The organism is Streptomyces sp. NPDC049585, from assembly GCF_040675615.1.
Classification (GTDB): domain Bacteria; phylum Actinomycetota; class Actinomycetes; order Streptomycetales; family Streptomycetaceae; genus Streptomyces; species Streptomyces luteosporeus.
The window spans coordinates 1-57224 of record NZ_JBFAPE010000009.1; the positions used below are offsets into that span (position 1 = coordinate 1).

Annotated in this window: 43 protein-coding genes, 1 tRNA gene and 1 pseudogene; 22 read left to right on the forward strand and 23 right to left on the reverse strand. The window is 73.4% G+C overall.

The genetic code is table 11. The features are described from left to right. Positions 1 to 162 precede the first annotated feature (162 nt). On the reverse strand, positions 163 to 810 hold the full coding sequence (locus AB0K17_RS12825) for a TetR family transcriptional regulator (protein ID WP_365965642.1): 648 nt from the start codon (positions 808 to 810) through the stop codon (positions 163 to 165). A 262-nt stretch (positions 811 to 1072) separates the two neighbouring features. Here AB0K17_RS12825 and AB0K17_RS12830 point away from each other — a divergent pair, with 262 nt between their 5' ends. Then, positions 1073 to 1876, forward strand: coding sequence for a VOC family protein (locus tag AB0K17_RS12830; protein ID WP_365982975.1), 804 nt, complete (start codon positions 1073 to 1075; stop codon positions 1874 to 1876). Between the two features lie 225 nt (positions 1877 to 2101). Continuing rightward, on the forward strand, positions 2102 to 4630 hold the full coding sequence (locus AB0K17_RS12835; RefSeq protein ID WP_365982976.1) for a PQQ-binding-like beta-propeller repeat protein: 2529 nt from the start codon (positions 2102 to 2104) through the stop codon (positions 4628 to 4630). Positions 4631 to 5009: 379 nt separating this feature from the next. Here the strand turns inward: AB0K17_RS12835 and AB0K17_RS12840 are convergent, their stop codons facing one another. From AB0K17_RS12840 to AB0K17_RS12850, 3 genes are read right to left on the reverse strand one after another with little or no spacing between them, the layout of a single operon-like run. After that, positions 5010 to 5777 carry an enoyl-CoA hydratase/isomerase family protein gene (locus tag AB0K17_RS12840; protein WP_365982977.1) on the reverse strand — a complete coding sequence of 256 codons (768 nt, stop codon included), beginning with the start codon at positions 5775 to 5777 and terminating at the stop codon, positions 5010 to 5012. Further along, complete coding sequence (locus tag AB0K17_RS12845) at positions 5774 to 6238, reverse strand: OB-fold domain-containing protein (protein WP_365965639.1); 465 nt, start codon at positions 6236 to 6238, stop codon at positions 5774 to 5776. The genes AB0K17_RS12840 and AB0K17_RS12845 overlap by 4 nt, the downstream gene beginning before the upstream one ends. Before the next feature lie 4 nt (positions 6239 to 6242). Further along, on the reverse strand, positions 6243 to 7394 hold the full coding sequence (locus tag AB0K17_RS12850) for a lipid-transfer protein (RefSeq protein WP_365965638.1): 1152 nt from the start codon (positions 7392 to 7394) through the stop codon (positions 6243 to 6245). 114 nt (positions 7395 to 7508) lie between these two features. On the opposite strand from AB0K17_RS12850, the gene AB0K17_RS12855 reads away from it, so the two are divergent. Beyond that, positions 7509 to 9191 (forward strand): AMP-binding protein, encoded by a 1683-nt coding sequence (locus AB0K17_RS12855; RefSeq protein ID WP_365982978.1) that lies wholly within the window; start codon positions 7509 to 7511, stop codon positions 9189 to 9191. A 61-nt stretch (positions 9192 to 9252) separates the two neighbouring features. On the opposite strand, the gene AB0K17_RS12860 is transcribed toward AB0K17_RS12855, so the two are convergent. The 3 genes from AB0K17_RS12860 to AB0K17_RS12870 form a co-directional block, all read right to left on the reverse strand. After that, positions 9253 to 9498, reverse strand: coding sequence for a hypothetical protein (locus tag AB0K17_RS12860; protein WP_365982979.1), 246 nt, complete (start codon positions 9496 to 9498; stop codon positions 9253 to 9255). 372 nt (positions 9499 to 9870) lie between these two features. Further along, positions 9871 to 10152, reverse strand: a complete 282-nt coding sequence (locus AB0K17_RS12865) for a hypothetical protein (RefSeq protein WP_365965635.1) — start codon at positions 10150 to 10152, stop codon at positions 9871 to 9873. A 321-nt stretch (positions 10153 to 10473) separates the two neighbouring features. Then, positions 10474 to 13404: a BTAD domain-containing putative transcriptional regulator gene (locus AB0K17_RS12870; protein ID WP_365982980.1), complete on the reverse strand. Its 2931-nt coding sequence runs from the start codon at positions 13402 to 13404 to the stop codon at positions 10474 to 10476. 155 nt (positions 13405 to 13559) lie between these two features. On the opposite strand from AB0K17_RS12870, the gene AB0K17_RS12875 reads away from it, so the two are divergent. From AB0K17_RS12875 to AB0K17_RS12890, 4 genes and pseudogenes are all read left to right on the forward strand, one after another. After that, positions 13560 to 14780, forward strand: coding sequence for an amidohydrolase family protein (locus AB0K17_RS12875; RefSeq protein ID WP_365982981.1), 1221 nt, complete (start codon positions 13560 to 13562; stop codon positions 14778 to 14780). 199 nt (positions 14781 to 14979) lie between these two features. After that, complete coding sequence (locus tag AB0K17_RS12880) at positions 14980 to 16110, forward strand: LLM class flavin-dependent oxidoreductase (protein WP_365982982.1); 1131 nt, start codon at positions 14980 to 14982, stop codon at positions 16108 to 16110. A 136-nt stretch (positions 16111 to 16246) separates the two neighbouring features. Next, positions 16247 to 17995: pseudogene (locus AB0K17_RS12885) on the forward strand (D-aminoacylase); the annotation flags it as partial. 202 nt (positions 17996 to 18197) lie between these two features. After that, entirely contained in the window at positions 18198 to 19808 is a 1611-nt protein-coding gene (locus tag AB0K17_RS12890) for an APC family permease (protein WP_365982983.1), read from the forward strand. On the opposite strand, the gene AB0K17_RS12895 is transcribed toward AB0K17_RS12890, so the two are convergent. After that, on the reverse strand, positions 19708 to 21732 hold the full coding sequence (locus AB0K17_RS12895) for a serine/threonine-protein kinase (protein WP_365982984.1): 2025 nt from the start codon (positions 21730 to 21732) through the stop codon (positions 19708 to 19710). The genes AB0K17_RS12890 and AB0K17_RS12895 overlap by 101 nt on opposite strands. 87 nt (positions 21733 to 21819) lie before the next feature. On the opposite strand from AB0K17_RS12895, the gene AB0K17_RS12900 reads away from it, so the two are divergent. Further along, positions 21820 to 22815, forward strand: a complete 996-nt coding sequence (locus AB0K17_RS12900) for an asparaginase (protein ID WP_365982985.1) — start codon at positions 21820 to 21822, stop codon at positions 22813 to 22815. Between the two features lies 1 nt (position 22816). Here the strand turns inward: AB0K17_RS12900 and AB0K17_RS12905 are convergent, their stop codons facing one another. Beyond that, positions 22817 to 24295 carry a CehA/McbA family metallohydrolase gene (locus AB0K17_RS12905; RefSeq protein ID WP_365982986.1) on the reverse strand — a complete coding sequence of 493 codons (1479 nt, stop codon included), beginning with the start codon at positions 24293 to 24295 and terminating at the stop codon, positions 22817 to 22819. A 172-nt stretch (positions 24296 to 24467) separates the two neighbouring features. Between AB0K17_RS12905 and AB0K17_RS12910 the strand changes: the two genes are divergently transcribed. From AB0K17_RS12910 to AB0K17_RS12920, 3 genes are all read left to right on the forward strand, one after another. After that, the gene (locus AB0K17_RS12910; RefSeq protein ID WP_365982987.1) at positions 24468 to 25325 is read left to right on the forward strand and encodes a TIGR03619 family F420-dependent LLM class oxidoreductase; all 858 of its coding nucleotides are present in this window, start codon (positions 24468 to 24470) and stop codon (positions 25323 to 25325) included. 146 nt (positions 25326 to 25471) lie between these two features. Further along, entirely contained in the window at positions 25472 to 28081 is a 2610-nt protein-coding gene (locus AB0K17_RS12915) for a bifunctional FO biosynthesis protein CofGH (RefSeq protein WP_365982988.1), read from the forward strand. A gap of 129 nt (positions 28082 to 28210) precedes the next feature. Beyond that, positions 28211 to 29383: a hypothetical protein gene (locus AB0K17_RS12920; RefSeq protein ID WP_365982989.1), complete on the forward strand. Its 1173-nt coding sequence runs from the start codon at positions 28211 to 28213 to the stop codon at positions 29381 to 29383. A gap of 157 nt (positions 29384 to 29540) precedes the next feature. On the opposite strand, the gene AB0K17_RS12925 is transcribed toward AB0K17_RS12920, so the two are convergent. From AB0K17_RS12925 to AB0K17_RS12935, 3 genes are all read right to left on the reverse strand, one after another. Then, entirely contained in the window at positions 29541 to 29747 is a 207-nt protein-coding gene (locus AB0K17_RS12925) for a DUF397 domain-containing protein (RefSeq protein WP_365965625.1), read from the reverse strand. Positions 29748 to 29978: 231 nt separating this feature from the next. Beyond that, complete coding sequence (locus AB0K17_RS12930; RefSeq protein WP_365983064.1) at positions 29979 to 30863, reverse strand: helix-turn-helix transcriptional regulator; 885 nt, start codon at positions 30861 to 30863, stop codon at positions 29979 to 29981. A 303-nt stretch (positions 30864 to 31166) separates the two neighbouring features. After that, entirely contained in the window at positions 31167 to 31964 is a 798-nt protein-coding gene (locus tag AB0K17_RS12935) for a GPP34 family phosphoprotein (protein WP_365965624.1), read from the reverse strand. A 386-nt stretch (positions 31965 to 32350) separates the two neighbouring features. Between AB0K17_RS12935 and AB0K17_RS12940 the strand changes: the two genes are divergently transcribed. The 4 genes from AB0K17_RS12940 (at position 32351) to AB0K17_RS12955 (ending at position 39112) form a co-directional block, all read left to right on the forward strand. Then, positions 32351 to 34831, forward strand: a complete 2481-nt coding sequence (locus AB0K17_RS12940; protein WP_365982990.1) for a D-alanyl-D-alanine carboxypeptidase — start codon at positions 32351 to 32353, stop codon at positions 34829 to 34831. 142 nt (positions 34832 to 34973) lie between these two features. After that, positions 34974 to 36905: a DMT family transporter gene (locus AB0K17_RS12945; protein ID WP_365982991.1), complete on the forward strand. Its 1932-nt coding sequence runs from the start codon at positions 34974 to 34976 to the stop codon at positions 36903 to 36905. Positions 36906 to 37164: 259 nt separating this feature from the next. Beyond that, positions 37165 to 37722, forward strand: coding sequence for a hypothetical protein (locus tag AB0K17_RS12950; protein WP_365965621.1), 558 nt, complete (start codon positions 37165 to 37167; stop codon positions 37720 to 37722). A gap of 769 nt (positions 37723 to 38491) precedes the next feature. Further along, a complete protein-coding gene (locus AB0K17_RS12955; protein WP_365983065.1) occupies positions 38492 to 39112 on the forward strand; it encodes a class F sortase in 621 nt (206 codons plus the stop codon). Here AB0K17_RS12955 and recQ read toward each other — a convergent pair. Both recQ and AB0K17_RS12965 read right to left on the reverse strand, forming a co-directional pair. Beyond that, a complete protein-coding gene (gene recQ, locus AB0K17_RS12960) occupies positions 39097 to 40968 on the reverse strand; it encodes a DNA helicase RecQ (protein WP_365982992.1) in 1872 nt (623 codons plus the stop codon). The two genes, AB0K17_RS12955 and recQ, sit on opposite strands and share 16 nt — an antisense overlap. A gap of 69 nt (positions 40969 to 41037) precedes the next feature. Continuing rightward, on the reverse strand, positions 41038 to 43053 hold the full coding sequence (locus AB0K17_RS12965; RefSeq protein WP_365982993.1) for a restriction endonuclease: 2016 nt from the start codon (positions 43051 to 43053) through the stop codon (positions 41038 to 41040). Positions 43054 to 43235: 182 nt separating this feature from the next. Here AB0K17_RS12965 and AB0K17_RS12970 point away from each other — a divergent pair, with 182 nt between their 5' ends. The 3 genes from AB0K17_RS12970 (at position 43236) to AB0K17_RS12980 (ending at position 45625) form a co-directional block, all read left to right on the forward strand. Next, positions 43236 to 44618: an FAD-binding oxidoreductase gene (locus tag AB0K17_RS12970; protein WP_365982994.1), complete on the forward strand. Its 1383-nt coding sequence runs from the start codon at positions 43236 to 43238 to the stop codon at positions 44616 to 44618. Positions 44619 to 44705: 87 nt separating this feature from the next. Beyond that, a complete protein-coding gene (locus AB0K17_RS12975) occupies positions 44706 to 45104 on the forward strand; it encodes an ATP-binding protein (protein WP_365982995.1) in 399 nt (132 codons plus the stop codon). A gap of 92 nt (positions 45105 to 45196) precedes the next feature. Beyond that, a complete protein-coding gene (locus tag AB0K17_RS12980; RefSeq protein ID WP_365982996.1) occupies positions 45197 to 45625 on the forward strand; it encodes a nuclear transport factor 2 family protein in 429 nt (142 codons plus the stop codon). A 53-nt stretch (positions 45626 to 45678) separates the two neighbouring features. Here the strand turns inward: AB0K17_RS12980 and AB0K17_RS12985 are convergent. Next, positions 45679 to 45751: transfer RNA gene (locus tag AB0K17_RS12985), tRNA-Arg, on the reverse strand. Between the two features lie 78 nt (positions 45752 to 45829). Next, entirely contained in the window at positions 45830 to 47119 is a 1290-nt protein-coding gene (locus tag AB0K17_RS12990) for a M6 family metalloprotease domain-containing protein (protein WP_365982997.1), read from the reverse strand. A gap of 174 nt (positions 47120 to 47293) precedes the next feature. Between AB0K17_RS12990 and AB0K17_RS12995 the strand changes: the two genes are divergently transcribed. Beyond that, a complete protein-coding gene (locus AB0K17_RS12995) occupies positions 47294 to 47947 on the forward strand; it encodes a helix-turn-helix domain-containing protein (RefSeq protein ID WP_365982998.1) in 654 nt (217 codons plus the stop codon). A 155-nt stretch (positions 47948 to 48102) separates the two neighbouring features. Continuing rightward, positions 48103 to 49608: an MFS transporter gene (locus tag AB0K17_RS13000; RefSeq protein ID WP_365965598.1), complete on the forward strand. Its 1506-nt coding sequence runs from the start codon at positions 48103 to 48105 to the stop codon at positions 49606 to 49608. A gap of 180 nt (positions 49609 to 49788) precedes the next feature. Here the strand turns inward: AB0K17_RS13000 and AB0K17_RS13005 are convergent, their stop codons facing one another. After that, positions 49789 to 50304: a MarR family transcriptional regulator gene (locus AB0K17_RS13005; RefSeq protein WP_365965597.1), complete on the reverse strand. Its 516-nt coding sequence runs from the start codon at positions 50302 to 50304 to the stop codon at positions 49789 to 49791. A gap of 110 nt (positions 50305 to 50414) precedes the next feature. Here AB0K17_RS13005 and AB0K17_RS13010 point away from each other — a divergent pair, with 110 nt between their 5' ends. After that, positions 50415 to 51182 carry a class III extradiol ring-cleavage dioxygenase gene (locus tag AB0K17_RS13010; protein WP_365965596.1) on the forward strand — a complete coding sequence of 256 codons (768 nt, stop codon included), beginning with the start codon at positions 50415 to 50417 and terminating at the stop codon, positions 51180 to 51182. 22 nt (positions 51183 to 51204) lie between these two features. Here AB0K17_RS13010 and AB0K17_RS13015 read toward each other — a convergent pair whose 3' ends face one another. Together AB0K17_RS13015 and AB0K17_RS13020 are read right to left on the reverse strand one after the other, a co-directional pair. Beyond that, entirely contained in the window at positions 51205 to 52242 is a 1038-nt protein-coding gene (locus AB0K17_RS13015; RefSeq protein ID WP_365982999.1) for a questin oxidase family protein, read from the reverse strand. Positions 52243 to 52364: 122 nt separating this feature from the next. Continuing rightward, positions 52365 to 52784, reverse strand: a complete 420-nt coding sequence (locus AB0K17_RS13020) for a hypothetical protein (RefSeq protein WP_365983000.1) — start codon at positions 52782 to 52784, stop codon at positions 52365 to 52367. A gap of 513 nt (positions 52785 to 53297) precedes the next feature. Here AB0K17_RS13020 and AB0K17_RS13025 point away from each other — a divergent pair. Then, entirely contained in the window at positions 53298 to 54302 is a 1005-nt protein-coding gene (locus AB0K17_RS13025; RefSeq protein WP_365965593.1) for a sigma-70 family RNA polymerase sigma factor, read from the forward strand. A gap of 124 nt (positions 54303 to 54426) precedes the next feature. On the opposite strand, the gene AB0K17_RS13030 is transcribed toward AB0K17_RS13025, so the two are convergent. The 4 genes from AB0K17_RS13030 to AB0K17_RS13045 are packed head-to-tail and all read right to left on the reverse strand — an operon-like array spanning position 54427 to position 57145. Then, on the reverse strand, positions 54427 to 54864 hold the full coding sequence (locus AB0K17_RS13030; RefSeq protein ID WP_365983001.1) for a lasso peptide biosynthesis B2 protein: 438 nt from the start codon (positions 54862 to 54864) through the stop codon (positions 54427 to 54429). After that, entirely contained in the window at positions 54861 to 55094 is a 234-nt protein-coding gene (locus tag AB0K17_RS13035) for a lasso peptide biosynthesis PqqD family chaperone (RefSeq protein ID WP_365965591.1), read from the reverse strand. The genes AB0K17_RS13030 and AB0K17_RS13035 overlap by 4 nt, the downstream gene beginning before the upstream one ends. Before the next feature lie 14 nt (positions 55095 to 55108). Continuing rightward, on the reverse strand, positions 55109 to 57007 hold the full coding sequence (locus AB0K17_RS13040) for an asparagine synthase-related protein (protein ID WP_365983002.1): 1899 nt from the start codon (positions 57005 to 57007) through the stop codon (positions 55109 to 55111). A 12-nt stretch (positions 57008 to 57019) separates the two neighbouring features. Continuing rightward, positions 57020 to 57145: a lasso RiPP family leader peptide-containing protein gene (locus AB0K17_RS13045; protein ID WP_365983003.1), complete on the reverse strand. Its 126-nt coding sequence runs from the start codon at positions 57143 to 57145 to the stop codon at positions 57020 to 57022. Between the last annotated feature and the right edge of the window lie 79 nt (positions 57146 to 57224).

Below are 57224 nucleotides of genomic sequence, written 5' to 3' on the forward strand. Positions count from 1 at the left end.
TTTTTTTTTGTTTGGGGGGGGTTTTTTTTGGGGGGGGGGGGGGGGGGGGGGGGGGGCCCCCCCCCCCCCCCGCCGCCGTGATGACAGGACGCGCAGGGGTGTTCGACCGTCCGCCGTACCAGGTGGCGGAGCGTTACTGCGGGACGTGCCGCCCGCGGGACGTCACTTCGTCGGCTTCTTGCCGGTGATGCCCAGGTGCACCAGGAGTGCCAGGTTCGGCTTGAGCTCGGCCTGCTTGACGCCCCAGCTCTGGAAGCCCTTCTGGTGGGAGGCCACGGCGGCGAGCATCGCGACCAGCGAGCCGGCGACGGCGGCGGGGTTGATGTCCGCGTCCACCTTGCGCTTGGTCTGCAGCTCCTTGATCGAGTCGGTGAGGGAGTTGGTCACCGCGTTGAGGATCTTCATGCGGATCTTGTAGAACCGCTTGTCGCCCTCGGCGGCCCCGAGGTCGATGACGCGCAGGATCGCGTCGTGCCGGCGCCAGAAGCCGAGGAAGCCGTCGACCAGTTCCTCGGCGGCCTGCCACCCGGCCTTCCCGACCCAGCTGCGCCCGGCCACCAGCTCGGTCAGGCTCGCGCCCTCCTTGGCCATCTCCTCGGCGATCTCGAGGACGGCGCCCTCGACGTCGGGGAAGTACTGGTAGAAGGTCGCGGGCGAGGTGCCGGCCCGGCGGGCGACATCGATGACCTTGACGTCGCGGTACGGCGACGAGCTGAGCATTTCACCGAGGCAGTCGAGCAACTTCTGCCGCGTCGCCTGCCCGCGGCGGCCGGCCACCCGGCCGTCGACGGTGCGTACTTGTCCTGTCATGCCGTCAGCTTACCGAGGGGTGATCGGAGCGCGATTCGGCCGCATGCAAATGGGGGCGGGGGTGCCAAGTGGGGTGAAAGTGCAGGCCAGGAGGGGTGTGCAGGGGTGAGGAGACAGTTGAAGCGGATTGGCCCGTACCGGTGAATTGTCCTATCAACACGCTGTGGACCCCCTCGTCCACAGCCCCTGTCGACCGGTTGTCCACAGGCCGCGCGGGATCCGTGATCCGGCTCTACGGTGGCACCAGGAGAGGAGCTGGGACATGAGCACAGCACCGGACGGATTCCCGGAAGGCACCCCGTGCTGGGCCGACGTCATGCTGGCCGACGTCGAGGCCGGCAAGCGCTTCTACGGCGAGATCCTCGGCTGGACGTTCGAGGACAGCGGCGGTGAGTACGGGCACTACACGCAGGCCTTCCACGGCGGGAAGAACGTCGCAGCCCTCGCCCCCAAGCCGGACGGGCGCATGCCGACGGCCTGGTCCGTCTACTTCGCCTCGCCCGACGCCGCCGCCACCGGCGACCGGATCCGCGCCGCCGGCGGCCAGATCGTCATGGGGCCCATGGCAATCGGTCCCTTCGGCACGATGCTCATGGCCGCCGACCCCGGCGGAGCCGTCTTCGGCGTCTGGCAGGCGGCCGCCCACAAAGGCTTCGAGAAGCGCGGGGAGCCGGGCTCCTTCGGCTGGACGGAGGTGTGGACGTGGGACGCCCCGGCCGTGGACCCCTTCTACGAGTCGGTCTTCGGCTTCACCACGCACGACGTCAGCGAGGAGGCCGCGACCGACTTCGCCCTGTGGACGCCGACCGGGGCGCCCGGGACGCCCGACCGGGCGGTGGGCGGCCGGGTGGTCATGGACGACCGCTATCCGAGGGAGATGCCCGCCCACTTCCTCGTCTACTTCGTGGTCGACGACTGCGACGAGGTCGTGCGCCGGACACTCGGCCTGCACGGGCGGGTGCGCCTGGAGACCCAGGACACCCCCTACGGCCGGTTCGCGGTGCTCGCCGACGACCAGGGAGCCGACTTCGCCGTCATCGACGTCTCCACTCCGGGACGGGAGTGACCACCGAGGAGTAAGTGGCAGGAGCAGAGAAGGCCCGAAGGGGCGGGGCGTCGCGGATGGCGGGATTTCGCCCCATATGACGGAGACACGGCGAAGCGTGCCCCGGGTTCGCAACCGGGGGCTTCGCCAGGAAGAATCAGGGTGCGTACCCCGGGATAATTTTCGCGGTGAGACGCTGCACGGGGCTGGAAAACCTTTCAAGCCCCACGGGGAGGTGGCAGGTCAGTGGTGGAGCAGCTTACGCAGCACGACCCGAGACGGATCGGCCCGTTCGAGGTGCTCGGCCGTCTCGGCGCCGGCGGCATGGGGCTGGTCTATCTCGCCCGCTCGGCGTCCGGCCGGCGCGTGGCGATCAAGACGGTGCGCACGGAGCTGGCGGAGGACCAGCTCTTCCGCGTCCGCTTCACCCGTGAGGTGGAAGCGGCCCGGGCGGTCAGCGGCTTCTACACCGCCGCCGTCGTCGACGCCGACCCCCGGGCGGCCGTGCCCTGGCTGGCCACCGCCTACGTCCCGGCCCCCTCGCTCGAGGAGATCGTCAACGAGTGCGGGCCCCTGCCGGCCCAGGCCGTGCGCTGGCTCGCCGCCGGCGTGGCCGAGGCCCTCCAGTCGATCCACGGCGCCGGCCTGGTCCACCGGGACCTCAAGCCCTCCAACGTGCTCGTCGTGGAGGACGGCCCCCGCGTCATCGACTTCGGCATCGCCTCCGGGGTCTCCAACACCCGGCTGACCATGACCAACGTCGCCGTCGGCACGCCCGCGTACATGTCGCCCGAGCAGGCGCGCGACTCCCGCAGCGTCACCGGCGCCAGCGACGTCTTCTCCCTCGGCTCCACCCTCGTCTTCGCCGCGACCGGGCACGCCCCCTACCACGGCGCCAACCCCGTCGAAACGGTCTTCCAGCTGCTGCGCGAAGGCCCCGATCTCGGCGGGCTGCCGGACGAGCTGCGCCCCCTGATCGACTCCTGCATGCAGACCGCCGCGGAGAACCGGCCCAGCCCGGCCGACCTGCAGTCCCAGCTCGCCCCCCACCTGTTCGCCGCGAACGGGGACGACGACAGCGGTACGGCCTCCGCCTGGCTGCCGCCCAACGCCGTCACCCTGATCGAGGAGCGCCGGGCCGGTCACCGCCCCACCTCCTCCGGCACCGCGACGGGCGGCCGCAGCGGCGGCAACCGCTCCGCCGTGCCGCCCCGCCCGACCCGGCCGCCGGCCCCCGAGCCCGCCGCGGGGTACGAGCCCTCCGGCGCCCACGGCGGCACCGGCTGGGCCGCCGGCAGGCCGCCCGCCCAGGGCCCCGGCAGGGCAGGCGCCCCCGACCCGCGCAGCGGCCTGAGCGGGCCGCACGGCCTCGGGAGCGGCCCCGCGGCCGCCTCCGGCCGGCACGCGGCAGCCCCGGCCCCCGCGCCCGACGGCGTCGTGCGCCTGGCCGGCTCCCAGGTGCCCATCGGGCCCGGGCTGCGCGTCGCCGACGCGCGCGAGCCGCACGCGCTCGCCGGCACCGGCCAGGCCACCGGCTGGGTGCGCCCCCCGTCCGGCCTGCCCACGTCCGGCGCCCCGGCCCCCTCCCTGCCCGTGCAGGCCCCCGCCCCGGCCGCCGAGGCCGCCACCAATGGACAGGCCGAGCCGGGGCGGTGGCGGCCCTGGCGGTTCCGCATGTCCAACGACGTGTGGGGCACGCCCGTGGTCGCCGGCGACCTGCTGTACGTCACCTCCTTCGAGGTGCACGCCCTGGATGTGGCCAGCGGACGGCGCCAGTTCAAGACCCGGGACGTCGCCTGGGCGATGGCGGTGACCGAGGGCCGCATACACGCCTCCGACGGCCCCACCCTGTACGCGCTGGATGCGACCGACGGCGCCGAGCGCTGGCGGCTGGCCACCGACGGCTGGGTCTACTCCCTCAAGGCCGACCGCGGCACCGTCGTCACCGGCACCCGCGGCGGCGGCGTGCAGGCGTGGGAGGCGGCCAGCGGCGAGTTGCTGTGGGAGATGGGCGGAGCCCAGACCGACTTCGAGACCCCCGACTGCGGGCCGCAGATCCACGACGGCACGGTCTACGTGTGGGCCGACGCCCGGCTGCGCGCCCTGGAGGCCCGCACCGGCGCCGAGCGCTGGTCCTACCCCGTGGGCGACGCGGCGGCCTGCGGCGGTGTGCCCGTCCGGCTGCTGTGCGCCCCCGACGGCGTCGTGTACGTGGCGGCGGGCACCCGCGTGCTCGCCATCGATGCGGCCCGCGGCGACGTGCGCTGGCGGTTCGAGGCACCGGCGGTCTTCCTCGGCCCGCCCGCCCACGCCCCCGGCTCCGCCGTCACCGGCGGCGGCGTGTACATCGCCGACTACCTCGGCACCGTCTACGCCCTCGACGCCGCCACCGGCCGTGACCGCTGGCGCATCGCCACCGAGGCCCGCCAGTCCACCGAGCCGGTGCTCGTCACGGGCGGGGCGGTGCACCTGGGCAGCGGCAGCGCGCTGTACACGCTGGACGCGGTCACCGGCACCCCCAAGTGGCGCTTCGCCGCCGGCGGCGAGATCGTCGGCACGCCCGTCGTCGCCGACGGCCGCGTGCACTTCGGCTCCGCCGACCACTGCCTGTACACGCTGGATGCCACGGGCGGCCAGCTGCGCTGGAAGCTGGCCACCGGCGGGGAGATCACGGGTTCGCCCGTGGCCGCCGGGGGAGTGGTGTACGCGTGCAGCAAGGACCGCTGCGTCTACGCGCTGGACGCGGCCAAGGGCACCGGCCAGACCCGGCGCTGACGCCCCCGCCCCGGGACGGCCTGCGCGCTGGGGCCCCGGGATCCGGGCGCGGCACGGCTCTTCGTCTGCCGGCGTCGTGGCTTGTCGCGCCCACGCGGTGGCAGCCGCAGCGCGCGCCCCTTGCAGGGCGGACGCACCCAAGGGCTGTCCGGCGGATCGTGCAGTGCCCCGTAGGGGCGCGGGATGGTGACGATCTGCGGCTGCGCCGCGTGGGCGCGATCGGCCGGCGACGGCTCGTAGCTGCCACGCCACCCCGGGGGCCGACTGCGGGCACGTCGTGGCTTGTCGCGCCCACGCGGCGGCAGCCGCACATCGACAACGCCCCGCGCCCCTTACGGGGCGCCGTGGTGGCCCTTGGCGACGATCCGCCGCACGCGTCCTAGCGCAGCCGGTGCTCGTCGGTGCGGGATGCGAACCTGTGGGCCTGGGCGGCCGGGGGCAGGTTGCCCGGGCCGATGAGGTGGGGCGCCAAGGACAGGGCGTGCGCCCGGGTGGCCTCCTGGGCCGCCCACAGCGCCCGTACGGTGCCCTGCACCGGTTCGGTCGGGTACGAGGCGATGACCGCCGCCGCGCGCAGGGCCGCCGCCGTGGCCCCGCCCGGCGCGGTGACCTCCGTGACCAGCCCCGTCTCGTACGCCCGCCGGGCGGACAGGCGTTCGGCCGTGCCCATCAGTGCCATGCGTGCGGCCTCGCCGAAGGGCATGCGCTGGGCCATGTACACCGATTCGTAGGCGCTGACCATGCCGTAGCTGGTGTGCGGGTCGAAGAAGGAGGCGTTCTCCGAGGCGATGACGAACTCGGCCTCGCCCAGCAGGTAGAACGCTCCCCCGCAGGCCATTCCGCCGACGGCGGCCACCACCGGTTTCCACAGGTCGCAGGACTTCGGGCCGATCGAGCGCAGCGGATCGTCCACCGAGTAGGGCGAGGCCGGTTGCGGGATGTCGGCCGAGCGGTCGAAGCCGGTGCAGAAGGCCCGGTCGCCGGTGCCGGTGAGGACCACCGCCCGTACGGACTCGTCGTACCGGAAACCGTGCCAGGTGGCGGTCAGTGCCTCGGCCGTGTCCGGGTCGATGGCGTTGTGCCGCTCGGGGCGGTCCAGGGTGACCAGGGCGACGCCGTCGTCGCGCCGTTCGACGCGCAGGGTCATGAGTGCTCCAGTTGCCAGCGCGGCAGGTGCACCCCCGGGGCGATCTCCGCGAAGACCACCTTCACGGGTGCGCCGATGCGCAGCCGGGAGCGGTCGACGGAGCCGAGCGGGGCGGTGGGGGAGGCGACGAGGTTGCCGACCAGCCGGATGCCGGGGGCGTCGCCCAGTTCGACGAGGACGACGTCGTACGGGGCGTGCTCGGCGTAGCCGGGCAGCAGGGGAGGGTGCGGCAGGACGTAGGACCAGATGCGCCCGCGTCCCGACATCCGGCGCCACTGGGCGGCGAAGGAGTGGCAGTGCGGGCAGCAGGGCCGGGGCGGGAAGCGCAGCCGGTGGCAGTCGGCGCAGGACTGGACGCGCAGTTCGCCGCGCGCCGCGAACTCCCAGAACGGGCGCCCGTCGTCGTCCGGTACGGGCAGCAGCAGGCCGTTGTCAGTGGTGCCCCTCATCATGGAGGACATGAGCTCAACTCCTCAGCAGCAGAGCCGACGTGGGGACGCCCTCGCCTGCCGTGACCAGGCAGGTCGCGGCGCCGGGCACCTGCGCGGTGGAGGTGCCGCGGAGTTGTCTGACGCCTTCGTTGATGAGGTTGAAGCCGTGGACGTACGCCTCGCTCAGGCCGCCCCCGCTGGTGTTCAGGGGCAGCCGGCCGCCGAGTTCGAGCGCACCGCCTTCGCCGAAGGCCGCGCCCTCGCCGCGTCCGCAGAAGCCATAGCCCTCCAGGGAGAGCGGGATCAGCACGGTGAACGCGTCGTAGATCTGGGCGACATGGATGTCCGCCGGACCGAAGTCGGCGTTCTTCCACAACTGCCGGGCGGCCGTCCAGGACGGGCCGGCCAGGGGGTCGTCGGTCCAGTAGTTGACCATGCCGTGGTGCTGGGCGGGCAGCCCCTGGGCGGCGGCGTGCACGAGGACGGGGCGCCGGCGGCAGTCGCGGGCGCGTTCGGCGGAGACGACGACGCAGGCCAGGGCGCCGTCGGTCTCCAGACAGTTGTCGAACAGGCAGAGGGGTTCGCTGATCCAGCGCGAGGTCATGTACATCTCGCGGGTCAGCGGCCGGTCGTACATCACCGCGGCCGGGTTCTGGTTGGCGCGGTTGCGGCAGGCCAGGGCGACGTCGAAGAGGTGGTCGCGGGTGGCGCCGTACTCGTGGAGATACCGGCGGGCCAGCATCGCGATCTCGTCGACGGGCCGCAGTAGGCCGTAGGGCCGGGTCCACTGGGCCGGGGTCGGCAGCTGGTTGACGGTGTCGCGCCAGGGGCGTGGGCCGGAGCCGCGTTTGCGCGAGCGCCAGGCGACGCCGACGGTCGCCTGCCCGGTGGCGATGGCGGCGGCGAGGTGGGCGACGGTCGCGCACGAGCCGCCCCCGCCGTAGCCGACGCGGGAGAAGAAGGTGACGTCGCCGGCGCCGATGGCCTTGGCGATGTCGACCTCGTCGGTGTTCTCCATGGTGTACGAGGCGAAGGCGTCGACCTGGGAAGGGGGAATGCCCGCGTCGTCCAGCGCGGCGAGGATGGCGCGGCAGGCCAGTGTTTTCTCGGATTCGGGGAGTTGTCGGGCGAAGGGGGTCTGGCCAATGCCGACGATTGCGGTGGTGTCCTTGAGCGTTGCCGTCATCGCCGCCTCCGTGCTGTCGATGCTGACAGCGCGGAAGGCTATCGCTAATCTGACGGACAGTCAGCTAGTGGTGAGCGGGGCGTACGGCCCGCGGCCGGCCGGGGAGGGCGTGCGATGCACGATGACCTGGGGACCGACGCGATACCCGACGCGATACCCCGACTCGTCCGCCGCGCAGCCGCGCGGTACGCCGGACACGAGGCCGTCGTCGACGGCCGCACCCGGATCACCTACCGCGAGCTCGGCGAGCGGGTGGAGCGGGCGGCCGCCGCCTGCGCCGCCGCCGGCATCGAGCCGGGCGACCGGGTCGCCGTGTGGGCCCCGAACAGCCTGCACTGGATCGTCTCCGCCCTCGGCGCGGTCTCGGCCGGCGCCGTGCTCGTCCCCGTCAACACCCGCTTCAAGGGCGCCGAAGCCGCCCAGGTGCTGGCGCGGACCCGGGCCCGGCTGCTCTTCGTCACCGGCACCTTCCTGGGCACCTCCTACGTGGCCGCCCTGCGCAGCGCGGCCGGCGAGCGGCCCGGCCCGCCCACCGCCGCCGGGCCACCGCGCCGCCGTGCCGCCGAGGGCGGGTCCGCGCCGGCGGGCGCGCCGCTGCCCGGGCTGCCGCACCTGCGCGAGGTGGTCGTCCTGGCCGGCACCGCACCGGCGGACCTGCGCACCTGGCGGGAGTTCCTCGCCGCCGGACGCGCCGTGCCGGCCGCCGCCGTACGGGCCCGGGCCGACGCGGTGGGGGCCGACGCGCCCTCGGACATCCTGTTCACCTCGGGCACCACGGGCGAGCCCAAGGGCGCCGTCATCACGCATGGGCAGACGCTGCGCACGTTCGCGGCCTGGAGCGAGCTGGCCGGGCTGCGGGAAGGAGACCGCTACCTCGTCGTCAACCCGTTCTTCCACACCTTCGGCTACAAGGCGGGGGTCATCGCCTGCCTGATGCGCGGCGCGACCATGGTGCCGCACCCGGTCTTCTCCCCGGAGGCGGTGCTGGCCGCCGTCGCGGCCGAGCGCGTCACCGTGCTGCCCGGCCCGCCGACGGTCCTGCAGGCCCTGCTGGACCACCCAGCGCGCGACACCTACGACCTGTCGTCCCTGCGGGTGGTGGTGACCGGTGCCGCCGTGGTGCCCCGGCGCCTGGTCGAGCGGCTCCACGACGAGCTGGGCGTGGCCACCGTGCTCACCGCCTACGGCATGAGCGAGGCCACGGGCGTGGTCACCATGTGCCGGCGCGGCGATCCGGTGGAGGTCGTCGCCGGGACGTCCGGCCGGCCCCTGCCGGGCACCGAGGTCAAGGTGACCGGCGCCGACGGGCGGCGCCTGCCGCCCGGCCGGCCGGGGGAGATCCTCGTGCGCGGGCCCCAGGTGATGTCCGGCTACTTCGAGGACCCCGGGGCCACCGCCCGCGCGGTGGACGGCGACGGCTGGCTGCACACCGGTGACGTCGGTGTCCTGGACGCCGACGGCAACCTCCGGGTCACCGATCGGGTGAAGGACATGTTCATCGTCGGTGGTTTCAACGCCTACCCCGCCGAGATCGAGCAGGTGCTGGCCCGGCACCCGGGCATCGCCGACGTCGCCGTCGTCGGCGTGCCGGACGCGCGGCTGGGCGAGGTCGGCAAGGCCTTCGCCGTGCGCCGCCCGGGCGCGCCCGAGCCGGTCACCGCGCAGGCGCTGATCGCCTGGGCGCGGCGGGAGATGGCCAACTACAAGGTGCCGCGCGACGTGGAGTTCGTACCGGAGCTGCCGCGCAACGCCTCCGGCAAGGTGCTCAAGAGCGCCCTGCGCGAGCGGACACGATGACGCCCGCCGCCCGTGGCGGGCGGCGGGCTCGTCGTGCAGCGGCGGTCGGCTGCCGCGGCGGTTACCGCGGCGGCAGGTTCGCGTGGTCGTCCGCGCCGCCCATCGCGTGGTCGTCGGCACCACCCATGGCGTGGTCGTCCGGGGCGACAGGCGCTACGGAGGTGCTCGCCTGCGCCTGTCCGGCGCTGTGGTCGTCGGCGGCGGCCGGCACCGTGGCGATGACCGCCGCGGCAGCGGCGAGGCCGAGCACGGCCAGGCCCTTCCTGCCGTGCGTCAGGGTGCGGATGGTCTTGGGGGTGCGGTGCATCGGCCTCTCCTCTGTCCGGGGGTCGCGCTGTGGTGCGTACGCGTGTGGGTCGGTTGTCGGTGCGTCGGTCTGTCTCACGCCGCTGTGCGTGGCGCCGTTGTGCATGGCGCTGCTGTGCGTGAAGCGGCCGCAGGGGCCGGCGCCGACGGCTCCCCCTCCCTGCCGCCGACGCAGGCCCCTGCGGTGTTCCCCTTACCGTTCACCGGTTGCCGGTTCTTCCTGTCGGCCGGCCCGCGGGTCCCCCGTCGTTCCCCCGTGGATCCCCCCGTCGATCCCACCGGCCGGCCTGCAGGAATCCCCTGCTCCCGGGTTGTACAGGCTGCTTCCGGCCCCCCGACCGGAAGCAGCCCCGCTCTGTGTTCCGCTCTCAGGTCAGAAGGGCTTCTCCGACCCCGCGTGGTCGTCCATCAGCTTGAAGGCCGGCGGGCTGCCCGCGTGGTCGTCCATCAGCTTGAGGGCGGGCGGGCTCCCCGCGTGGTCGTCGGCCATGGTGAACGCGCGGGTGCCGCCCGCGTGGTCGTCCTGCGGCGTCTCCCCCGTGGACGCCGCGGGCGCCGTGGCGGCCTGCGCGGCGGTGCTGATCGGTGCGCCCGTTGCCTGGTCGTCCTGCGGCGTTGCCGCTACGGGCGCCTTGCGTACGTTGTCGTCGCTCATATTCATCTACTCCGTGCAGTGCGAGTCGTTACGGGCTCTGGGGAGGTTGTGCGGACCCGCCCGGCGACTCCCCCGAGAACCGCCGGACGGGCATCTTCAGGGTTGTGACGCCCTGAGGTGAGGCCTCACCCACGACCCGCCTGCCCCCCGACGCGACGGATCGACATCCCTTAGATTGACGCGTCACGATAAACGATCGATGAACGGGCACGTCCAGGGCTTTTTGCGGCCCTCCGGCGGCCCCCGGGCGGCCTCCGGAGCCCCTCCGGAGCCCCTCCGGTGCCCCTCCCGGATGCACCCCGGGAGGCGCGCCGGGAAGACCTACGCCGCCGCCACGACCGCGAGCAGCCCGCGCACCTCGGCCGCCTCCGGGGCGTCCAGGCGCTCGAAGGCGGCCAGCGCCTCCGTCCAGCAGGCGTGGGCGCGGCCGGGCTGCCCCAACTGGTCCAGGCAGCGTCCCAGCACCGTCAGCACGTTGCCGCGCCGCCAGTCGCCGCCTATGCCGCGCAGCTGGGCCAGGGCCTGCTCGGCCTGGGCCGCGCCCTGGGCGGACTTGCCGGCGGCCAGGTAGATCTCGGCCGTCCGGAACAGCGTGAGGCCCACCCACAGCCGCTGCCGGTTGTCGCGGAAGACGGTCAGCGCCTCGTTGAGGCGGTCCAGCGCCTCCTGGTGCCGTCCGACGTGGGTGAGGGCCAGCCCGTAGGCGTACAGGCCGTTGGCCAGTCGCCAGGAGACGTTGACCTCGCGGTAGATGGCGAGCGCCTGCTCGGCCAGGCGCACCGCGGACTGCACGCGCCCGGTGTCCTGGTGGACGCGGGAGAGGTTGCTCAGGGCGCTGGCCTCGCCGGGCCGGTTGCCGTCGGCGCGGAAGGCGGCGAGCGCCTCGCTGATGTACGCCTCGGCGTCCTCGTGGCGGTGCTGGTAGATGGCGGTGATGCCGCGGTTGTTGGAGGCGTAGCAGCAGGGGATGGGGTCGCCGTTCGAGCGGCCCAGCAGGACGGCGCGCCGGGCCTCCTCCTCGGCCGGGTCGAACTGGCCGGACCAGTTGAGCACGTGCGTGAGGACGGTGCGCGCCCGTCCCTCGGCGCGGCTGTCGCCGGCGGCGCGGGTGGCGGCCAGCAGGGCCCTGGCGGCCTGCTCGTACTGCCGGGAGTCGGCGCCGGACTCGGCCAGGTCCTTGGCGGCCAGCAGCAGGTCGACGGCGCGGCGCAGGGTCGCGCCGCCGCTGTGCGCGTGCTGCCGCGCGCAGGCCAGCAGGCAGCCGGCCTCCGAGAAGAGCCAGTCGGTCGCGGCGCTGCGGTCGCTGAAGGACAGCCCCGGGTGGGTGGTCGGCGTCAGGTGGCTCAGCAGGCGGTCGCCGGGGCGTTCGAGGACGTACACGCCGGCGGCGGTGGCGAGGTAGAAGTCGAGCAGGCGGGAGAGGGCCGCGGCCCGCTCGGCCGGCGGGTGCTCGTCCCGCTCGGCGCAGGAGCGCGCGTAGAGGCGGACGAGGTCGTGGAAGCGGTAGCGGCCGGGTGCGGCGGACTCCAGCAGGGAGGTGTCGACGAGGGACTCCAGGAGCTCCTCGGTCTCCTCGTGGCCGAGGTCGAGCACGGCGGCCGCGGCGGCCAGCGAGATGTCGGGCCCGTCGGCGAGGCCGAGCAGGCGGAAGGCGCGGGCCTGGGCGGGTTCGAGCTGGCCGTAGCCGAGTTCGAAGGTGGCCTTGACGGCGAGGTCGCCGGCGCGCAGCTCGTCCAGGCGGCGGCGTTCGTCGGCGAGCTTGCGGGCGAGGACGGAGACGGTCCAGGTGCGCCGGGCGGCGAGCCGGGAGGCGGCGATGCGGATGGCCAGGGGCAGGAAGCCGCAGGCGGCCACGACGTCCATGGCGGCGTCGCGCTCGGCCTCCACGCGCTCGGGGCCGACGATGCGGGTGAAGAGCACGAGCGCCTCGTCGGGGCTCATCACGTCGAGGTCGACCAGGTGGGCGCCGGCGAGGTCGACCATGCGGCTGCGGCTGGTGACGAGGGCGGCGCAGCCCTCGTTGCCGGGCAGCAGCGGGCGTACCTGGGCGGCGTCGCGGGCGTTGTCGAGCAGCGTGAGCACGCGGCGGCCGTCGAGGGTGGAGCGGAAGAGGGCGGCGCGCTCCTCGACGCCCTCCGGGATCGCGGAGTCGGGGATGCCGAGGGCGCGCAGGAAGGAGCCCAGCACCGCCTCGGGCTCGGCCGGCACGGGGCCGGTGCCCTGCAGGTCGACGTACAGCTGGCCGTCGGGGAAGTGGTTGCGGGCCGCGTGGGCGACGTGCACGGCCAGCGTCGTCTTGCCCACGCCGCCGATGCCGGCGACGGCGGAGACGGCCATGATGCTGCCGTCGGCCGTGGCCAGCTGGTCGCTGAGCTCGTCGACGAACGAGGTGCGGCCGGTGAAGTCGGGCACGGTCGCCGGCAGCTGCGCGGGCCGTACGAAGGCGGGCCCGGCGCCGGCGCGGTCGCCGGTCAGCTGCACGTTCAGGGCGCTGTCGGCGTTGAGGATGCGCTGCTGGAGCTCGGAGAGCTCCTGGCAGGGGTCCACGCCCAGCTCGTCGGCCAGCAGGCGGCGGGTGTCGGCGTAGACGGCGAGGGCCTCGGCCTGGCGGCCGCTGCGGTACAGGGCGAGCATCAGCAGCTCGCGCAGCCGCTCGCGCAGCGGGTGGGCGGCGGTCAGGGCGGTGAGCTCGGAGACGGCGTCGGCGTGCCCGCCGACTTCGAGGTCGAGGTCGAGGCGGGTCTCCAGCAGCGTCAGCTGCCACTCCTCCAGGCGGGCGCGCTGGGTCTCGGCGTACGGGCCGGCCAGGCCGGCCAGCGGTTCGCCGTCCCACAGGGCGAGGGCCTGGTTGATCAGGTCGCGGGCGCGGGAGCGCTCGCCGTTGCCGCGCGCCTTGTCGGCCTCGGCGGCCAGCCGCTCGGCCCGGTCGATGTCCAGCCCGCCGGGCCGGACCCGTATCGCGTAGCCGCCGGCCTCGCTGACCAGGGTGTCCGCGTCGGGGCCGAAGGCCTTGCGCAGCCGGGAGGCGTAGGTGCGCAGCGCGGCGAGGGCGGCGTGCGGGGGCTCCTCGCCCCACAGGGCGTCGACGAGCTCGGGCGCGGTGGCGGTGCGGCCGCCGCGCAGCAGCAGCGCGGCGAGCAGCGCGCGCTGCTGGGGTGACCCGGTGTGGAGCGCTTCCTCGCCGCGCCAGGCGCGGACGGGGCCGAGCACGGTGAAGCGCAGCTGCTGCCCGTGCCCTGTGTCGCCGGCCATCGTGACCCCCTGCCTGTCCTGCTCGGTCGCACCGGCCAGTCTGCCTTGTTCCGCGGCTCGGCGTCAGAAGGCGTCCGGCCCTCTGCACACGGTCCGCCGTGGACCGGAGCACCGGGTTACTGACGGTTCGTCAGATCGGCGCTAACGTGTCGGCCATGGCGAGCTTCCCCAAGATAATCTCGGTGGACGACCATGTGGTCGAGCCCCCCGACGTCTGGCGGGACCGGCTACCGGCGAAATTCCGTGACGCCGGGCCGCGCGTCGTGCGGGCGCCGGTCGAGGGGATGACCTTCCGCGGCGGCCGGTTCACGCCTGTGATGGGCGCGCAGGGAGGCGAGGGGCCGCCGGCGGACTGGTGGGTCTATGAGGATTTGTGCCGTCCTTTGACGCGGCTGGATTCCGCCGTCGGATGCTCCAGGGACGAGGTGAAACTGGAGGGGATCACCTACGAGGACATGCGGCCGGGCTCGTACGCCGTCGCCGAACGGCTGGCCGACATGGACGCGAATCATGTCCAGTCCTCGCTGTGCTTCCCCACCTTCCCGCGCTTTTGCGGCCAGACCTTCGCCGAGGCCGCCGACCACGAGCTGGCGCTCGCGTGCGTGCGCGCCTACAACGACTGGATGGTCGAGGAGTGGTGCGGCCCCGCGGCCGCCGGCCGGCTCATCCCGCTGACGCTCGTCCCCCTGTGGGACGCGGGGCTCGCCGCCGAGGAGGTGCGGCGCAACGCCGCCCGGGGCGTGCGGGCCGTGTGCTTCTCCGAGATACCGCCGCACCTGGGTCTGCCGTCCGTCCACGGCGACGGCTGGGACCCGTTCCTGCGCGCCTGCGACGAGACCGGCACGGTCGTCGCCATGCACATCGGTTCCTCCTCGCGGATGCCCTCCACCTCCGCCGACGCCCCGCCGGCCGTCGGCTCGGCGCTCACCTTCGCCAACTGTTGCTTCTCTCTGGTCGACTGGCTGATGTCCGGGAAGTTCGACCGCTTCCCGGGCTTGCGCGTCATGTACGCCGAGGGGCAGATCGGGTGGATCCCCTACATCCTGGAGCGGGCGGACACCGTCTGGGAGGAGAACCGGGGCTGGGGCGGAGTCGCGGAGAAGGTGCTCACCCCGCCGTCCGAGCAGTTCGCCCGGCACGTGTACGGCTGCTTCTTCGACGACGCCTTCGGGCTGCGCAACCTCGCGGCGATCGGCGAGGCCAACGTCCTGTACGAGACCGACTACCCGCACTCCGACTCCACCTGGCCGCGCTCCCGTGCGGTGGCCGAGGAGCAGATGGCGCACCTGCCGCGGGAGGCGGTCGAGCGCCTGGTGCGGGGCAACGCGATCGAGCTGCTGGGGCTGACCCCCGAGGGGCTGTGGGCCGGGGGCTGAGGGGCGGGGGCCGAGGGGCGACCCCGGTCACCCTTGACGGTCGATGTGACCGGTGCCACAGTCGGGGCGCATCTGACGGAGTGTCAGTCACATCAGGTGCCACGAGTACGTCAATCACTTCGAGGGCGTCAGTTACTTCGAGGGCCTCGGTTACTTCGAGCACGTCGGCAGAGAAACCGGAAGACAGGCGGTGACCTCCGTGGAATTCGGGATCTTCGTGCAGGGCTACGTACCCGCGAGCCGCTCGCGCACCGACCCGCAGGCCGAGCACCACGCGCTGATGGAAGAGACCGAATACGTCATCCAGGCGGACAGGTCGGGCTTCAAGTACGCCTGGGCGTCCGAGCACCATTTCCTCGACGAGTACTCCCACCTCTCCGCCAACGACGTCTTCCTCGGCTACCTCGCCCACGCCACCGAGCGCATCCACCTCGGATCCGGCATATTCAACCCCCTGCCGCAGGTCAACCACCCCGCCAAGGTCGCCGAGAAGGCCGCCATGCTCGACCACCTCTCCGGCGGCCGCTTCGAGTTCGGCACCGGCCGCGGCGCGGGCAGCCACGAGATCCTCGGCTTCCTGCCGGGCGTCACCGACATGGACGTCACCAAGGAGATCTGGGAGGAGACCGTCGCGGAGTTCCCACGGATGTGGCGCGAGGGGGAGTACGAGGGCTTCACGGGCCGGCACTGGTCCCTGCCGCCCCGCAAGGTGCTGCCCAAGCCGTACGGGCCCGCCCACCCGGCCATGTGGTACGCCGCCGGCTCCCCCTCCTCGTACGCCATGGCCGCCCGCAAGGGCCTGGGCGTGCTCGGCTTCAGCGTGCAGAAGGTCGCCGACATGGAGTGGGTCGTCGACTCCTACAAGAGCGCCGTCGCCGAGGCCCGCCCGGTCGGTGACTTCGTCAACGACAACGTCATGGTCACCACCACCGCCATCTGCGCCGAGACGCACGCGAAGGCCGTCGAGATCGCCGTCGGCGGCGGGCTGAACTACCTGCAGTCGCTGCTCTTCCGCTACCACGACACCTTCCCCCGGCCCGAGGGCATCCCCCGCTGGCCCGAGCTGCTGCCCGAGTACAGCGCCGAGATCATCGAACTCCTCATCGCCGAGGAACTGATGATCTGCGGTGACCCCGACGAGGTCTTCCGCCAGTGCAAGCGCTGGGAGCAGGCCGGTGCCGATCAGCTCGCCTTCGGGCTGCCCATCGGCATCCCGTACGAGGACACGATGACCACGATCCGGCTCATCGGCGAGCACGTGATTCCCAAGATCGACACCGACCCGGTGCACCGCACCACCCGCTACCGCCAAGCCGCCGCCGGCGCCTGACACCCGGCGCCGCACACGCCGCGGTGCCGCACACGCCGCGGTGCCGCACACGCCGGGGCGGCGCCTCCCGGGCCGCCGCCCCGGTCCCCACCGGAAGTGCCCTTCACCGCTCGACGCCGAGTGAGAGGACCCGACCGTGCTGGACCACCTCATCCGCCGTGCCACCGTCGTCGACGGCACCGGAACCGGCGCCTACACCGCGGACGTCGGCCTGAAGGACGGGCGGATAGCCCTGGTCCGGCGCGGCCCGGCCGCAGTGATGGCCGGCGGACGGGTGGGCGAACGCGCGCGCACCGAGGAGGACGCGGACGGGCTCGTCCTCGCACCCGGCTTCGTCGACCCGCACACCCACTACGACGCGCAGCTCTTCTGGGACCCCTGCGCGACCCCCTCCATGAGCCACGGCGTCACCACCGTCGTCGGCGGCAACTGCGGATTCACCCTCGCACCGCTGCACCCCGGCCGTCCCACCGACGCCGACTACACGCGGCGGATGATGAGCAAGGTCGAAGGCATGTCCCTGGCCGCCCTGGAGGAAGGCGCGCCGTGGAACTGGTCCTCCTTCGCCGACTACCTCGACGCCCTCGAGGGCCGCATCGCCGTCAACGCGGGCTTCATGGTGGGCCACTGCGCCCTGCGCCGGTACGCCATGGGACCCGACGCCGTCGGTGGCACCCCCGACGACAACCAGCTGAACCGGATGCTCAGCCTCCTGCACGAGGCGATGGACGCCGGAGCCTGGGGGCTGTCCACCACGCGCTCGCCCACCCACTCCGACGGCGACGGCCGCCCCGTCCCCTCCCGGCACGCCGACCCCGGTGAACTGCTCGCCCTCGCCCGCGCCGTCGGCGCACACGAGGGCACCCAGCTGGAGGCCATCGTCGCCGGATGCCTCGACCGCTTCAGCGAGGAGGAGAGCCGGCTGCTGGTGGCGCTGACGGCCGCCGCCGGCCGCCCCCTGAACTGGAACGTGCTCACCATCGACTCCGCCGAACCCGGACGCGTGCCCCACCAGCTCGCCACCGCCGCCCGGGCCCGCGCCGCAGGCGGCCGCATCGTCGCCCTGACCATGCCCGTCCTCGCCCCCATGAACATGTCGCTGGGCAGCTACTGCGCCCTCAACCTGCTGCCCGGCTGGGGCGACATCCTCGCCCTGCCGGTGCCCGAACGCATCGACCGGCTCCGCGACCCCGTCGTCCGCGCCGCCATGCTGCGCGGCGCCGCGAGTCCGCAGGCCGGCTCCTTCCGCCGGCTCACCGACTTCGGCCGCTACGTCATCGGCGACACCTACACCAAGGAGAACGACGGGCTCACCGGCCGCACGGTCGCCGACATCGCCGCCGAACGCGGCAGCGACCCGTTCGCCACCCTCGTCGAGATCTGCGCCGCCGACGACCTGCGCACCGTCCTGTGGCCGATGCCCACCGACAACGACCCCGCCAGCTGGGAACTGCGCCGCGAGGCATGGGAGCACGAGGACGTCCTCCTCGGCGGCTCGGATGCCGGTGCCCACCTGGACCGCATGTGCGGCGCCCCCTACCCCACCCGCTTCCTCGGCGACTGCCTGCGCGGACGCAAACTCGTGCCGCTGGAACGGGCGGTACGGATGCTGAGCGAGGAGCCGGCGCGGCTGTTCGGGCTGCGCGAGCGCGGCCGCATCGCCGAAGGCTGGTGGGCCGACCTGGTGCTCTTCGACCCCGAGCGCATCGACGCCGCCCCGGCGGCGCTCGTACGGGACCTGCCCGGTGACGGGGCGCGCCTGGACTCCCGGGCCGTGGGCGTGGTGAGCGTGCGCGTGAACGGCATCGAGACGGTACGCCACGACGTGGTCACCGGCGCGGTGCCGGGCCGGCTGCTGCGCTCGGGCCGGGACACGGAGACGGTGGGGACGGGGGGAACGGCGGGAACGGGGGGAGCGGCGGGGACGGGGGGAGCGGCGGGGACGGGAAAATTTTGAACCGGGGCAAAAGGGATGCCGCTGCGATTCCCGTACCGCCCGGGCGGGCCGCTGACCTCCGGCGTTACCGGCCGTAAGGCGGGAATCGGCCCACCTGGTTGCGGAAACAGCAGCACTTAACGTCCTCGCCATGGTTCAGGTGGCTCCGCGGCCGAGGGCCGCAGACGCAGGACACGTGCGCGCCAAAGGGCTCGGCGGCAATTCCGTCGGTCTGCTGGGCAGCGCCGTCATCGGGATCTCCACCGTCGCGCCCGTCTACTGCCTGACCTCCACCCTCGGCCCCACCGCCGGGCAGGTCGGGGTGCGGATGCCCGCCGTCTTCCTCGCAGGCTTCCTGCCGATGCTGCTCGTCGCCTTCGCCTACCGGGAGCTCAACCGCTCCCTGCCCGACTGCGGCACCTCCTTCACCTGGACCGTACGGGCCTTCGGGCCGCGGACCGGCTGGCTGTGCGGCTGGGGCCTGGTCATCGCCACCATCATCGTGCTGTCCAACCTCGCCGGCGTGGCGACCTCCTTCCTCTACCTGCTCCTCGGCGAACTCACCGGCAGCGACGCCGTCGCCGCCCTCGACGACGACCGCCCGGTGCACGTCGCCACCTGCCTCGCCCTCATCGCCGCCGCCACCGCCGTCAGCTACCGCGGCATGACCGCCACCAAGGGCGTGCAGTACGCCCTCGTCGCCCTGCAACTCGCCGTCCTGGCCCTCTTCGTCGTCATGGCCGTCTCCAAGGCCCGCACCGGCACCCTGCCGGGTGCGACCGGCTTCTCCTGGACCTGGCTGAACCCCTTCGGCGTCGAGTCCTTCGGCGCCTTCACGGCCGGCCTGTCCCTGTCGATCTTCATGTACTGGGGCTGGGACGCCTGCCTGACCGTGAACGAGGAGACCGAGGGCAGCGCCGCCACCCCCGGCCGGGCCGCGCTGCTCGCCATGGCCACCCTCGTCGGCTCCTACCTGCTGACCGCCGTCGCCACGCAGATGTTCGCCGGCGTGGGCGAACAGGGCACCGGCCTCGGCAACCCCGACACCGCCGGCAACGTCTTCGCCTCCCTCGCCGGCCCCGTCATGGGCAGCACCGCGGGCAGCCTGCTCTTCGTCGCCGTCCTGGCCTCGGCCGCGGCGAGCCTGCAGACCACCTTCCTGCCGGTGGCCCGCACCGTCCTGGCGATGAGCACCTACCGCGCCCTGCCGCCGTCCTTCGCCCGCGTCCACCCGCGCTTCAAGTCCCCCGGCCGCGCCACGATCGCGGCCGGCGCGGCGACCGGCGTCTTCTACGCCGTCATGAGCTGGCTCAGCCGCAACGTACTGATCGACACGGTCTACGCCCTCGGCCTCATGATCTGCTTCTACTACGCGCTCACCGCGTTCGCGTGCGCGTGGTACTTCCGCGCCGAGCTGAGGAATTCGGTGCGGGATGCGTGTTTCAAGGGCGTCTTCCCCCTCATAGGCGGCACACTGCTCGCCGCCGTCTTCTGCAAGACCCTCCACGACATGTGGGACCCCACCTACGGCAGCGGCAGTTCGGTGCTCGGCGTGGGCTCCGTCTTCGTCATCGGCGTCGGTCTGTTGCTGCTGGGCGTGGTGCTGATGCTGGTGATGCAGCGCCGCAGCCCGGAGTTCTTCCGCGGGGAGGTCATCGCGGTCAGCCGGAGCTGTCCAGTAACCACCGGGCCAGCGCAGCCAGCCGACCGCGGCGCGGGCGAGGAGGGGCAGGGGCCGGGAGCTCGCTCAACGCCTTCTTGACCTTTTGGGTGAAGAACGCGTCGGGGCCGAGGTCCTGGGTGCCGACGGCCACGAGGGAGGTCAGCAGGGCGTGGGCCTGGCGGTAGTCGCCCTTTGCAGCAAGAAATGTGGCGTGCCCTTGCTTGATCACGAGGCTGAGGGGCGCATCATGACCAAAGATGTCCGAGGAGTCGGCAGCGACTCTCTCCAACTGCTGCATACCACCGCTGTGGTCAACGGTGACTGTGGTGGCGGTTGCCTCCAGCGCGCGTGCCATCAGTGTGAGGGGAGCATCGTGTCCCATCACGCGCTGGAAGTCCGGGACCAGAAGCCGAATCCGGTTGAAGCATTCGGAGAGATCGCCCTCTGTCAAGCAGACAGCATCTGTCAGCCGACACGCAAGCGTGGTCGGTGCATCGGGGCCCAGCGCGTCACCGCAGTCGCGAGTCATTGCAGCAGTCAGAGCAATGGCACGTTCCGTTTCCCCGGCGGCGAACGTCGACAGGGCGTGCAGTGCCCGCGAGCGGAAAGTCAGGGGATGGGCGTCGCCGAGGACCCGTGCGCAATGGCTCATCAAACCAGCCGAGAGATCGCGGGCCTCCGCATCGTCGTCCCGGGCCGAGAGGGCATGGGCGTGGACCAGCCTCGCCTCCAAGGTCTCCACGGCATCCGGTCCGAGTACGGACGTGCAGTCGGCGATGAGCGGTGGGCACAGGGCCAGCGCTTCGTGCGCCCGTAACGACTCCTCGGTCCAGCGGGCGTGCTCAACACGTGCCCCCAACGTCAGCCGGTGTTCGTTCCCCAGCGCCGCGCGGCATCGGCGGACGAGCCGCTCGGCTGCGATGCGCGCCTGATCGAGGTACCCCGCCTCGCCCGTGAAGTACGCCAGGCGCAGCCGCGCAGTGAGCGTGCAGGGGTGATCCGGTCCCAGCGCACGGGTGCAGTCGGACACGACTCCCCGCAGGAGTATGCGTGCGCGGCCCGCGCGGCCCGCGTTCCCCACGGTCTCGGCCTCCTGCAGCCGTTGCCGCAGGACGCCTTCCGGGGAGTCGGCCGTGACGAGCAGGGCCGTCCAGCCCGGCTCCCTGATCGTCTTTTCCAGCGCAGCCAGCCGCTCCCGCACCATGGCGGCGTTGTGCGGCCGCTGCGCGGGGTCCTTCGCCAGGAGGTCCAGGACCAGCCGGTCCGCCTCCGGCGGGAGGCCGGGCCGGCAGGCGCCGGGGGCCGGGGGCGGCTGGTGGACGTGGGCGTGGAGCAGGGCGGCGGGATCGGCGCCCGGTGCGCTGAAGGGCGGGCGGCCGGTCAGGAGCTCGTGCAGGACGCACCCCAGCGAGTACAGGTCCGAGCGCGCGTCGACCGGGCCCAGTGTGATGCGTTCGGGCGCCATGTAGCCGACGGATCCCAGGATTTGGCCGGGCAGCGTGAGGTCCAGCTGCAGCTGACTGCTCTTGGCGATGCCGAAGTCGAGCACTTTCAGCCTGTCCGTGCTTTCGTCGACCATGACGTTGGGGGGCTTGATGTCCCGGTGGATCACTCCCGCCCCGTGCGCGGCGTGCAGCGCCTCGCAGATCTGGGACGCCCAGGCGAGGGACCTGGTCACGGACGGCGGCCCCTGGGCGAGGATGCGCGACAGCGACCGTCCCGGCAGGAGTTCCATCACGAGGAAGTCCTGGTGGTGGCCGTTGTACCGGGTCCTGCCGAAGTCGTACACCGTGACGATGTGGGCGTGCGAAAGGCCGCCGGCCATCACGGCCTCCTGCCAGAACCGGGCCGCGGCCCGGCTCGAGTCGGTGCCGCCCTCGTCCGGTCCCAGCACCTTGATCGCCACATGGCGCAGCATGCGTTCGTCGAAGGCCTTCCAGACCTCGCCGAAGCCGCCGCGGCCGAGGGCGCCGACGAGCCGGTAGCGCCCGTCCAGCACGTCCCCCGCTTCCATCGCCCCCATGGCTGGAAAGTACCGGTGACCCCCGGGTAGAGGAACAGGGCGACCAGGGCCGCGCGACTCCCATACTGGTGGCCGAGAAGCGAACCGATGGCTGAGGGGGACATGGTGAGCGTCGCACTGTTGGCACTCGGAGGCACGATCTCGGTGCCGGAGCGCGCGCGGGGAGCACGGCTGAGCGGTGCCGAGATCACCGCGGCCGTTCCCGGGCTGGCGGGGACGGGCGTGGTGCTGGACGTACGGGACGTGCACGCCGTGCCCAGCGGGAGTCTGACGTTCGCGCAGGTCCTCGACGCCGTCGCCCTCGCCTCGCGTGCCGTGGCCGAGGGCGCGCAGGGGGTTGTTCTCACGCAGGGAACCGACACCCTGGAGGAGACGGCCTTCCTGGCCGACCTGGTGTGGCCGCACGAGGCGCCGCTCGTGCTGACCGGTGCGATGCGGCAGCCGGCCATGGCGGGGGCGGACGGGCCCGCCAACGTGCTCGCCGCCGTGCGTGTCGCCGCGTCGCGCGAGGCGCGCGGCGCGGGGGCGCTGGTGGTCCTCAACGACGAGGTGCATGCGGCGCGGTGGGTGCGCAAGACGCACAGCACGAACACCGCGACCTTCGCCTCGCCGGACGCCGGGCCGCTCGGGCACGTCGTCGAGGGGCGGGTGCGCATGCTCCTGGACGCGCCCCGGCACGAGCCGCTGCCGGCCGGGTTCGACCGTACGCGGCTCGAAGCGGCCCGCGTCGCCCTGCACGTAGTGACCCTGGACGACGACGGCGCACAGCTGGAGGGGCTGGAGAGGGCGTATCAGGGCCTGGTCGTCGCCGGATTCGGTGTCGGCCACGTGCCGGGCGCTCTGGCGCCCCGGCTGGGCGAGCTGGCCGGGCGGATGCCGGTCGTGCTGACCTCGCGCACCGGGAGCGGTTCGGTGCTGCGGCACACGTACGCCGCGCCCGGCTCGGAGACGGACCTGCGGCAGCGGGGGCTGATCGACGGCGGGTTCCTCGACCCGTACAAGGCGCGGGTGCTGCTGCGGCTGCTGCTGGCGGTCGGCGCGGGGCGGGAGGAGATCGTGGAGGCGTTCGCCCGGCGGGGCTGAGTCAGCCCAGCCACACCGGGTTCGTCAGGGCCGCCATTGCGCCTGCCGGGCCGCCGTGGCGGACCTCGGCCCGTACGTACGCCGCGCGGGCGGGGGAGGTGCGCCACTGCACCCGGCCGTTCGCCGGCAGCGGGGTCGTGTGCAGCGGTCCCTGGTCCGTGACGAGGACGGCCGTGCCGTCCGGGACACCCGACACCTGCAGCAGGAAGGCCACCTCCGCCGCCGGGTCCGCGCGCAGGCGCTCGCCGATGCCGGCGTGGGCGCCGCGGGTGCCGGTGGCGGAGAAGGACAGCTGGACCGCCGAGGACTCCGCGATCCAGCTGCGCCCCGCCCGCAGGGCGGACAGCAGGGCGGGGCGGGAGAGGTCGTCGGCCAGGACGACGGTCTGCGGCAGTCCCACCACCTGGGGTTCGCGGTGGGCGTCGCTGTTGCCCATGGCGGGCAGCCAGGTGCGGCCCTGCCGGGCGGAGGCGACGAGCAGGGCGTCCCAGGCGGCGACGGCCATCTCGTCGTCCGGGGTCCAGGGGCCGTTCCACACCTCCATCACGTCGGCGTCGGCATAGCCGTACTTCCAGTTGCAGCCGACGCACGCGCCGAACGGATGGGCGGGAACGACGATGCCGCCTGTTTGTCGGATCCTGCGGGCGAAACGCGGGAAAGCGCCGTCTTTCGCGCGGTAGCGCCAGTCGATGAACACCCCGGGGTCGGTGCCGAGCGCGAGCACGTGGCCGTTGCGGGTGGTGACCTCCTCGCCGGTCAGGACGAGCAGGTCGTCGCCCCACAGGCCCTGCCAGGCACCGTGCGAGGAGGTGGTGTTGTGCTCGGTCGTGGTGATCCAGTCCAGGCCGGCAGCCCGGGCCGCCGCCGCGATCTCGGCGGGGGTGCGCCTGCCGTCCGAGTGGACGCTGTGCAGGTGGTTGTCGCCCCGGTACCAGGCCCGGCCCCGCCCGCGCGCCCGCTGCGGGGGGTGCACCGGCGCCGGCGTGGTGCCCGCGGGCCCGTACGTCAGGGTCACCGTCACCTCGTACGCCAGGCCCTGCGGGGCCACCGTGTACGGGCCGAGGACGACGTGCCAGGTGCCGGGCCGCACGGGCCCGGCGAGGTAGCCGGGGGTGGCGCGCTCGGCGCTGATGGCGAACTCCGTACGGGCCCCGCCGGACCAGCCTCGGAAGCCGGCGCCGCCCAGGTCGGTGCCGCGCTCGTCGAAGATGCCGATGTCGCAGGCGTTGCCCTGGGTGCCGGGCGGGACGGCGGGTCTGTCGTAGGTGTAGGAGACGGCGATCTCGCGGACGCCGGACGGCACTTCCACCGGCAGGTGGACGTAGTCGGGCGCGCCGGCCGGCAGGTGGCCGGTGACCTTGCGGGTCCGCGTCCGTCCGGCCCGTTCCGGTTCGCCGGCGAAGCTCACACCGTCGAGTGTCAGCACGCCCGCCGCTGCGGCGACGGCAGCCGTCATTGCAAGTACGTCGCGTCGGTGCATCGAAAAGCCCCCTCGCGTATGCCGTGGCCACACTGTTGTACGCCCGGGTGGCCGCCGGAGGAACGCGCGCCGTCGGATTGTCTGTCAGTTGTGTGTCGGCTGTTCGTCCTGGGGCCATTCGCAGCCGCAAGGGCCTACCGTGGGTCACATCCCTGGACGGAGGTGCCCCCGCATGCGGATCGCCACCACGATCTTCCTCACCGACGAGACGATCACGCCGGTCCGGCTGGCCCGTGAACTGGAGCAGCGCGGGTTCGCCGGGCTCTACCTGCCCCAGCACACGCACATCCCGGTCAGCCGTACGACCCCGGCGCCGGCCGGGGACCCGCTGCCGCGCGAGTACGGCCGGGCGCTGGACCCCCTCGTCGCGCTCGCGCAGGCCGCGGCGGTCACCCACCGGATCGAGCTGGGCACCGGCGTGGCCCTCGTCGCCCAGCAGGACCCCATCGTCCTCGCCAAGCAGGCGGCCACCCTCGACCACCTCAGCGGCGGCCGCTTCACCCTCGGCGTCGGCTACGGCTGGAACGTGGAGGAGGCCGCCGACCACGGCATCGAGTGGCGGACGCGGCGCGAGCTGGTGCGCGACCGGATGGCCCTGATGCGCGCCCTGTGGGCGGGGGAACCGACGGCGTACGAGGGGGAGTTCGATTCGGTTCAGGCCAGCTGGGCGCACCCCAAGCCGGTGCGCCCGCCGCGCGAGCGCAAGGACGCCGCACCGCTGACGGGCCCGCGCACCCTCATCGGCGGCTCGGCCGGGCCGAAGCTCTTCGCGCACGTCGTCGAGTTCGCGGACGGCTGGCTGCCGCTGGGCGGCAGCGGCCTGCGGGAGACGCTGCCGCAGCTGCGCCGCCTGTGGCAGGAGGCCGGCCGTCCGGGGGAGCCGGAGGTCGTTCCGTACGCCGTGCACCCCTCGGCCGGGAAGCTCGCGCACTACGCGGAGCTGGGGATCGAGGAGGTCGTGGTGGGGCTGCCGGCGGCGTCCGAGGCGGAGGTGCTGCGCGCCTTGGACGCGCACGCGGAGTTCCTGTAGACGGCGCAGGGGCGGCGCATCCGGAGTCGTACCGGAGCCGTTCCGGAGTCATACCGGAGGTAGCCTCCGTATAACGTGAGAAGAGGCACATGGAACCGTCTCTTCCAGTACCTGGCAGGGTCGTCATCCGCTCGTATGCTCGGACAATGACTTCGAGCGCACAGCGAACCGGGCAGCAGGCCACCCCGAACGCACCGACCGCCAACGCCATGCGGCGTGCGCTCAAACGGGCCCGGGACGGCGTCGCACTCGACGTGGCGGAGGCGGCCGTGCTGCTGCAGGCACGCGGGGCGGACCTGGAGGACCTGTGCGCCTCCGCCGCGCGCGTCCGCGACGCCGGGCTTCAGGCCGCGGGCCGCCCCGGCGTCATCACCTACTCCAAGTCCGTCTTCATCCCCCTCACCCGCCTCTGCCGCGACAAGTGCCACTACTGCACCTTCGCCACCGTGCCCGGCAAGCTCCGCCGCGCAGGCGAGGGGATGTTCATGTCCCCCGACGAAGTCCTGGCCGTCGCCCGGCGCGGCGCCGAACTCGGCTGCAAGGAAGCCCTGATCACCCTCGGCGACAAGCCCGAGGACCGCTGGCCGGAAGCCCGCGAGTGGCTCGACGCCCACGGCTACGACGACACCATCGCCTACGTCCGCGCCGTCTCCATCCGCATCCTGGAGGAGACCGGACTGCTGCCGCACCTCAACCCGGGCGTCATGACCTGGACGGACTTCCAGCGCCTCAAGCCCGTCTCCCCCTCCATGGGCCTGATGCTGGAGACGTCCGCCGAACGGCTGTGGAGCGAGCCGGGCATGCCGCACCACGGCTCGCCCGACAAGGAGCCCGCGGTCCGGCTGCGCCACCTGGAGGACGCCGGCCGCAGCTCCGTGCCGCTGACCAGCGGACTGCTGATCGGCATCGGCGAGACGCCCGAGGAGCGCGCCGAGTCGCTGTTCGCGCTGCGCCGCGTCGCCCGCGCCTACCACGGCATCCAGGAACTGATCATCCAGAACTTCCGGGCCAAGGCCGACACCGCCATGCGCCGCATGCCCGACGCGACCCTCGACGACCTCGTCGCCACCGTCGCTGTCGCCCGGCACATCATGGGCCCCTCGGGCTGCCTGCAGGCCCCGCCCAACCTGGTCGACGACGAGTACGCGCGCCTGATCGGCGCCGGCATCGACGACTGGGGCGGCGTCTCCCCGATCACCCCGGACCACGTCAACCCCGAGCGGCCCTGGCCGCAGATCGAGGAGCTCGCCGCGCGCTCGGCCGCCGCCGGCTTCCGCCTCAAGGAACGCCTCGCGGTCTACCCCGAGTTCGTCCAGCGGGGCGAGCCCTGGCTGGACCCCCGCATCCTGCCGCACGTGCGCGCCCTGGCCGACCCCGAGACCGGGCTGGCCGACGAGAACGCCGTGGTCAAGGGCATCCCCTGGCAGGAGCCCGAGGAGGTCTTCACCGCCACCGGCCGTACCGACCTGCACCGCTCCATCGATACCGAGGGCCGCACGTCCGACCGCCGCGACGACTTCGACGACGTCTACGGCGACTGGGAGGCGCTGCGCGAGGCCGCCGCGCCCGGCATGGTGCCCGAACGCATCGACGCCGACGTGCGCGAGGCGCTGCGGCAGGCCGCGGACGACCCCACCCGTTTGACCGACCCCCAGGCCCTGGCCCTGCTGCACGCCGACGGCCCCGCGCTCGACGCCCTGTGCCGCGTCGCCGACGACCTGCGCCGCTCGGTGGTCGGCGACGACGTCACGTACATCGTCACGCGGAACATCAACTTCACCAACGTCTGCTACACCGGCTGCCGTTTCTGCGCCTTCGCCCAGCGGCGCACCGACGCCGACGCCTTCACCCTCTCGCTGGAGCAGGTCGCCGACCGGGCGCAGCAGGCGTGGGACGTGGGCGCCGTCGAGGTGTGCATGCAGGGCGGCATCCACCCCGACCTGCCGGGCACGGCCTACTTCGACATCGCGCGGGCGGTCAAGGAGCGGGTGCCCGGCCTGCACGTGCACGCCTTCTCCCCGATGGAGGTCGTCAACGGTGCGACGCGTACGGGCCTGTCGATCCGGGAGTGGCTCGCGGCCGCCAAGGAGGCCGGGCTCGACTCCATCCCGGGAACGGCCGCCGAGATCCTCGACGACGAGGTGCGCTGGGTGCTCACCAAGGGCAAGCTGCCCACGGCCACCTGGGTCGAGGTCATCAAGACGGCGCACGAGCTGGGCATCCGCTCGTCCTCGACGATGATGTACGGGCACGTCGACCAGCCCCGGCACTGGCTGGGGCATCTGCGGCTGCTGGCGGACATTCAGCGCGAGACGGGCGGTTTCACCGAGTTCGTCACGCTGCCCTTCATCCACACCAACGCCCCCGTCTACCTCGCCGGCATCGCCCGCCCCGGCCCGACCCTGCGCGACAACCGCGCGGTGACCGCCATGGCGCGGCTCCTGCTCCACCCGCACATCCCCAACATCCAGACGAGCTGGGTCAAACTCGGCACCGAGGGCGCCGCCGAGATGCTCCGCTCCGGCGCCAACGACCTCGGCGGCACGCTGATGGAGGAGACCATCTCCCGCATGGCCGGCTCCTCCTACGGCTCCTACCGCTCGATCCACGACCTGGTCGCCATAGCCGAGACCGCGGGGCGCCCGGCCCGGCCGCGCACCACGCTGTACGGCGAGGTGCCCGCCGAGCGGCAGCGGGCCGCCCTCGACTCCGACGGGCACCTGCCGGAACTGCTGCCCGTACTGGACAACGGCTGACGCGGCGACGGGAGAAGGCGGGGGAAGGCGGGAGAGGGCCGGGGGAAGAGGCGGCGTTCGCGCAAGTGTTGCTGTTTTGTCGCCTGCTGCCGATCGGCGGGCGGCACCGGCCCGCGTAGGGTGTCCCGCATGTCTTGGCCCCAGAACCCGCAGCAGCCGCAGCAACCGGAGCAGCCGCAGAGCCCGCCGTCACCGCCCCAGGGCGGCTTCGGCCCGCCGCCCGCGTGGGGCCCCGACGGCGCAGCTCACGCCCAGCCCACCGTCGTCTCCCAGCCGGCGGTGCCGGCCCCGCCCGGCCCGCCCGGCGCGGTGCCCCCGCCGCCGGGGGCCGTACCGCCGCCGGGCGCCGTACCGCCTCCGCCCGGTGCCGTACCGCCGCCCGGTGGGGTGCCGGCGTACCCCGCGCCCGGTGCGTACGGGGCTCCCGGGCCGGGCGGGCCCGGTGTGCCCCCGGCGCCGTACGGTGCAACCGCGCCCGCACCCGGTGCCCCCGCGCCGTCCGGGAAGAAGAAGACGCTGCTGGCCGTGGTGGGCGGCGTCGTGGCGCTCGCCGTCATCGGCGGCGCGGCCGTGTTCCTGCTGAAGGACGACGGCGACGACAAGCAGGACCAGAGCAAGGGCAACACCCCTGCCTCCCAGGCCCCGGCCGCCCCCGGACAGCCCGAGGGCAACGCCTCCCCGAGCCCGTCCGGGGCGCAGCCCATGGTGCCCGGCTGGCAGACGCAGGGCCGGGAGGAGCACTTCTTCCAGTACGACGTGCCGGCCGCGGCCGACAAGTGGAAGGTCTTCCCGACCGACACCGCCGTCTCCTACACCGAGAACGGCAAGCCCGTCGTCGTGATGACCGGCACCGCCAACTACAAGGAGGGCGGCTGCTCCTCGCAGCCCAACCCCGACTCCATCGGCGAGGCCGGCAAGGGCCAGCTCGCCACCGTCGGCACCACCGGCGGCGGCAAGGACGGCGACCTGAAGGAGAACGCCCGCAACTGGGCGGGCAACTGGGGCTTCATGGCCTACGGCGGCAAGGACCACAAGCCGAAGATCGAGGTCACCGACCAGGCCTGGAACCGCAACGGCATCCAGGGCTGGACGGCGACCGCCAAGGTCACCGTCACCAACCGCCCGAGCGCCTGCGTGCCGCCGACCGCGATCGTGAAGAGCATCGCCCAGAAGATGCCCGACGGCACCTTCCACGGCTGGGTCCTCTACGCCGACCAGGGCGTGCCCGACGCGCTCACCGAGGCGCAGATCGACAAGATCATGAGCACGGTGCGCCCGCTGAAGACGGCCCCGGGCGCCTGACCCGTACGCCCCCAAGGGGTGCGCACCGGCATGACGGAGCCCTCTCGTCCGGGACGACGGACCGGGACGAGAGGGCGCCGAGGGTGCGGAAATATCGATACGGCAGTGCTGCGCACGGTGCCGGGCCGGGGGATCCGCGGTCCCCGAGGGGCGGGTCTCAGCGGGAACGACGTACGTCGTCGCCGACGACCGTCACGAACGCCGTCCAGGACGCCGGGGAGAAGGCCAGCGCGGGGCCCTGAGGGTCCTTCGAGTCACGGACCGCGATGGACCGCGGAAGCGGGGAGGCCACCTCCACGCAGTCGCCGTGCGCGAGGGAGTAGGAGGACTTCCGCCACGTGGTCTTGCCCTGCCGAATGGCCATGATTGCTCCGATGCATTGAGTGCTGCCGAGGACGATCCGGGATACGGCCGAGAACTGTCTGGTCAGATCAGAACACCGGCGTCCCCAGGTGCCGTCGACGTTACGCGCCAACATCACCGGCTGTCGGGGGCGTTCACTCGACCGGATGGCATATTCCAATCACCCCTTCCTCGCAGGTGGTAAGAGGTGTACCGTTCCGCCTCGCGCTGCGCCGGAGCCGACAAGGGCCCCTCAGGAATCCAGCTCCTGCTCCTGCTCCGCCCGGGCCCAGTCCTCCGCCACCCGCAGCATGAAACGGCGCGAGTCCTCGGCGTTGAGGGCCTGCATGCGCAAATGCTCGTACATGACGCTGTAGGCCTGGACGTCGTTCGGCTTCTCCAGGTACAGGTCGCTGGTGATGCCTTCGAGATAGACCGTGCTGGCGTCCTGCGGGTCGTGGAACTCCAGGATGGAGAACTTCCCGTACATCCCCGGATGCGCCCCCACCGAGTACGGCAGCACCTGCACGGTGATGTGCGGCCGCAGGCTGAACTCCACCAAGTGCTCCATCTGTTCGCGCATGATGGCGCTGCTGCCGACGATCCTGCGCAACGCGGACTCGTCGATGACGGCCCACAGCCGCAGCGGGTTCTCCGGATCGGTGATGCGTTCCTGCCGCCTCATCCGCACCTGTACGCGCCGCTCCACCTCCGCGGCCGTGGCCTCCGGCCACGAACCCTCGGTGACCGCGCTCGCGTAACTCGGCGTCTGCAACAGACCCGGCACGAGCGAGCCCTCGTACACGCGCAACGACGCCGCGTCCGTCTCCAGACCGATGTACACGCTGTAAGGGATGTCGCCGAAGGCGTGCCACCAGCCCTGCTGGCGCGACTCCTTCGCCATCTGCATCAGCGAATCGACGATGCGATGGTCCTCGACGCCGTACACCCCGCACAGGTCACGGACGTCGCGCTGGCTGATGCTGCGGCGACCGTTCTCCAAGCGGCTGATCTTCGACTGCGAGACCAGGAGCCGCTCGGCCACCTCCTCGGCCGTCATGCCCTTGAGCTCACGGAGCTTGCGCAGCTCCTGCCCCAATCGGCGCCGCCTTACGGTGGGGTTGACACTGGACGCCACGGGACGCACCTCCGGCTCCGTCATGCTGCTGTCTCCTGCTCGCAGCCTGCCACCACATGCCCTGGCGGCGCTGGAAAATGCTTATTCCAAGTGCGCGCGATGCGGTCGGCGTGCGCGTGCATGTGACGTAGACGGTTCGGTGCCTGTTCCGGGCACGCCGAGGCGCGCGGTGCGTCGGGCCGCACCGCCGGTTCCTGCGCGGTGCGGCCCGACGTCCCGCGCGCTGCGGTGGGTCGGTGTGCCGGTCGGGTCGATGTGCCGGGGGTGTTGCCGATCAGGCCGGTCCGGGGCTGCCGAACCGTTTCACGAGGCCGCTGCGCGGGCCATGTACCCGGTGCGGTGCGCGGCCTGCTGCCCGGCGGCGACCGCCGCCGCGGGCGGAACGGACTGCCGTACGGACGCCCGCCGGCCGGTGCCCCGGCCGCCGCCCGCACCCCCCGCGCCGGCCGCCGCGGCCGGGGCGCGGCGCGGCTGCGCGCCGGCACCGTTCTGCACGTCCATCACGGCGTGCGCCACCAGACCGCCCATGGGGTCGTGCCGGATCAGGTCCCGCAGCCGGGACCGGGACGAACGCCCCTCGTTGCCGGGGTAGAGATGCTTGCCCAGGCCCACCGCGTGGGCCAGCGCGGCGAGCGCCGCGGTCCGCGGGTCCGGCGGCACGCCGGTGCGGATGGCACTGTCCAACCGGGCCCTGATCTCCCGGCTGATGGTCGTGTCCGTCGCCTGGTAGCGCGTGGTCGGCAGCACCCCGCACATCTGGCCCGCGACGGCATGCACCATGCCGCACCGCTCCAGATGCGTGAGGTACGTCTGACGCAGCCCCAGCCGGGGCCCGCCGATCCAGCTGACCGCCCGCACCGGGCTGCCGCGGCGGCGCAACAGCTCGAGCGCGGTGTCCAGGGTCGGATCACCTGTCGGCCGTGGGTGCACCACGGCGATACGATCCCCGTCAGGGGCTATCCGTCCGGCCAGGGCCAGCTCCACGAGCTGTGCCCCGGCAAGGCCGAGGTCGAGCGACTGCGGCTGCGCCGTGGTCCCCGTCGCCGGGTCCAGGGCGAGCAGCAGAAGCTCCTCCGGAATTGTTCTGCGGCTCCTGCCCATCCATGCCTCCCCGCGTGGATGAGTGACAGGGTGACCCCTCTCACATTGGTCTGTCGAGACCGCGTGGTGACTTCGTGTGGGAACCGGTAGGTATGTCGTCTCGTCTTGCACGTGGGTGAAGGCAGCCGAAGGCGGGCAGCGCCCTCCCGGCCCCCGGCCGTGCCCTGGCGCGACGGCGGCAGAGGACACTGGTAGACGTTGAGATGATCCGGGCAGCGGGACGGTACGCCGTCCCGCGTCGGTGTACGGCGCGTGAATTCGAGGAGGCATCGGTGGCGGGCGAGTCCCCCGGCATGTCGGAGCAGCGGAAGTCGTCGGGGGAGACGACTGGCACCACTGGTACGACTGGCACGACCGGCAACGAACGCGACCCGAGACTCGGGCTCGTGAAGAAGCCCGACGCCGAGGCCGGCGCCACGGGCGACGGCCACAAGAACGGCGACAAGGGTGGCGACAAGGGCGGTGACGAGAGCGGTCGTAAGGACGGCTCGAAGGATGCCCCGAAGGATGCCCCGAAGGACGGCCACAAGGACGGCGACGCGCGCCTGAAGAAGGCCGTGGAGGCGTGGGTGGCCGGCTCGGACGACACCGCGGACGACGACGCGGTGTCCGGCGAGGCTGCGGGCGACGACGAGGCCGCTGCCGCTGTCGCTGGTGCCGGTGCCGAGGAGGACGTGCCCGCCGACCGTGCCACCGCCGTCTTCCGCACGGTGCGCCCGAAGGCGGACGAGGCGGTTGCGGACGGAAAGCCGGCTGTGCGCCCGGAGACGGATGGTTCGGCTGGTGCAGCCAAGGGCGCCGATGCCGATGCCGATGCCGATGCCGGCGCCAAGGACGCCAAGCCCGTTGCCGGGGAGCAGAAGGCTCCCGCCGACCGTGCCACCGCCGTCTTCCGCACCGTGCGCCCCGAGGCGGACGACAAGGCGGACGACAAGGCCGCCGCCGGCAAGGACGAGGTCCCCGTCGACCGGGCGACTGCCGTCTTCGGTGCCGTGCGCCCCAAGGCGGGCGAGGCCGAGGAGGCCAAGGGCGGATCCGACGCGGAGAAGGCGGCGAAGGCCGAGCAGAAGCCTTCCGCCGACCAGCCGACGGCCGTCTTCGGCGCCCTGCGCCCGAAGACCGGCGACGCCGACAAGGACAAGGACAAGGGCAAGGCCGAGGGCAAGGACGAGGCCGGGAAGGCTGAGCAGAAGCCTTCCGCCGACCAGCCCACCGCCGTCTTTCGTACCGTCAAGCCGAAGGCCGGCGCCATCGAGGAGCCGACCGAGCTCCTCAAGGCCCCCGAGCCGCAGGGCGAGGGCGGCGCCGCCAAGAGCCGCTTCGTCCCGCTGAAGAAGGACGACGAGGCCCCCGCCAAGCCCGCCGCCCCCAAGGTGGCCGAGCCGGCCGCCGCGCCCGCCCCCGCGAAGCCTGCCGCCCCCGCGAAGCCCGCCGCGCCCGCGAAGCCCGCCCCGGCCAAGCCGGCCGCCGGGCCGGAGCAGGCGCCCAAGGCGCCGATCCCGCCCGCCGCGGGCATGCCCCGCCCGGGCGCCGTGCCGGCGGCCGGCGAGCAGGCGGGGCCGCCCGCCGCGCCGCTGGACCTGCTGGCCCAGCTGACGAACACGCCGCCGCCCCCGCAGACCCCGCTGCGCACCGCCGTGCGCCGGGTGAAGATCTGGACGCCGCTCGTCCTGCTGCTCCTGATCGTCTTCTGCGTGGTGCAGGCGTTCCGTCCGCTGCCCGACCCGCGTCTGGCGCTGGGGGCGAAGAAGGCGTACACCTTCGAGGGCGGCAGTGCCTCCTTCGTCTGGCCGGACGAGGGCCAGTCCGCGGCCAAGGTCGTGGGCGCCGGCGACGTGGGCACGTACGGCCCGCAGAAGCCCGTGCCGACGGCGAGCGTCGCCAAGGTCATGACGGCGTACGTGGTCCTGAAGGGTCACCCCCTGCAGAAGGGGGACAAGACCAGCAACAAGATCACGATCGACGAGGCGGCGGAGAAGGAGTCCAACGCCGAGGGCGAGTCGACGGCCAAGGTCCGCGCGGGTCAGGAGTTCTCGGAGTACGACATGCTCCGCATGCTGCTCATCCCGTCGGGCAACAACATCGCCCGGCAGCTCGCCCGGTGGGACGCGGGCGGTTCCGAGGAGGCGTTCGTCAAGAAGATGAACGACGCCGCCAAGGACCTCGGCATGACGAACACCACCTACACCGACCCCAGCGGTCTGACGGCGACGACGAAGAGCACGGCCGTGGACCAGGTGAAGCTGGCCGAGGTGATGATCAAGAACCCGGTCGTCCGGGAGATCACCCAGCAGCCCAACGCCGACATCCCCGGCGGCCCGCACATCAACAACAACAACGACACGCTGCTGGTGAAGGGCACCGGAGTCCTCGGCATCAAGACGGGCTCCAGCACCGCGGCCGGCGGTGCCCTGATGTGGGCGGCGCGGCGGCAGCTCGACGGCAAGGAGTACCTGATCGTCGGCGCCACCATGGACCAGCACTTCAAGGGCCTGGACCCCAACGCCGAGAACAGCCTCACCAAGGTCAAGAACAAGAGCTACGAGCAGATCACGTCCATCCAGAAGGCCCTGGCCACCGCCACCGTCGTCAAGAAGGGCGACGTCGTCGGCAAGGTCGAGGACGGCCTCGGCGGCAGCACGCCCGTCGTCGCGACCAAGGACGTGGTGGCCGTCGGCTGGGCCGGCTTCCGGGCGAAGTTCGCGCTGACCGACGGCGGCCGGAAGATCCCGCACGCGGCGAAGGCCGGTACGGAGGTCGGCGAGCTCACGGTCGGCAGCGGCCCCGACGCGGTCAAGGTGCCGGTCGCGCTGAAGAGCGCCCTCGCCGAGCCGTCCTTCGGCTCGAAGCTGACCCGTCTGGGCTGACGCACTCCCCCCGCGGCGGCGTGCTCGCGCCGCCGCGGGGCTCCCGTGCCCGTGTTAGCGTCGCGGGGGTTTGTGCACGGCAGCCGGAGCATGCGTGAAGAATGGGGGAAATGGACCGCGGGGGAAGACGGGGAGTGGCGCAGTGACGACCGTGGAGCCCGCGCGGGCCCGACGGCCCGGGCAGGGACAGCCGGGCAGCCAGGACGACGGCGCCCGAGCCGCTTCCGAGACCTCCGAGGCCTCCGGGGCGTCCGGGAGCTCCGGAGCCGGCCCCGGGACCCCCGCCGCGCCGCGCAGGCGGCTGCGCAGGCCCTCCTGGGCCGTCGTCCCCCACCACCGCAAGGTCCGCCGCAGGCTGCTGACCGGCACCGTGCCGGTGACGCTCGCCGTCGCCGCCGCCCTGCACCTGCTGTGGGTGCTCGTCTTCGCCAACAGCGGCGGTGACCTGGCCGCACAGGACGCCTGGGCCGAGTTCGCGCTGCAGCACCCCTCCTCGGCGTACAACCTCGCCTGGTACGGCGGCATGCACCCCGTCTCGTACAGCGTCATCTCGCCGTACCTGATGGCGCAGATCGGCGTGCGCAGCACGATGATGCTCGCCGGCACGATCTCCGCGGGCCTGATCGCCCTCCTGCTCGTGCGCAGCCGCGCCGTGCGCCGGCCCCTGTGGCCGGCGATGTACGGGGCGTTCGCGCTGCTGTGCAACGCCATCTCCGGCCGGGTCACCTTCGGGCTCGGCACGATGTTCGCCCTGGCCGCCGTGGCGACGATCTTCGCGTGGCCGGCGCGCTGGCGCGCGACGGGCCGCCATCGCTGGCCGCGGGCGGTGCTGGCGGGCGTGATGGCCGGTCTGGCGACGGCCTCCAGCCCGGTGGCCGGCCTGTTCGTCGGCATCGTCGCGGCGGCGCTGTGGCTGGGCCGGCGGCGGCCGGCCGCGTACGCGCTGGGCGTGCCACCGGTGCTGGTGGTGGCGCTGTCGGCGTGGTTCTTCCCGTTCTCCGGGCAGCAGCCCATGGCGTTCGCCTCCGCGATCCTGCCGCTGCTGGCCGGCGTCTTCGGGATGGCCTTCACGCCCCGCTCCTGGCGCACGTTGCGGACCGTCTCGGCGCTGTACACGCTGGGCGTGCTGCTCGTATGGCTCATCCCCTCCCAGATCGGGACGAACATCTCCCGCCTGGGCATGATCTTCGGCGGCGTCGTACTCGTCGCCGTCCTCACCGACGTGCAGGCACCGCCGCGCGCCGAGCTGCTGAAGCGGGGGCGCGCCTGGCTCGCCACCGTCCTGGCCCTGACCACCATCACCACCTGGCAGCTGGTCAACTCCATCAGCGACATCATCCACACCACCCCGGCCGCCTCCTGGGCCCGCGAGCTGGCCCCTCTCGTGGACCGGCTGCAGCAGGTCGACGCGGCCGGCGGCCGCGTCGAGGTGGTCCCCGCGCGCAGCCACCGCGAGGCCTCCGCACTCGCCCCCTACGTCAACCTCGCCCGCGGCTGGAACCGCCAGGCCGACCTCAAGCGCAACCCCCTCTTCTACGAGGAGGGCATGCTCACCGCCGACAGCTACCGCACCTGGCTCAGCCGCTGGGCCGTGGCCTACGTCGTGCTGCCCACCGGCGAGCCCGACCACGCCGCCGTCGAGGAGGCCAAGCTCGTGCGCGGCGGGCTGCCGTACCTGCGCGAGGTCTGGTCGGACGCCAACTGGAAGCTCTACCAGGTCAAGGAGCCCACCCCGCTCGCCGATCCGCCCGCGGTCGTCGAGCGCTCCGACGCCGAAGGGATCACCGTCGGCGTGCGCACGGCCGGGCCCGTGCTCATCCGCGTCCCGTACTCCCCCTGGCTCGGCCTCGTCGACGCGGCCGGCAAGGACGTCCAGCCCCCCAAGGCCGGACCGAACGGCGAACCCCCGGTCAACGTCAACGGCTGCCTCACCAAGCAGGTGCAGGAGCCGAAGGCCGGCCAGCCCGAGGACGACTGGACCGTCCTGCGCGCCCCGCACCCCGGCACGTACCGCATCGTCGCCCGCTACAAGCTGCCGCGCGGCACTGGCTGCCCGGACGACCTGGCGCGATGACGCTGCGCGCGGGGACGGCTGCGCGCCGTCACCCGTTCGCAGTCCTGCGCCGCGGTCGGGCGCATCCGTCCGGTTGATCTTTTGGCACCCGGCATGACCTGCTGATTCGGCACGAGGCCGGCGCGTCGCACGGGCCCGTGCGGGGCGCCGGCCGGGGTGCGGAGCGACCGGGACGCGGCTTCGCTCGGGATGAGGAGCGCGGAGACCCGACTCCTGCTGCGGCACATCGGCGTGCCGCGTCCGCGCTCACGGAGGAAGCATGCGTACTGCACGAGTGCTCGCCGGGACCGCACTGACCATAGCCGCGCTGGGCCTGCCGGCCGCCCCCGCGCTCGCCGACCTGCACTTCGGCAAGCTCGAGGTCACCCCCGCGAGCGTCCGCCCGGGCGCCACCGTCACCGTCAACACCACCGCGTGCGGCCCCGACGGCAAGGGCACCGGCGACGCCAGCGCGGTCGGCGGCCCCGCGTCCTTCGCACTCAAACCGGGCACGCACAAGGAAACCGTCGTCGGCCAGTTCAAGGTGCCGGACACGGCGAAGCCGGGTACGTACGGCATCGGCGCCAAGTGCGCCAACGGCAAGGAAGCCACCGGCGACCTCATGGTCACCGGCAGTGGCGGCGGCAGCTCCGCCAAGCCCAGCCCCGCGCCCAGCATGTCGCCGATGCCCAAGGGCGGCATGAAGACCGGCGTCGGCGGCACCAGCGACGACTCGGGCACGGTCGAGATCGTGGCCGGCGCCTCCGTGCTGGGAGCGGCGCTCGCCACCGGCGTGTGGTTCGTGCGCCGTCGCGGCAGCAGCGGCGACCAGGCCTGACGGCCCGACGCGAGGACGGTCCACGGTGCCGGCCGGACCGCGCCTGGGCCCCCGGGCACGCCCCCACCGCCCGGGGGCCCCTTCACCGGGGCCGCACGCGGCGTACCTCCGCACGGAGTCCCTGCTGCCCCCGGGCCGCCCGGGCCCGGAGACCCGCCCCGCCGGCAGCCGGACTCCGGCACCCCCCGCCCGGCCGGGGGTCTGCTGGGCCTCCGCGGAGGAGCTGGCGGCGCTGCGCGCGGCTGCCGACGTGGTGCGTGCGCACCCGGCGGTGCTGCACCGGGCAGTGGCCGGCGGGGGTGCGGATGTGCAGGCCGAGGAGGCATCGGCCGGCGGGGCGAGGGGGCCGGGGAAGAACACGCGGCGTCGGCCGGACGGGCAGGCCCCGCGGCGTCCGGAGCCGGCGAAGCCGGTGTTCGCCTTGGGTGCGGGTGCGGCACCGGTCGAAGGGGAGGCGGGGGCCGGGGCGAGTACGGAGGCGTGCGCGACCGCATCGTGCCGGTCGGCCGGGCGGGCCCCCAGGCGCGCGGAGCCGGCGTTGGTGTTCGCCTCGGCGGAGGAACTGGCGGCGCTGCGCGCGGCTGCCGACGTGGTGCGTGCGCACCCGGCGGTGCTGCACCGGGCACCGGCCGACCGCGGTGTGTCCGCGCCGGACCGGTCGGCCCGGCGGGCCGCCGTGCATGCGGGGGAGGCGCATCGTGCGCCGGCAGCGGGGCGGAGCAGGGCGCGGCGGCGGGACGTTCTCGTCGGTGCCCTTGTCGTTCTTGCGCTGTGCGGGGGGAGCTGGCTCGTCGAGCAGGGGGTGCGGGGGGTGGAGCCGCCGCCGCAGCCGTCGCGGGAGCAGGCGTTCTCCACCGCGGGCATGCCGCTCATGGGGCCGCGGCCGGACGAGCGGGTCGTGCCGCCGTTGCCGGCGGCCGCGCCCACGCGGGTGCGGATACCGGCGGTGCAGGTCGACGCCCCTTTGGTGCCGCTCGGTCTGGAGGCGGACGGGACACTAGCCAGCCCGCCGGAGGACGACCGCAATCTCGCCGGCTGGTACGCGGGCGGCACCGCACCCGGCGCCGCGGGGACCGCCGTCGTGGCCGGGCACGTCGACACCGAAAGCGGGCCCGCCGTCTTCTACAGCCTCGGTGCCCTCAAGAAGGGCGACACCGTGGAGATCGCGCGCGAGGACGCCCGCACGGCCGTGTTCACGATCGACGCGATCGAGGTCTACGACAAGGCGGCCTTCCCCTCGGAGAGGGTCTACGGCACCACGAACCGCGCCGAACTGCGCCTGATCACCTGTGGCGGCGGCTTTTCGCAGGAGGCCAGCGCCTACCTCGGCAACGTGGTCGTCTACGCCCATCTCACGGGCGTGCTCCACCTGCCTCAGCTGCTGGGCTGACCGGCGAGCACCTCCAGGAGGGAGTCGCCGTACTTGGCCAGCTTGTTCTCGCCGACACCGCTGACGCCGGAGAGCTCCTCCAGCGAGCCGGGCACTGCCGTGGCGATCTCGCGCAGGGTGGCGTCGTGGAAGATGACGTACGCCGGGACGCCCTGCTCGCGCGCGGTCGCCGCGCGCCAGGCGCGCAGCGCCTCGAAGACGGGCACGGCCTGCTCGGGCAGTTCCACGACGGCGGCGGAACGCTTGCCTCCGCCTCCGCCCGTGCCGCTGCTCCTCGCGGAGCGACCCGGCTTCTCCGGCTCGCGCCGCATCGGCACCTGCCGTCGCTGCCCCAGGACGTCCCCGCTGGCCTCGGTCAGGACGAGCGTGCCGTACTCGCCCTCCACCGCCAGCAGCCCCTGCGCCAGCAACTGCCGTACCACCGCGCGCCATTCGGCGACGCTCAGCTCGGTGCCGATGCCGAAGACGGTCAGCGCGTCGTGGTCGTGCTGGATGACCTTCGCGGTCTTCTTGCCGAGCAGGATGTCGATGATCTGGCCCGCGCCGAACTTCTGCCGCCGCTCGCGCGCCAGCCGGAAGACCGCCGAGAGGAACTTCTGCGCGGCGATCGTGCCGTCCCACGTCACCGGCGGGGTCAGGCACGTGTCGCAGTTGCCGCAGGTGGTGGCCTCCGGCTCCTGCCCGAAGTACTCCAGCAGCCGCCCGCGCCGGCACTCCACCGTCTCGCACAGCGCGAGCATCGCGTCCAGGTGCGCGGCGAGGCGACGCCGGTGCGCGTCGTCGCCCTCCGAGCCGTCGATCATCTTGCGCTGCTGGACGACGTCCTGCAGCCCGTACGTCAGCCAGGCCGTCGACGGCAGCCCGTCACGGCCGGCGCGGCCGGTCTCCTGGTAGTAGCCCTCGACGGACTTGGGCAGGTCGAGGTGGGCGACGAAGCGTACGTCCGGCTTGTCGATGCCCATGCCGAACGCGATCGTCGCCACCATCACGATCCCGTCCTCGCGCAGGAACCGCGCCTGGTGCTCCGCGCGCGTGGCCGCGTCCAGACCCGCGTGGTAGGGCAGGGCGTCGATGCCGTGCTGGGCGAGGAAGGCGGCGGTGTCCTCGACGCCCTTGCGGGACATGCAGTACACGACGCCCGCATCCCCGGCGTGCTCCGCGCGCAGCAGCTCCAGCAGCTGCTTCTTGGGCTCGGTCTTGGGCACGATCCGGTACTGGATGTTGGGCCGGTCGAAGCTGGCGACGAAGTGCCGGGCGTCGTCCAGCTTCAGCCGCGTGGCGATCTCCCGGCGCGTGGCGTCGGTGGCGGTGGCGGTCAGGGCGATGCGCGGCACGTCCGGCCAGCGCTCGTGCAGCGCGGACAGCGCGAGGTAGTCGGGCCGGAAGTCGTGGCCCCACTGGGCGACGCAGTGGGCCTCGTCGATGGCGAAGAGGGAGATCTTTCCGCGGTCCAGCAGCCGCAGGGTGGCGTCGACGCGCAGCCGCTCGGGGGCGAGGTAGAGCAGGTCGAGCTCGCCGGCGAGGAACTCCGCCTCGACCATGCGCCGCTCGTCCGCGTCCTGCGTGGAGTTCAGGAAGCCGGCCCGCACGCCGAGGGCGCGCAGCGCGTCCACCTGGTCCTGCATGAGGGCGATCAGGGGGGAGACGACGATCCCGACGCCCGGGCGCACCAGCGCCGGGATCTGGTAGCACAGCGACTTGCCGCCGCCGGTCGGCATCAGGACGAGCGCGTCGCCGCCGGCGACGACGTGCTCGACGATCGCCTCCTGCTCGCCGCGGAACGCGTCGTAGCCGAAGACGCGCCGCAGGCAGCGCAGGGCGTCGCTGTCGCCGTGCTGGATGGGGTCGTCGGACATGGAGGGAAGTCTAGGGGCCGCCACCGACAGCCGGTGGCGGATCAAGGAACCCGCGGGACGCGGGGCAGGTCAGACCACGTCCATACCGAAGTCGAGCACCAGCGCCTCCAGCCCGCCCGGGTACCCCTTGCCGCCGACCACGAAGTCCCAGTCGCCGCCCGGCCGCCGGCGGAACGAGCCGAGGACGAGCGCGGTCTCGCCGGGCCGCCCGTCGGAGACCTCCAGCTGCCCGAGCTCGGTGCCCAAGGCGTCGGTCAGCCGGATCCGGGCGTCGGTGAAGAGCGCGAGATCGGCGTCCGGGTCGACCTCCGGGTCGATCGCGGCGGCGAGCACGAGCCGGTCGGCGGCCTGAGGCAGCTCCTCGAAGCGGACGTGCAGGGCCGCCTTGTCGCCGCCGGACGGCGGGGCGGAGCGGACCACTCCGTCGGGGGTGCGCGGGTTGTTGAAGAAGACGAAGTGGTCGTCGCTCAGGACGCGCGAGCCGCTGCAGACCAGGGCGCACACGTCGAGGGCCACGCCACCGGACCACGACAGGCCGAGCACGCTGTGCGCCGGCGCCGGCCCGGCGTCGGGCTCCGGCTCCCGCCGCGGCGCCCCGCCCCCCAGCCGGCCGCGCAGGCCGTGCTGGGCGAGCAGGGCCACGAGCTCCTCGCCGGAGATCAGCGTCAGCGGCTTGCCGCCGGCGAAGGCGTGCGAGCCGGGGCCGAACTTCGACGTCGTCACGAGGACGCCCTTGTTGGCGCCGGCCGCCTGCACGGTGCCGTACAGATCGCGTACGGCGGTCGGGGGCACGGTCTTGCGGTACCGCTTGACCTGCACGATGATCCGCCCGCCGCTGATCGGGTCGGGGTCCAGGGCCTCGACGTCCACGCCGCCGTCGTTCGAGCGGCTCGTCATCACCGCGCGCATCCCGCGGGCCCGGAACAGCTCGGCGACCAGCGCCTCGAACTCGACGGGATCCATCTCGAACAGGTCCGGGTCGTCCCCGCCGCCGTGGGAGACCACCGAACGCCCCACGTCCGCCGGCAGCCGCCCGGGCCGCACCGCGGCCAGCTGGTCGGGCCGGGCCGACACCTGCCCGCCCAGCCCGCCCGTCACGCACTCCACCGCGTCGACCTGCTGCAGGTTCATGGCGGCGAAGACGTCGCGGTCGGCGGTGACCGTCGCCAGGTGGATATGGGCGGGCCGCCCGGTGGCCGGATCGTGCTCGTCGACGAAGCCGTTGCAGACCACCGACTGCAGCGCCCCGAAGGCGTCCGCCGCGAACAGCTCGCGCACCGCCAGCAGCACACACTGGGCCACCACGTCGCGGTAGACCGAGCGCCGCTGGCCGGCCGGGCGGGCGGTCTCCTTCTCCTCGTCGCTCGCGGCCACGTACCGCACGGCCTTCGCGGCCGGGACGACGTCGAAGCCCGGCAGCTCCCAGTCCAGCACCAGCTGACGGGCGCCGGGGTCGTAGGCGGCGGATATCTGGTGCGGGAACTCCTCCGGCCAGGCGGCCGAGGCGTACAGCGCGGCGGAGAAGTACTCCACGACCGCGTCCGGATCGCCCGCGCGCAGCGCCGCCTCCATCTCGGCGACACCCGCGTTGTGCCGGCGTATCTCCGCCAGAGTGGTGGCCGCCCACTGGTCGTACTGCTGCCGGTAGGCCGCCAGTTGCTGCTGGCGCTGCGTCTCTGCGGCCTGCGCGGCGTACCAGTCGCGCTCGAAGCGCTCGCGCGCACCGAAGCCCCCGTACTGGCCGGCGTCCGGCATCGGCACCGGCCGGGCCAGGTGCCCCGGACTGAACGGCTCCAGCTGCTCCGGGCGCTGCAGGCCCGCCACCGTGAAGCCCGGCGCGCGGCACCCCGCGGCCAGCAGCCCCTCCAGCTCGGCGACGCGCGCCTCGATCTCCTCCGTCCGGCGCCGCGCCTCGGCCTCCCGGGCCTGCCGGTACGCCTGGCGCTGCTCCCGGTCGTGCCGGGCCGCCGCCCGCGTCGCCTCCCGCTGCGCCTGCACCTCGGCCCGGTGCCGGGCCTCCTGCTGTCGCTGCTGCTGCCGCTGTGCCTCGGCCCAGACCCCGAGCAGCCCACCGCGCCGACTCATCCGGTTCCCTCCCCGCCCCTGACAGGTCAACTTTAGTGGGCGGGGGAGGGCGAAAAGATCACCTGTGTGAGGGATTCGGGGTGGGCGGGCCGGTCGGCGCCGAGCGCGGTCGCGCCCCTCGTACCGCGGTGCCACGCTGGAGGGGGATGGGCCCGCCGGGCGCGCACGGCTGGGGAAACATCATGGACAGGGCGACTTTCGACGAGATGCGGACCGCGCTGCGGGGGCCCGTGACCGGGCCCGGCGACGAGGACTACGACCGGGCGCGCGCTGTGTACAACGCGATGATCGACAAACGGCCCGGCGCGATCGTGCGGTGCCGGGATGCGCAGGACGTCGCCGCCGCGGTGGGGTTCGCGCGTGAGCACGACGTGGAGATCGCCGTGCGCGGGGGCGGGCACAGCGGGCCCGGACTGGGCCTGGTCGACGGCGGGATGACGATCGACCTCTCGCCCATGGACTCGGTGCACGCCGATCCGGACGCCGCAGTCGTCCGCGCCGGTGGCGGAGTGCAGCTCGGCGACCTCGACCGTGCCACGCACGCCGTCGGGGCGGCCACCCCCGCCGGCATCGTCTCCACGACCGGGATCGGCGGCCTGGCCCTGGGCGGCGGCCACGGGTACCTCACCCGCCGGTACGGGCTGACCGTCGACAGCCTGCTGGGCGCGGACGTCGTCCTCGCCGACGGCACCCAGGTCACCGCCGGGCCCGCCGACCACCCCGACCTGTACTGGGCCCTGCGCGGCGGGGGCGGTAACTTCGGCGTCGTCACCTCCTTCACCTTCCGGATGCACCCCGTGCACACCGTGGGCGTTGCCCTCACCCTGTGGCCGGTGGAGCGCACGGCCGAAGTGCTCGACTGGTACCGCGGGTTCATGCCGCGGGCGCCGCAGGAGATGTACGGGTTCTTCGCCGTACTCGCCGTACCGCCTGCCCCGCCCTTCCCGCAGGAGATCCACGGGAAGAAGATGTGCGGCGTGGTGTGGTGCCACACCGGTGACGACGCGGACGGCGGCGCCCGGGACCTGCTCGACGCCGCGGAGGGGGCCGGGCGGCCCGTCTTCGCCTTCGCCGCCCCCATGCCGTACCCGGCGCTGCAGGGCATGTTCGACGAACTCCTGCCGCCCGGTCTGCAGTGGTACTGGCGCGGGGACTTCTTCGACACGCTGCGGGACGCCGCCCTGGAGGTGGAGCAGAAGTACGCCGAGGCCATCCCCACCGGGCTGTCGACCATGCACCTGTACCCCGTCGATGCGGCGGCGCACTGCGTCCCGCGCGGGGAGACCGCATGGAGCTACCGCGACGCCGTGTGGTCCGGGGTGTACGCCGGCATCGACCCCGACCCCCTCAACGCCGGCGTCATCAAGCGGTGGTGCGTCGACTTCTGGAACGAGATGCACCCCTACTCCATGGGCGGGGCGTACGTGAACTTCGTCGGCGCCGACGAGGGCACGGACCGCGTCCGGGCCACCTACCGCGACCACTACGACCGGCTGGCCCGCGTCAAGCGGACCTACGACCCGGACAACGTCTTCCACGTCAACCAGAACATCGAACCGTCCTGAAGGCCGCGACCGTCGTGTCCGCGGTCGTGGCCCGCTCGTTCTCGTCGCAGGAGCCCATTTCGTCCCGTTGATCCTGGGGAGTCCCCGATGCGACGAGTCCTCGCGGCGGCCGGCCTGGCCGCGTCCACCCTGACCATGGCGGCAGCCGGCCCTGCCGCCGCCCTGCCCCGGGTGCCGGACGTGGCCGGGCTGGGCGTGACGGTGGACACGGCGGCGCAGCGGGCGACGGCCGTCGCCGGCGACGCCGGCGGCAGGGCCGTCCGCCGCACCGTCCCCGCGGCGGGCCGCACGGGCGGCACCGCCGTCCGCACGACGACCGCCGCGGCCCGCCGCCTGGCCCGGGAGGCCACCGGTTCGGCGAGCGACATCCTGGGCGAGACCTCCACCTCCGCGACCCACGCCGGCCTCCCGGCCGGCGGCCTCCCGACGAGGGGCCTGCCCCGCGTGGAGCGCCTCCCGGCGGTGGGCATCACGGGCCTGGGCTGATCGGCGCAGCTAATCAAGTTTGACGAGCTGCCTCTGCGGGCATACCCTCGCCGCTCGCAGTGCTCATCAAATTTGACTAGTGAGGGAATCGCATGACCGTCCTGCCCGACACCGGATACACGCCCACCGCCGAGGACCGCGCCAGCCTGGACGCCTGGTTCGCCGACTACGACGCTCGAAGCGCCGAGCGCGACATCGAACGGATGGCCGACATGGCGGTCTTCCCCCTCAACCTCGTCAGCGACGACTCCGCCGGCAACGGCCGCACCGCCCAATGGGACCGCGAGCAGTTCGTCACCACGATGAAGCACGTGATGGGAGATGGCCCCGAGGACATCACCTTCGAGTCCGCCCGCACCCCCGTCTTCCTCGCACCGTCCATGGCCGTGGTCTTCACGGACTGCACGATGACGACGGGCGAGCACACCCGGCAGCTGCGCTACGCCGACATCCTGGTCAGGCGGAACGGCACCTGGGCCTTCCAGACGATGCTCCAGAGCGGCTGGGGCGACAACCTCTGAAGCCCCCGAACGCCGAAGGCCCCGGACCGCATACGGTCCGAGGCCTTCACCGGTGCCCCCGGGCAGATTCGAACTGCCGACACCCGCTTTAGGAGAGCGGTGCTCTATCCCCTGAGCTACGGAGGCGTGAGCGCTGGACGCCGGGTGGGCGTCGGGGCTCGACGGACAGGTTAGCGGATCGGGGCGGGGCAGGTCAGGGGGCTGTCAGGCGGGGGAGGGGTGGGGTGGCCGGCGGGTGATGCGGACGTGCCAGGTGCCGGCATGGTCCTGGGAGAGGATCTCGACCGTGATGCCGGGGGCCGTGAAGCGCTGGCCGGTGCGGAAGGCGGCGTCGGTCAGGGCGGGGCTCACGTTGGGGTCGGTGGTCAGGCAGCCGCGGCTGCCGGGGGTGGCGTCGGCGGCGCGGACGGGGGCGGCGCCGGAGGGGAGGGCGGTGTCGACGGTGGTGATGAGGACGCCGGGGCGGCAGACGGCGTGGTCCAGGCGGCCCGGGGCGCGGGCCTCCAGGGTCAGGGCGCGGGTGGGGGAGAGGGGGACGACGGCGAGTTTGGGGCCGCCCCTGCGGGAGGTGGGGGTCAGGGCGACGGTGCGGCGGCCGGGCCGGGCCAGGCAGTGGACCTGGGTGGGGGCGAGCCAGCCGAGCTTCCACTTGTGCCAGGCGAGGAAGTCGTTGGAGGGGCCCCAGTCCTCCTCCATCGGGTCCCAGTGGCCGACGGGGGTGCGCGGGGCGCGGCGGCCGGTGCCGGCGTAGAGGTCGGGCAGGCCGAAGCTGTGGGCGTTCTCGTGGGTCAGGACGCGGTAGGGGCTGTCGCCGGTCTGCCGGCTCCAGATGAAGGAGACGTTGCGGATGGCCGTGCCGTCGCGGGTGGCCAGGCCCGTGGCGGTGCCGGCGAAGGTCACCGAGCGCACGTCCTGGACGGCGGGCGGTCCCGCCTCGGGGACGGCGAGGACGTTGATCAGGTCGTAGCGGCGGAAGTCGACGGCGTCGTCGGCGGCGTCGACGATCTCCTTGGCGAGGGCGTGGTAGCCGTCGTCGCGGTTGGGGTCGAAGGGGGTGCCGCGGGTGATGCCGTACGCGCGGTACGGCCGTGACATGCGGATCCAGCGCAGCACCGGGGTGGAGCGGTAGTCCAGCCGGCCGTAGGAGCTGGTGCGGTAGTGGTCGGCGACGGCCGGGAAGAACTCGGCGTACCGCCGGCGCGGGGAGGTGCGGGCGGGCACGTCGGGGAAGTCGATGAGGAAGGTGACGGCCCGCACCGTGCCGCTGGAGGGCGCGAAGCCGCGGGGGGTGCGGGCGCCTTCCGAGACGTGCCGGGTGACGGTGGGCAGGGCGCAGGGGCCGGTGGGCGGGCGGCCGCGGGGCAGGGCGGAGGTGGCCGCGGGGAGCGCGGCCGGGGCGGGCAGGGCGGGCGCGCCGCGGTGCGCGGGCGGCGGTGCGGGCGCGGTGAGCGCCCCGACCGTCGCCGCCAGGACGACCATCACCAGGGGCTTCATGCGTCCACCCTGAGCACGCCGCGCCGCGGTGCGCCCTTCGGGCTGCGGCAGACGGGCGCGGTCCGATGGTGTGATGTACGCCACTCGCCGCGGCGAAATATCCGGGGAGCTTCTCCCCGTTTAAGTGAGCGTTCCTCCCAAACGGGGAGGCACTCCCCGGAAGGAACCTCGCCCATGGACCGGCAGCCGCGCCTGCGCGCCGACGCCCTGCGCAATCGCGAGCGGATCGTCGCTGCGGCCCGAGAGGCGCTGGTCGAACACGGGGCCGAGACCTCCCTCGATGAAATCGCTCGACGGGCCGGGGTCGGCAATGCCACCCTGTACCGGCACTTCGCGGACCGCCGCGAGCTGATCCACCATGTCACCCTCTCCGTCATGGCCCGCATCGCCGACCGGGCCGAGGCGGCGCAAGCGGAGGAGCCCGATGCTTTCCAGGCGCTGAGGCGTTTCGTCCATGCCGCGGCGGACGAGCGGATCGGTGCGCTCTGCCCGCTGCTCGCCGAGGGCATCGACAAGGGCCATCCCGAACAGATCGAAGTGCGCGACCGGTTGGAGAGCGCCGTGGAGGCGCTGCTGTCCGCCGCCCGCGCCACGGGTCAGCTGCGGGGGGACGTCGCCATCGGCGACCTGATGGTGGCCATCACCCAGCTCACCAGACCGCTGCCGGACACCGGGTGCGTGAACTTCGACCGGTTCGTCCACCGCCACCTGCAGCTGCTCCTGGACGGCCTGATGGCACCGGCCCGCTCCGAACTTCCCGGCACCGCCGCGACCTTGGACGACCTGCGTCGCGCGAGCCGGTCCACCGCCTGCGGCACGCCGGTGTGACGGCGGCCGCGCCCGCCGTACCGACCAGCGCGTAACCCGCAACCCGCAATCCGTAACGCGCAACACACAACGCGCAACACATAACGCACGCACCGTTTTTGCACGACGCTTCGCACCACCCCACCGGATCACCACCGTCAGATAGGCCCCACCTCATGCCCGACCTCATGAAGCAACCCGACCCGAACCGCTGGAAAGCGCTGATATTCATCGCCCTGGCGCAGCTGATGGTCGTCCTCGACGCGACGATCGTGAACATCGCGCTGCCGTCCGCCCAGGCCGACCTCCACATCTCCGACGGCAACCGGCAGTGGGTCATCACCGCCTACGCCCTCGCGTTCGGCGGACTGCTGCTGTTCGGCGGCCGGATCTCCGACCTGTGGGGCCGCAAGCGCGCGTTCGTCACCGGCCTGATCGGCTTCGCGGCCGCCTCCGCGCTCGGTGGCGCCGCCGTCAACTCCGCCATGCTGCTGGGCGCCCGCGCCCTGCAGGGCGTCTTCGGCGCCATGCTCGCCCCGGCGGCGCTGTCGCTGCTCGCCGTGCTCTTCACCGAGGCGAAGGAGCGCGCCAAGGCGTTCGGCGTCTTCGGTGCCATCGCGGGTGCCGGTGGTGGTGTCGGTCTGATCCTCGGCGGTCTGTTCACCGAGTACCTCAACTGGCGCTGGACGTTCTTCGTGAACATCCCCTTCGCCGTCGTCGCCGCCGTCGGTGCGATCAGCGTCGTCCGTGAGCCCGCGGAGGGCCGCAACCCCTCGAAGCTGGACATCCCCGGTGTCATCCTGGCCACGCTCGGCCTGGTCTCCCTGGTCTACGGCTTCACGCGCGCCGAGTCCGACGGCTGGACCGCGGGCATGACCATCGGCCTGTTCGTCGCGGCGGCCGTGCTGCTGGGCGCCTTCCTGGTCGTCGAGCGCACGGTGAAGGCCCCGCTGATGCCGCTGCGCGTGCTGACCGACCGCAACCGCGGTGGTGTCTACATCTCCCTGGGCCTGGCCGCCATCGCGATGTTCGGCCTGTTCCTGTTCCTGACCTACTACCTGCAGGTCGTCCGCGGCTACTCGCCGGTCAAGACCGGTCTGTCGTTCCTGCCGATGATCGCCATGATGATCACCGGTTCCACGCAGATCGGCACGCGCCTGATGACCCGCGTCCCGGCGCGCTGGCTGATGGGCCCCGGCTTCCTGCTGGCGGCGGCCGGCATGACCCTGCTGACCCAGATCGACCTGGACACCTCCTACGCGGCGGTGATCCTGCCCGGTCTGATGATGATGGGTCTGGGCATGGGCACCGCCTTCATGCCCGCGATGAGCCTGGCCACCCACGGCGTGCAGCCGCGGGACGCGGGCGTCGCCTCGGCCATGGTCAACACCTCGCAGCAGGTCGGCGGCGCCATCGGCACCGCGCTGCTCAACACCATCGCGGCCAGCGCCACCACGGACTACTTCAAGTCCCACATGGCGGGCGCCACGAACCAGAAGGTCCTCACCTTCCAGTCGATGGTCCACGGCTACGCCACCGCCGTGTGGTGGGCGGTCGGCATCCTCACGCTGTCCGCGCTCGTCGCCATGGGCTTCGTCAACGCCCGTCAGAACGGCGGCCCCGCCGCCTCCTCGGCGGACGGCGAGCCGGTCGAGGACGCGGTTCCGGTGATGGCGCACTGACCCGGCGGCGCACCGACCCGACGGTGCCGGCGCTGTGACAGTGCCGGCGCCCTGACGGTGCCGACCCGACGCCTGACGGTGCCGACCTGGCGATGGACATCGGCAAGGCTCGGCAAGATCTGACGAAGGCCCCCTCCCGCACGGGAGGGGGCCTTCGGCGTTCGCGCGGGGCCTGCCGTCTCAGCGCAGCCAGGGCACGTCACCGCCGGCCGGTTCGAGGCCGGTGGCGATGATGCGGCAGATCTCGCCGAAGTGCGCCGCCTGGTCGGGCGTGAGCCGGTCGAAGATCGCCGCCCGGACGGCGTCGACGTGCCCGGGTGCGGAGGCGCTCAGCATCGCGAAGCCCTCGTCCGTCAGGACCGCCAGCTGTCCGCGTTTGTCGGAGGGGCACTCCTCGCGCCGCACCCAGCCGTTCTTCTCCAGCCGGGCGACGGCGTGCGAGAGCCGGGAGCGGGTGATCTTGGCGTGCTGGGCGAGCTCGGTCATGCGCATCCGCCGGCGGGGCGCCTCGGAGAGCTGGACGAGCAGGCCGTAGTAGACGTGCGGCATGCCGGCGTCGCGCTGCAGCTGTCTGTCGAGATAGTCCTCCAGCAGCGTGGAGGCGTGCTGGTAGGCCCGCCACGTCTCCTGTTCCGCGTCGGTGAGCCAGCGGGGCTCGGCGGCGGCCTCCGGGGCCGCTGGGGGTCGCTTGGTCATGACATCCACTGTTTCACTCGCCGGTGCATGGTCTACGATCGCAGAGTAGAGCTTGAAATTTCAAGCAATCTTGGACTCCGCGCCGCCACCCCTCCCTCGGATGGTCCCCCATGCGTATGCCCGCCCTCTACCTCTCCCATGGCGCGCCGCCCCTCGCCGACGACGCGCTGTGGCCCGGCCAGCTCGCCGCCTGGGCCCGCGACCTGCCCCGGCCGACCGCCGTCCTGATGGTCTCCGCCCACTGGGAGGAGGCCCCGCTCGCGCTCGGCGCGACGACCACCGTGCCGCTGGTGTACGACTTCTGGGGCTTCCCGGAGCACTACTACCGCGTGCAGTACGCCGCCCCCGGCGCCCCGGAGCTCGCCGAGCGGGTGCGCAGGACGCTGCGGCGCGCCGGGACGCCCGTACAGGACCTGCCCGGGCGCGGGCTGGACCACGGTGCGTACGTGCCGCTGGTCGAGATGTACCCCGACGCCGACGTGCCCGTGCTGCAGATGTCGCTGCCCACCCTCGACCCCGAGCGGCTGCTGGAGACCGGGCGACGCCTGGCGCCGCTGCGCGACGAGGGCGTGCTGATCGTCGGCAGCGGCTTCTTCACCCACAACCTGGCCGCCCTGCGGCACACCGGGCCGCAGCCGCCCGCCTGGTCGGCCGAGTTCGACGCGTGGGGGCGCGAGGCGCTGGCCGCCGGGGACGCCGACGCCCTGCTGGACTTCGCGCACAAGGCCCCCGCCGCCGCCCTCGCCCACCCGCGCACCGAGCACTTCGCCCCGCTCTTCGTCGCCATGGGGGCGGCGGGCGACGACCTGGGGGCCCAGCGCAGCGTCATCGACGGCTTCTGGATGGGCCTGGCCAAGCGCTCCGTGCAGTTCGGGTGAGCGCGCCCTTCGAACAAGCGCCTCAGCCGGCCGGTTCGATCAGCTCGCAGGCCCGGGCCACGGCCGCCAGGGCGGCCGGGCCGCCGGTGTCCAGGGCCGTGTCGGCGAGCTTGATGGCGTGGGCGTCGCCGTGCAGCGCGGCCTGCTCGAAGGCCTCGTCGAGCGTGGCCCGGCCGGGCGGTACGGCCTCCGCGGGCCGGGCCGGCGCATAGGCGGCGGTCACGGCGGCGCTCGCCTCCCACGCGGCGGCCAGGCTCGGGACCCACAGCTCGCGCGGCAGCGCGGGCAGGGTCCGCAGGACCGCGTTGGGCGCCGTGGCGGCGTGCACCAGCATCACCGGGCCGCCCTGGGCGTGGAGCGGGTAGCGGGCGACACTGGCCTCCACCAGCGCCGTCAGCGTCTCCCGAGCCTCCTCCGGGCCCGTTGGGCGGCGCAGGGTGCTCGCGGCCACGGGCCAGCCGGCGGTGGCGGGCAGCTGGGCGAAGCGGGCGCGGATGCCGCCGCGCGGGTCGGACAGGGACGGTACGGCCGCCAGCGCCTCCTCCGGACCCGCTGTGCCCGCCAGAGTGGTGGGTGCGGCGAGCGGCTGGTGGCGGGCGGCCCAGTAGCCGAGCGCGTGGCCCAGCTCGGCGGTGCGCGGCGCGCTGTCGCCGTCGGCGAGCAGGGTGCGTACGGCGTGACCGGTGCGGATGACGGGGTGGGTGGAGCCGCCGGTGATGCCGGGCAGCAGCCGCGGCCACCACTCGGCGAGCACGTCCCGCCAGGGGCGTTCGGCCACCTCGCGGGTGAAGTGGGCGATCCAGTCGCCGAGATGCGCGGGGTCACCGAGCAGTTCGGGCCAATTGTTCGCGTCGATCGGTGTGTTCGTGCCGGGAAGTTCCTCGGTGCGGTGGCGGTAGGCGTCCAGCCAGCGGTGCACCAGGCGGGCGTGCCCGTGGCGGACGAGCGCCTCCACCGTCATCGGCGCGTGGTTGGTGAGCCAGCCCTCGAACTCCGGGCCCGTACCGTGCACGCGTTCCAGTGCTTCGTCGAGCGTTCCGCTCGTGTCCGTGTCGGCCATGATCCGCACGCTATGCGGAGCAGGGGCGCCCGCGGAACGGTCGTAGGACGTACGTCCCACGGGCGCCGGGCGTACGACTTCCGTGCCGGTGCGCGCCGTTGGGTGCCCGTGCGCGCCGCCGTTCAGTGCTCGTGCACGTAGAAGACGTAGTACGCCGTCAGGCCCATGCCGATCCCGAGGGTCAGGCCGATCCCGGCGGAGCGCAGCACCGAGCCCCCGCCGAGGTTGTGCAGGAAGCCCATGCAGATGCCGAACAGTGCGCCGAAGGCCGCCGCCCGCACCTCGGTGATCAGGCGGTCCCGCCCCCGCACCAGCGCGTAGCCCACGGCGAAGGAGACGACCGCGGCCACCAGGCCCAGCAACCAGCCGCCGGCCTCGGAGAAGCCGTTCTCGTGGGAGATGAAGACGACGTACAGGCCGTAGACGAAGGCGGCGACGGCCGGCACCGCCCACGTGGCCCGGGATCCCGGGTGGGCGCCGCGCGGGACCGGCCCGGGGCCCTCGTGCGCGTGCCGCCCGGGCAGCATCGTATGCGTCGACATGACGGGCTCCTCTCGCTCGCATCCCCGTCCCACCAGCGCACACCCGGCCTCGGGGGCGGGCAACTCGATCAGCCGGCGGGCCGCGGCGGCGCGCAACCACCGGGCGGCCGGGGGCGTCCTTGGGGGCGAGGAGCGGCCACGGGGGACGCTCCTCGCGGAGCACGAACGGGGCAGGGCCGTGGCGCCTACGGGCACGGACGGGCATGAACGGGACGGCCGCCGGCGTCGTACACGGGTGAGGCGGATGTGACGGCCGTCTCACCTGCCGGGGCCGCGGGGGCCGGCGGGAACGCCGAGCCGATCGCGCACACCCACCCTGACCTGCGTTTCCCCATGGCGCAGGGACGCCGCCCGGGTGGGCGGGGCGACAGGGTACTGCATGATCCACAAAAAAAGACGTCTCTGGGGAATTCTGTCCTGTTTCCGTCCGTTCTTTTACTTCGGACGGGGCACCCGCACCAGGGTCCGGTTCCCCGGTCCCGCCCGCGACCGTCTCATCGCAAGGGAGTACGCATGGCAACCCGTGCCGTCGCCCGTCGTCAGGCCACCACTCCGGTGCCGGACGAGGCAAGCAGTGTTCGCGCCGCAGGCGGAGAGATCGCCGATCGCGACCTGGTCGGCATGTACCTCGACGAGATCGCGCGGACGCCCCTGCTCGACGCCGCCAAGGAGGTCGAGCTCTCACAGACCATCGAGGCGGGCGTCTACGCCCAGCAGATACTCGACGGCCTGGAGGAGGGCGGCGCGAAGGCCGCCGGGGCCACGCGCGAGGAGCTGGAGGCGATCGCCGCCGAGGGCGCTCGCGCCAAGGACGTCTTCATCAAGTCCAACCTGCGCCTGGTCGTCGCCGTCGCCCGCCGCTACCCGCGCAGCGGTCTGCCCCTGCTCGACCTGATCCAGGAGGGCAACGCCGGCCTGGTGCGGGCAGTGGAGAAGTTCGACTACACCAAGGGCTTCAAGTTCTCGACGTACGCCACGTGGTGGATCCGGCAGGCCATCACCCGGTCGATCGCCGACCAGTCCCGCACGATCCGGCTGCCCGTGCACCTCGTCGAGGAGCTCGGCCGGATCCGCCGGGTCCAGCGCGAGTTCAACCGGGAGCACGGCCGCGAGCCCGAGCACGCCGAGATCGCCGTCGAGCTCGACACCACGCCCGAGCGCGTCGGTGACGTGCTGGACTGGGCCCGCGACCCGGTGAGCCTGAACATGTCCGTCGACGACGAGGGCGAGACGCAGTTCGGCGACCTGCTGGAGGACACCTCCGCCATCTCGCCGGAGCAGTCCGTGATCGCACTGCTGCGCAGCGAGGAGCTCGAAGGCCTCATCGGTCGCCTCGACGAGCGCACCGCATCGATCATCAAGGCGCGCTACGGCATCGAGGACGGGCGCGAGCGCACCCTGACCGAGGTCGGCAAGCAGCACGGCCTGACCCGCGAGCGCATCCGCCAGATCGAGAAGCACGCCCTGCTGGAGCTGAAGAAGATGGCCCACGACACCGGCTTCGACGCCGCGGCCTGATTCACCACTGCCCGTCGCGCCGCTGCCGCGCAACAATGGACGTGAAGGCACCGCCGCACAACGACACACCTGCACAGACCGGGTCCCGGCGCTTCCCTCCCCCCTTGCGCCGGGGCCCTTGCCGTCACCGGCGGCCGGCCTTCCGGCGTGGCCGGGCGGCGACGATCATCAGCCGGTGGTAGTAGCCCACCGCATGCGGCTCGCCCACCGGTCGGCCGGCCACCTCCACCCACGCATGCGCGCGGAACGGGCTCGTCCGCACCCCGGTGCACCAGTCCGGCCACACCCCCCGCAACCGGCACAGCAGCACCGTGGCCACCGAACGCTGCAGACAGCCCTCGCCCGCGCAGCGCGCGCTCACCCCGACGACCGCCTGCCGCGCCGCCAGCGCCTGCTCCGCCGTCGCCGGCGCCGCACCGCGCCGTACGAACGACAGCACCCGGCGGATGCCCCGCGGGCGCAGCAACACCAGCAGCCGGGCGGCGCCCGTGGCCGCCAGCGCGGCCGGCCGGACGCGCAGCGGCACCGGGGACCGGGCGGCCGGGGCCATCGACTGGCTCACCGCGTCACCACCAGCCGTGCCGCGTGCAGCGAGGCGATCAGGGCCGCCACATCGGTGGCGGCCCGCTCCGCGCCGAGCCCCGGATGGCGCTCGCCCAGCCCGCGGGCCGCCTCCCGCAGGCCGCTCCCGGCCAGCAGGGCCCGCAGGACGAACGCCCCGGTGCTGTTGAGCTGCCAGTACCGGCCGGTGGCCTCGTCCAGCAGGACCATTCCGTCGTCGGTGTCCGTCACGGACACATCGGGGCTCAGGGAAAGGGACACGGTGCACCTCCGGAAGTGGCCGGCCCGCCGCCGGCGCGGTCGCGCAGCCACGTCTCGCAGCCGAGCGTCGGATCCAGGCCGCGCAGGACGTCGGGGCCGGGCGCATGCAGGGACGTCAGCCGGGAGCGCAGCGCATCGGCGTCCACCAGCCCGGCCCCGGCCAGACGCGAATCCTCGAAGAGTGCCAGCAGCGCCGGCCTGTTGCGGCGCAGCCCCGTCAGCAGATCGGCGCTGTACTCGCCCTTGGTGTCACGGCGCAGGAGCGAGCCGGGCACGATGCCGGCCATCGCCTCCTTGAGCACCGGCTTGTAGCGGCCGTCGCCGCCGCGCTCGTCCGGCCGCACCGCCAGCGCCGCCTCCAGCACGCCGTCGTCGAGGTAGGGCGCCGAGCACTCCAGCCCCAGGGGGGCCAGCACCTGCTGCAACTGCCGCACGCGCAGCCCGCTCGCCCGGGCGTGGGCCAGGGCGGTGTGCTGCCCGCGCCCGGCCGCCAGTGGCAGCGGGCGCGCGTCGGCGGCCTCCCGCAGCAGGCCCACCACCGCCCGTACGGCCTCGGGCGTGGCCCACACCGGCATGCGCAGCTCCTCGCCCCAGGCCACACAGGGGCGGGGCCGGCCGCCGGGCGGGGGAGAGGGGCGCCGGGCCAGGCCGCCGGCCCAGTCGGCCAGCCACCGGTCGAAGTCACGCCGGTCGGTCAGGCCGCGCAGCACCGGCCACAGAGGCCAGGGCTGGTGGGTGTGCTGGCGGTACAGGCGGGCGAGCGTGGCCAGGGGACGCACGCGCACGTCGTCGTGGAGATGGGCGGGGAACGCGGTGAACAGCTCGTCCGCCCCGGCGCCGGTCAGGTGCAGCCGCGAGCCGCGGCGGGTCATCAGACGGGCGGTCGCGGCGAGGGCGGCCCGGTCGCGCACCCACGGACCCGGCTCGTCCGTGGGCACCTCCATGCCCGCAAGGCCCGCGTACCAGAGGGGCTGCTGGGTACGGCGGGGCACCACGTGCTCGGCGTGCGGCAGATGGGCGGCGGCGCGCCCCGCCCAGGCCGCGTCGTCGTTGGCCGGATCGCGGCCCTCCCACGTCAGGGCGACCAGGCGGGGACGGGGCAGGTGGGCGCCCCGCGCCCGGGCGTCGGTCGGGGCGAGCGCGGCCGCGGCCAGGAAGCACACGCTGGTCGAGTCCAGCCCGCCGGACAGGTCGCAGCTGAGCGCCGGCACCCCGGCGGTGCGCGCCCCGACCGCCGCGATCAGCGCACTGCGCAGCGCCGGCGCCCCCTCGGCGGCCGTCAGCCACGGCTCCGGCGGATCCCACCAGTGCCGCGCGCGGGCCTGCCCGTCCCCCTCGATCAGCAGGCAGTCCTGCGGCGGCAGCGCGGTGACGCCCCGCCAGACACAGAGGGTGTCCAGCGGATACGGCGGCGGGGAACTCAGCAGGTGCAGCGCCAGCACCCGCTCGTCGACCCCGGCACCGGTCAGCGCCGCCAGGGTGTCCGCACGGTCGGCGGCCACCGTCACCCCGGCCACCTCGGCGTGGAACAGGCGGCGCACCCCGGAGGCACTGCCGCGCACCCGGACCCGACCGCCGACGGAGGCGGCCAGGTGGAAGCTGCCCGTGAGCCCGGCCGCGGCCGCCTCGACGTCCTCCGGCCCCCGCACGCCGGCCAGTCGCTCGGCCAATGCCCCGGCGGTGACCGGGCAGAGCCCGATCACCGCCAGCCGTGCCGCCCCCGCCGCGGCGACCGTCACCCGTCCGTCCGGCCAGTTGCCGAGCAACCAGGGCCGGCCGGAGGCGTGCTCGATCGTTCGGGCCGCGAGGGGGCGCAGCGCCTGCGCCGCCGGTCGGCTGCGTTCGCCGTCCGCGAGGACGGCGAACCAGGCCTCGCCGGTCACGGGATGCGGCCCTCAGCCCCAGTACTCGTAGCCGCCGTAGGGCTCCGGATACGCCCCGCTGGGCCAGCCGAGGGTCAGCTCGGAGAAGTCGCCGGCCTCGGCGAGCGCCGGGGATTCGTAGATCTCCTGCGGTTCCATGACGGGTCCTCTTTCCGCCGCACGGATCGGTGGATCCGTGGATTTCCAGTGCGGGAATCGCACTGTGATCCGGACATGC

Excerpts from the sequence above, each read along its gene's own strand:
- AB0K17_RS13015 (WP_365982999.1), bottom strand. The coding sequence starts at position 52,242 with ATGGCCGACACGGACACGAGCGGAACGCTCGACGAAGCACTGGAACGC.
- AB0K17_RS12925 (WP_365965625.1), bottom strand. The coding sequence starts at position 29,747 with ATGGCCATTCGGCAGGGCAAGACCACGTGGCGGAAGTCCTCCTACTCC.
- AB0K17_RS12900 (WP_365982985.1), top strand. The coding sequence starts at position 21,820 with ATGGCTGAGGGGGACATGGTGAGCGTCGCACTGTTGGCACTCGGAGGC.
- AB0K17_RS13005 (WP_365965597.1), bottom strand. The coding sequence starts at position 50,304 with ATGACCAAGCGACCCCCAGCGGCCCCGGAGGCCGCCGCCGAGCCCCGC.
- AB0K17_RS12875 (WP_365982981.1), top strand. The coding sequence starts at position 13,560 with ATGGCGAGCTTCCCCAAGATAATCTCGGTGGACGACCATGTGGTCGAG.
- AB0K17_RS12845 (WP_365965639.1), bottom strand. The coding sequence starts at position 6,238 with ATGTCCTCCATGATGAGGGGCACCACTGACAACGGCCTGCTGCTGCCC.
- AB0K17_RS12870 (WP_365982980.1), bottom strand. The coding sequence starts at position 13,404 with ATGGCCGGCGACACAGGGCACGGGCAGCAGCTGCGCTTCACCGTGCTC.
- AB0K17_RS12920 (WP_365982989.1), top strand. The coding sequence starts at position 28,211 with ATGTCTTGGCCCCAGAACCCGCAGCAGCCGCAGCAACCGGAGCAGCCG.
- AB0K17_RS12890 (WP_365982983.1), top strand. The coding sequence starts at position 18,198 with ATGGTTCAGGTGGCTCCGCGGCCGAGGGCCGCAGACGCAGGACACGTG.
- AB0K17_RS12975 (WP_365982995.1), top strand. The coding sequence starts at position 44,706 with ATGCGACGAGTCCTCGCGGCGGCCGGCCTGGCCGCGTCCACCCTGACC.
- AB0K17_RS13020 (WP_365983000.1), bottom strand. The coding sequence starts at position 52,784 with ATGTCGACGCATACGATGCTGCCCGGGCGGCACGCGCACGAGGGCCCC.
- AB0K17_RS12990 (WP_365982997.1), bottom strand. The coding sequence starts at position 47,119 with ATGAAGCCCCTGGTGATGGTCGTCCTGGCGGCGACGGTCGGGGCGCTC.
- AB0K17_RS13025 (WP_365965593.1), top strand. The coding sequence starts at position 53,298 with ATGGCAACCCGTGCCGTCGCCCGTCGTCAGGCCACCACTCCGGTGCCG.
- AB0K17_RS12855 (WP_365982978.1), top strand. The coding sequence starts at position 7,509 with ATGCACGATGACCTGGGGACCGACGCGATACCCGACGCGATACCCCGA.
- AB0K17_RS12865 (WP_365965635.1), bottom strand. The coding sequence starts at position 10,152 with ATGAGCGACGACAACGTACGCAAGGCGCCCGTAGCGGCAACGCCGCAG.
- AB0K17_RS12965 (WP_365982993.1), bottom strand. The coding sequence starts at position 43,053 with ATGAGTCGGCGCGGTGGGCTGCTCGGGGTCTGGGCCGAGGCACAGCGG.
- recQ (WP_365982992.1), bottom strand. The coding sequence starts at position 40,968 with ATGTCCGACGACCCCATCCAGCACGGCGACAGCGACGCCCTGCGCTGC.
- AB0K17_RS12860 (WP_365982979.1), bottom strand. The coding sequence starts at position 9,498 with ATGCACCGCACCCCCAAGACCATCCGCACCCTGACGCACGGCAGGAAG.
- AB0K17_RS12995 (WP_365982998.1), top strand. The coding sequence starts at position 47,294 with ATGGACCGGCAGCCGCGCCTGCGCGCCGACGCCCTGCGCAATCGCGAG.
- AB0K17_RS12950 (WP_365965621.1), top strand. The coding sequence starts at position 37,165 with ATGCGTACTGCACGAGTGCTCGCCGGGACCGCACTGACCATAGCCGCG.
- AB0K17_RS13010 (WP_365965596.1), top strand. The coding sequence starts at position 50,415 with ATGCGTATGCCCGCCCTCTACCTCTCCCATGGCGCGCCGCCCCTCGCC.
- AB0K17_RS12980 (WP_365982996.1), top strand. The coding sequence starts at position 45,197 with ATGACCGTCCTGCCCGACACCGGATACACGCCCACCGCCGAGGACCGC.
- AB0K17_RS12910 (WP_365982987.1), top strand. The coding sequence starts at position 24,468 with ATGCGGATCGCCACCACGATCTTCCTCACCGACGAGACGATCACGCCG.
- AB0K17_RS13000 (WP_365965598.1), top strand. The coding sequence starts at position 48,103 with ATGCCCGACCTCATGAAGCAACCCGACCCGAACCGCTGGAAAGCGCTG.
- AB0K17_RS12915 (WP_365982988.1), top strand. The coding sequence starts at position 25,472 with ATGACTTCGAGCGCACAGCGAACCGGGCAGCAGGCCACCCCGAACGCA.
- AB0K17_RS12905 (WP_365982986.1), bottom strand. The coding sequence starts at position 24,295 with ATGCACCGACGCGACGTACTTGCAATGACGGCTGCCGTCGCCGCAGCG.
- AB0K17_RS12935 (WP_365965624.1), bottom strand. The coding sequence starts at position 31,964 with ATGGGCAGGAGCCGCAGAACAATTCCGGAGGAGCTTCTGCTGCTCGCC.
- AB0K17_RS12970 (WP_365982994.1), top strand. The coding sequence starts at position 43,236 with ATGGACAGGGCGACTTTCGACGAGATGCGGACCGCGCTGCGGGGGCCC.
- AB0K17_RS12825 (WP_365965642.1), bottom strand. The coding sequence starts at position 810 with ATGACAGGACAAGTACGCACCGTCGACGGCCGGGTGGCCGGCCGCCGC.
- AB0K17_RS12850 (WP_365965638.1), bottom strand. The coding sequence starts at position 7,394 with ATGACGGCAACGCTCAAGGACACCACCGCAATCGTCGGCATTGGCCAG.
- AB0K17_RS12830 (WP_365982975.1), top strand. The coding sequence starts at position 1,073 with ATGAGCACAGCACCGGACGGATTCCCGGAAGGCACCCCGTGCTGGGCC.
- AB0K17_RS13045 (WP_365983003.1), bottom strand. The coding sequence starts at position 57,145 with ATGGAACCGCAGGAGATCTACGAATCCCCGGCGCTCGCCGAGGCCGGC.
- AB0K17_RS12895 (WP_365982984.1), bottom strand. The coding sequence starts at position 21,732 with ATGGGGGCGATGGAAGCGGGGGACGTGCTGGACGGGCGCTACCGGCTC.
- AB0K17_RS12840 (WP_365982977.1), bottom strand. The coding sequence starts at position 5,777 with ATGACCCTGCGCGTCGAACGGCGCGACGACGGCGTCGCCCTGGTCACC.